Annotated in this window: 55 protein-coding genes, 1 tRNA gene and 2 pseudogenes (1 of these 58 running past the window's edge); 9 read left to right on the plus strand and 49 right to left on the minus strand. The window is 27.2% G+C overall.

Annotated features, from left to right (window positions below):
- Nucleotides 1–345: 345 nt before the first annotated feature.
- Both AZI32_RS06630 and AZI32_RS06635 read right to left on the minus strand, forming a co-directional pair.
- The gene (locus AZI32_RS06630) at nucleotides 346–1,041 is read right to left on the minus strand and encodes an energy-coupling factor transporter transmembrane component T (protein ID WP_061995095.1); all 696 of its coding nucleotides are present in this window, start codon (nucleotides 1,039–1,041) and stop codon (nucleotides 346–348) included.
- Entirely contained in the window at nucleotides 1,041–1,643 is a 603-nt protein-coding gene (locus AZI32_RS06635) for an MptD family putative ECF transporter S component (RefSeq protein ID WP_061995096.1), read from the minus strand. Before AZI32_RS06635 ends, AZI32_RS06630 begins: the two co-directional genes overlap by 1 nt.
- A gap of 275 nt (nucleotides 1,644–1,918) precedes the next feature.
- Between AZI32_RS06635 and AZI32_RS06640 the strand changes: the two are divergent.
- Nucleotides 1,919–2,206, plus strand: a pseudogene (locus AZI32_RS06640) (hypothetical protein); the annotation flags it as partial.
- Between the two features lie 187 nt (nucleotides 2,207–2,393).
- Nucleotides 2,394–3,383, plus strand: coding sequence for a DUF4003 family protein (locus AZI32_RS06645; RefSeq protein ID WP_061995098.1), 990 nt, complete (start codon nucleotides 2,394–2,396; stop codon nucleotides 3,381–3,383).
- A 70-nt stretch (nucleotides 3,384–3,453) separates the two neighbouring features.
- Here AZI32_RS06645 and AZI32_RS06650 read toward each other — a convergent pair whose 3' ends face one another.
- The 3 genes from AZI32_RS06650 to AZI32_RS06660 form a co-directional block, all read right to left on the minus strand.
- On the minus strand, nucleotides 3,454–4,791 hold the full coding sequence (locus AZI32_RS06650; RefSeq protein ID WP_061995099.1) for an MATE family efflux transporter: 1,338 nt from the start codon (nucleotides 4,789–4,791) through the stop codon (nucleotides 3,454–3,456).
- 190 nt (nucleotides 4,792–4,981) lie between these two features.
- The gene (locus tag AZI32_RS06655; protein ID WP_061995100.1) at nucleotides 4,982–5,662 is read right to left on the minus strand and encodes an HD domain-containing protein; all 681 of its coding nucleotides are present in this window, start codon (nucleotides 5,660–5,662) and stop codon (nucleotides 4,982–4,984) included.
- A gap of 287 nt (nucleotides 5,663–5,949) precedes the next feature.
- Nucleotides 5,950–7,860 carry an ABC-F family ATP-binding cassette domain-containing protein gene (locus tag AZI32_RS06660; RefSeq protein WP_061995101.1) on the minus strand — a complete coding sequence of 637 codons (1,911 nt, stop codon included), beginning with the start codon at nucleotides 7,858–7,860 and terminating at the stop codon, nucleotides 5,950–5,952.
- Between the two features lie 755 nt (nucleotides 7,861–8,615).
- Between AZI32_RS06660 and glsA the strand changes: the two genes are divergently transcribed.
- Nucleotides 8,616–9,530 (plus strand): glutaminase A, encoded by a 915-nt coding sequence (gene glsA, locus AZI32_RS06665; protein ID WP_061995102.1) that lies wholly within the window; start codon nucleotides 8,616–8,618, stop codon nucleotides 9,528–9,530.
- Between the two features lie 53 nt (nucleotides 9,531–9,583).
- On the opposite strand, the gene AZI32_RS06670 is transcribed toward glsA, so the two are convergent.
- Nucleotides 9,584–10,942 (minus strand): sodium:alanine symporter family protein, encoded by a 1,359-nt coding sequence (locus AZI32_RS06670; protein ID WP_061995103.1) that lies wholly within the window; start codon nucleotides 10,940–10,942, stop codon nucleotides 9,584–9,586.
- Between the two features lie 817 nt (nucleotides 10,943–11,759).
- On the opposite strand from AZI32_RS06670, the gene AZI32_RS06675 reads away from it, so the two are divergent.
- Nucleotides 11,760–11,841 (plus strand) — tRNA-Leu (locus tag AZI32_RS06675).
- 1,001 nt (nucleotides 11,842–12,842) lie between these two features.
- A complete protein-coding gene (locus AZI32_RS06680) occupies nucleotides 12,843–13,451 on the plus strand; it encodes a DUF4883 family protein (protein WP_061995104.1) in 609 nt (202 codons plus the stop codon).
- A 224-nt stretch (nucleotides 13,452–13,675) separates the two neighbouring features.
- On the opposite strand, the gene folK is transcribed toward AZI32_RS06680, so the two are convergent.
- The 8 genes from folK to AZI32_RS06720 form a co-directional block, all read right to left on the minus strand.
- Entirely contained in the window at nucleotides 13,676–14,494 is an 819-nt protein-coding gene (gene folK, locus AZI32_RS06685) for a 2-amino-4-hydroxy-6-hydroxymethyldihydropteridine diphosphokinase (RefSeq protein WP_061995105.1), read from the minus strand.
- Nucleotides 14,495–14,699: 205 nt separating this feature from the next.
- On the minus strand, nucleotides 14,700–15,512 hold the full coding sequence (gene folP / locus AZI32_RS06690; protein ID WP_061995159.1) for a dihydropteroate synthase: 813 nt from the start codon (nucleotides 15,510–15,512) through the stop codon (nucleotides 14,700–14,702).
- 85 nt (nucleotides 15,513–15,597) lie between these two features.
- Entirely contained in the window at nucleotides 15,598–16,080 is a 483-nt protein-coding gene (locus AZI32_RS06695; protein ID WP_061995106.1) for an HD domain-containing protein, read from the minus strand.
- 16 nt (nucleotides 16,081–16,096) lie between these two features.
- Nucleotides 16,097–16,651, minus strand: coding sequence for a GTP cyclohydrolase I FolE (folE, locus tag AZI32_RS06700; RefSeq protein WP_199869940.1), 555 nt, complete (start codon nucleotides 16,649–16,651; stop codon nucleotides 16,097–16,099).
- Between the two features lie 51 nt (nucleotides 16,652–16,702).
- Complete coding sequence (locus AZI32_RS06705; protein ID WP_061995108.1) at nucleotides 16,703–17,437, minus strand: aminotransferase class IV; 735 nt, start codon at nucleotides 17,435–17,437, stop codon at nucleotides 16,703–16,705.
- 168 nt (nucleotides 17,438–17,605) lie between these two features.
- Complete coding sequence (pabB, locus tag AZI32_RS06710; RefSeq protein WP_061995109.1) at nucleotides 17,606–18,967, minus strand: aminodeoxychorismate synthase component I; 1,362 nt, start codon at nucleotides 18,965–18,967, stop codon at nucleotides 17,606–17,608.
- Nucleotides 18,968–19,181: 214 nt separating this feature from the next.
- Nucleotides 19,182–19,772, minus strand: a complete 591-nt coding sequence (locus tag AZI32_RS06715; RefSeq protein WP_061995110.1) for an aminodeoxychorismate/anthranilate synthase component II — start codon at nucleotides 19,770–19,772, stop codon at nucleotides 19,182–19,184.
- A 24-nt stretch (nucleotides 19,773–19,796) separates the two neighbouring features.
- Nucleotides 19,797–20,027: a DUF1653 domain-containing protein gene (locus AZI32_RS06720; RefSeq protein WP_061995111.1), complete on the minus strand. Its 231-nt coding sequence runs from the start codon at nucleotides 20,025–20,027 to the stop codon at nucleotides 19,797–19,799.
- 260 nt (nucleotides 20,028–20,287) lie between these two features.
- On the opposite strand from AZI32_RS06720, the gene AZI32_RS06725 reads away from it, so the two are divergent.
- On the plus strand, nucleotides 20,288–21,109 hold the full coding sequence (locus tag AZI32_RS06725; protein WP_061995112.1) for a PHP domain-containing protein: 822 nt from the start codon (nucleotides 20,288–20,290) through the stop codon (nucleotides 21,107–21,109).
- Between the two features lie 108 nt (nucleotides 21,110–21,217).
- Here AZI32_RS06725 and AZI32_RS06730 read toward each other — a convergent pair whose 3' ends face one another.
- The 6 genes from AZI32_RS06730 to AZI32_RS06755 all read right to left on the minus strand — a co-directional run bounded on the left by AZI32_RS06730 (nucleotide 21,218) and on the right by AZI32_RS06755 (nucleotide 27,481).
- Nucleotides 21,218–21,697 (minus strand): DUF4825 domain-containing protein, encoded by a 480-nt coding sequence (locus AZI32_RS06730; protein WP_061995113.1) that lies wholly within the window; start codon nucleotides 21,695–21,697, stop codon nucleotides 21,218–21,220.
- Nucleotides 21,698–21,724: 27 nt separating this feature from the next.
- Nucleotides 21,725–22,768, minus strand: coding sequence for a DNA polymerase IV (locus tag AZI32_RS06735; RefSeq protein WP_061995114.1), 1,044 nt, complete (start codon nucleotides 22,766–22,768; stop codon nucleotides 21,725–21,727).
- 76 nt (nucleotides 22,769–22,844) lie between these two features.
- A complete protein-coding gene (locus AZI32_RS06740) occupies nucleotides 22,845–24,506 on the minus strand; it encodes a GH3 auxin-responsive promoter family protein (protein WP_082761162.1) in 1,662 nt (553 codons plus the stop codon).
- Between the two features lie 304 nt (nucleotides 24,507–24,810).
- Nucleotides 24,811–26,208, minus strand: coding sequence for an aminopeptidase (locus AZI32_RS06745; RefSeq protein WP_061995115.1), 1,398 nt, complete (start codon nucleotides 26,206–26,208; stop codon nucleotides 24,811–24,813).
- A gap of 155 nt (nucleotides 26,209–26,363) precedes the next feature.
- Entirely contained in the window at nucleotides 26,364–27,278 is a 915-nt protein-coding gene (gene hprK, locus AZI32_RS06750; protein ID WP_061995116.1) for an HPr(Ser) kinase/phosphatase, read from the minus strand.
- A 14-nt stretch (nucleotides 27,279–27,292) separates the two neighbouring features.
- Nucleotides 27,293–27,481, minus strand: coding sequence for a DUF896 domain-containing protein (locus AZI32_RS06755; RefSeq protein WP_061995117.1), 189 nt, complete (start codon nucleotides 27,479–27,481; stop codon nucleotides 27,293–27,295).
- A 247-nt stretch (nucleotides 27,482–27,728) separates the two neighbouring features.
- On the opposite strand from AZI32_RS06755, the gene AZI32_RS17910 reads away from it, so the two are divergent.
- Nucleotides 27,729–27,887 carry an aspartyl-phosphate phosphatase Spo0E family protein gene (locus AZI32_RS17910; protein ID WP_082761163.1) on the plus strand — a complete coding sequence of 53 codons (159 nt, stop codon included), beginning with the start codon at nucleotides 27,729–27,731 and terminating at the stop codon, nucleotides 27,885–27,887.
- 68 nt (nucleotides 27,888–27,955) lie between these two features.
- Here AZI32_RS17910 and AZI32_RS06760 read toward each other — a convergent pair whose 3' ends face one another.
- Nucleotides 27,956–28,348, minus strand: a complete 393-nt coding sequence (locus AZI32_RS06760; protein ID WP_061995118.1) for a hypothetical protein — start codon at nucleotides 28,346–28,348, stop codon at nucleotides 27,956–27,958.
- 193 nt (nucleotides 28,349–28,541) lie between these two features.
- On the opposite strand from AZI32_RS06760, the gene rocF reads away from it, so the two are divergent.
- Nucleotides 28,542–29,438: an arginase gene (rocF, locus tag AZI32_RS06765; RefSeq protein ID WP_061995119.1), complete on the plus strand. Its 897-nt coding sequence runs from the start codon at nucleotides 28,542–28,544 to the stop codon at nucleotides 29,436–29,438.
- A 58-nt stretch (nucleotides 29,439–29,496) separates the two neighbouring features.
- Here the strand turns inward: rocF and AZI32_RS18335 are convergent, their stop codons facing one another.
- From AZI32_RS18335 to AZI32_RS06890, 26 genes are all read right to left on the minus strand, one after another.
- Nucleotides 29,497–29,643, minus strand: coding sequence for a hypothetical protein (locus AZI32_RS18335; protein WP_157450856.1), 147 nt, complete (start codon nucleotides 29,641–29,643; stop codon nucleotides 29,497–29,499).
- A 3-nt stretch (nucleotides 29,644–29,646) separates the two neighbouring features.
- Entirely contained in the window at nucleotides 29,647–30,927 is a 1,281-nt protein-coding gene (locus AZI32_RS06770) for a tetratricopeptide repeat protein (RefSeq protein WP_061995120.1), read from the minus strand.
- Nucleotides 30,928–31,420: 493 nt separating this feature from the next.
- Nucleotides 31,421–32,599 (minus strand): FprA family A-type flavoprotein, encoded by a 1,179-nt coding sequence (locus AZI32_RS06775; protein ID WP_061995121.1) that lies wholly within the window; start codon nucleotides 32,597–32,599, stop codon nucleotides 31,421–31,423.
- Nucleotides 32,600–32,908: 309 nt separating this feature from the next.
- Nucleotides 32,909–35,191, minus strand: a complete 2,283-nt coding sequence (helD, locus tag AZI32_RS06780; protein ID WP_061995122.1) for an RNA polymerase recycling motor HelD — start codon at nucleotides 35,189–35,191, stop codon at nucleotides 32,909–32,911.
- A 395-nt stretch (nucleotides 35,192–35,586) separates the two neighbouring features.
- On the minus strand, nucleotides 35,587–36,054 hold the full coding sequence (def, locus tag AZI32_RS06785; protein ID WP_061995123.1) for a peptide deformylase: 468 nt from the start codon (nucleotides 36,052–36,054) through the stop codon (nucleotides 35,587–35,589).
- Between the two features lie 210 nt (nucleotides 36,055–36,264).
- Nucleotides 36,265–36,924, minus strand: a complete 660-nt coding sequence (locus AZI32_RS06790) for a V-type ATP synthase subunit D (RefSeq protein WP_061995124.1) — start codon at nucleotides 36,922–36,924, stop codon at nucleotides 36,265–36,267.
- 2 nt (nucleotides 36,925–36,926) lie between these two features.
- Nucleotides 36,927–38,309: a V-type ATP synthase subunit B gene (locus tag AZI32_RS06795; protein WP_010291727.1), complete on the minus strand. Its 1,383-nt coding sequence runs from the start codon at nucleotides 38,307–38,309 to the stop codon at nucleotides 36,927–36,929.
- On the minus strand, nucleotides 38,302–40,077 hold the full coding sequence (locus AZI32_RS06800) for a V-type ATP synthase subunit A (protein ID WP_061995125.1): 1,776 nt from the start codon (nucleotides 40,075–40,077) through the stop codon (nucleotides 38,302–38,304). The genes AZI32_RS06795 and AZI32_RS06800 overlap by 8 nt, the downstream gene beginning before the upstream one ends.
- A gap of 17 nt (nucleotides 40,078–40,094) precedes the next feature.
- Nucleotides 40,095–40,403, minus strand: a complete 309-nt coding sequence (locus AZI32_RS06805) for a V-type ATP synthase subunit F (RefSeq protein WP_082761167.1) — start codon at nucleotides 40,401–40,403, stop codon at nucleotides 40,095–40,097.
- A complete protein-coding gene (locus AZI32_RS06810) occupies nucleotides 40,396–41,397 on the minus strand; it encodes a V-type ATP synthase subunit C (RefSeq protein ID WP_061995127.1) in 1,002 nt (333 codons plus the stop codon). Before AZI32_RS06810 ends, AZI32_RS06805 begins: the two co-directional genes overlap by 8 nt.
- 19 nt (nucleotides 41,398–41,416) lie before the next feature.
- Nucleotides 41,417–42,004, minus strand: a complete 588-nt coding sequence (locus AZI32_RS06815) for a V-type ATP synthase subunit E family protein (protein ID WP_061995128.1) — start codon at nucleotides 42,002–42,004, stop codon at nucleotides 41,417–41,419.
- Between the two features lie 39 nt (nucleotides 42,005–42,043).
- Complete coding sequence (locus AZI32_RS06820; protein WP_010291738.1) at nucleotides 42,044–42,526, minus strand: V-type ATP synthase subunit K; 483 nt, start codon at nucleotides 42,524–42,526, stop codon at nucleotides 42,044–42,046.
- A gap of 13 nt (nucleotides 42,527–42,539) precedes the next feature.
- A complete protein-coding gene (locus AZI32_RS06825) occupies nucleotides 42,540–44,492 on the minus strand; it encodes a V-type ATP synthase subunit I (protein WP_061995129.1) in 1,953 nt (650 codons plus the stop codon).
- Complete coding sequence (locus AZI32_RS06830) at nucleotides 44,479–44,805, minus strand: hypothetical protein (RefSeq protein ID WP_061995130.1); 327 nt, start codon at nucleotides 44,803–44,805, stop codon at nucleotides 44,479–44,481. The genes AZI32_RS06825 and AZI32_RS06830 overlap by 14 nt, the downstream gene beginning before the upstream one ends.
- 488 nt (nucleotides 44,806–45,293) lie before the next feature.
- Nucleotides 45,294–46,994 carry a B12-binding domain-containing radical SAM protein gene (locus AZI32_RS06835; protein WP_061995131.1) on the minus strand — a complete coding sequence of 567 codons (1,701 nt, stop codon included), beginning with the start codon at nucleotides 46,992–46,994 and terminating at the stop codon, nucleotides 45,294–45,296.
- Entirely contained in the window at nucleotides 46,994–47,500 is a 507-nt protein-coding gene (locus tag AZI32_RS06840) for a hypothetical protein (RefSeq protein WP_061995132.1), read from the minus strand. Before AZI32_RS06840 ends, AZI32_RS06835 begins: the two co-directional genes overlap by 1 nt.
- Before the next feature lie 198 nt (nucleotides 47,501–47,698).
- Nucleotides 47,699–48,994, minus strand: coding sequence for a hypothetical protein (locus tag AZI32_RS06845; protein ID WP_061995133.1), 1,296 nt, complete (start codon nucleotides 48,992–48,994; stop codon nucleotides 47,699–47,701).
- Between the two features lie 101 nt (nucleotides 48,995–49,095).
- The gene (locus AZI32_RS06850; RefSeq protein ID WP_061995134.1) at nucleotides 49,096–49,650 is read right to left on the minus strand and encodes a non-canonical purine NTP pyrophosphatase; all 555 of its coding nucleotides are present in this window, start codon (nucleotides 49,648–49,650) and stop codon (nucleotides 49,096–49,098) included.
- 184 nt (nucleotides 49,651–49,834) lie between these two features.
- Nucleotides 49,835–50,680, minus strand: a complete 846-nt coding sequence (locus AZI32_RS06855; RefSeq protein WP_061995135.1) for an NAD-dependent epimerase/dehydratase family protein — start codon at nucleotides 50,678–50,680, stop codon at nucleotides 49,835–49,837.
- A 203-nt stretch (nucleotides 50,681–50,883) separates the two neighbouring features.
- Nucleotides 50,884–51,204 (minus strand): hypothetical protein, encoded by a 321-nt coding sequence (locus AZI32_RS06860; RefSeq protein WP_061995136.1) that lies wholly within the window; start codon nucleotides 51,202–51,204, stop codon nucleotides 50,884–50,886.
- A 160-nt stretch (nucleotides 51,205–51,364) separates the two neighbouring features.
- Nucleotides 51,365–51,730 (minus strand): dATP/dGTP pyrophosphohydrolase domain-containing protein, encoded by a 366-nt coding sequence (locus AZI32_RS06865; RefSeq protein ID WP_061995137.1) that lies wholly within the window; start codon nucleotides 51,728–51,730, stop codon nucleotides 51,365–51,367.
- Between the two features lie 79 nt (nucleotides 51,731–51,809).
- Entirely contained in the window at nucleotides 51,810–52,109 is a 300-nt protein-coding gene (locus tag AZI32_RS06870) for a DUF6506 family protein (protein WP_061995138.1), read from the minus strand.
- An 840-nt stretch (nucleotides 52,110–52,949) separates the two neighbouring features.
- Nucleotides 52,950–53,729 carry a GNAT family N-acetyltransferase gene (locus tag AZI32_RS06875; RefSeq protein ID WP_061995139.1) on the minus strand — a complete coding sequence of 260 codons (780 nt, stop codon included), beginning with the start codon at nucleotides 53,727–53,729 and terminating at the stop codon, nucleotides 52,950–52,952.
- 73 nt (nucleotides 53,730–53,802) lie between these two features.
- Nucleotides 53,803–54,282 (minus strand): GNAT family N-acetyltransferase, encoded by a 480-nt coding sequence (locus tag AZI32_RS06880; RefSeq protein ID WP_061995140.1) that lies wholly within the window; start codon nucleotides 54,280–54,282, stop codon nucleotides 53,803–53,805.
- 195 nt (nucleotides 54,283–54,477) lie between these two features.
- Nucleotides 54,478–54,774, minus strand: coding sequence for a hypothetical protein (locus AZI32_RS06885; RefSeq protein ID WP_061995141.1), 297 nt, complete (start codon nucleotides 54,772–54,774; stop codon nucleotides 54,478–54,480).
- A 230-nt stretch (nucleotides 54,775–55,004) separates the two neighbouring features.
- Complete coding sequence (locus AZI32_RS06890; protein WP_061995142.1) at nucleotides 55,005–55,427, minus strand: OsmC family protein; 423 nt, start codon at nucleotides 55,425–55,427, stop codon at nucleotides 55,005–55,007.
- A gap of 130 nt (nucleotides 55,428–55,557) precedes the next feature.
- On the opposite strand from AZI32_RS06890, the pseudogene AZI32_RS06895 reads away from it, so the two are divergent.
- Nucleotides 55,558–56,460 (plus strand): annotated as a pseudogene (locus AZI32_RS06895) (LysR family transcriptional regulator).
- Between the two features lie 61 nt (nucleotides 56,461–56,521).
- Here AZI32_RS06895 and AZI32_RS06900 read toward each other — a convergent pair.
- Nucleotides 56,522–56,980: a hypothetical protein gene (locus AZI32_RS06900; RefSeq protein ID WP_061995143.1), complete on the minus strand. Its 459-nt coding sequence runs from the start codon at nucleotides 56,978–56,980 to the stop codon at nucleotides 56,522–56,524.
- 232 nt (nucleotides 56,981–57,212) lie between these two features.
- Nucleotides 57,213–57,671: the 3' portion of a hypothetical protein gene (locus AZI32_RS06905; protein ID WP_061995144.1), read on the minus strand. 312 nt of this gene lie beyond the right edge of the window; only the last 459 of its 771 coding nucleotides appear in the window; the start codon falls outside the window, past its right edge; it ends in the stop codon at nucleotides 57,213–57,215.

Consider the following 57,671-nt stretch of genomic DNA (forward strand, 5'->3'; position numbering starts at 1 on the left):
ACCCCAAATAGTGAGACATGCTCTGAATCACTTGGAACTCAACACTGCATCTTGTATGAAAATATTTTAAAGTTATTAAATAAATTTAAATTTGAGCTTGTTTCCCTATATAGGGTTCCAAATTAAATTTTAAACTTATTCATTTATCAAATGAGAAAATTTAAATTAATATTTTATCAATAACTAAAAGATTATTTTAGTTAAAAGTTAAGAGTGAATAGTGAGACATGCTCCAAATCACTCAGAATTCAACACTGCATCTTGTATAAAAATATTTTAAGGTTATTGAATAAATTTAAATTGGAGCTTGTTTCTCTATATATTTTAAAAACATAAATTTTACTTTTATATTTGAATTTTCACAGTAAATGCAATTATCATGCAAATTACCCCTACAACCAAAGAAAAATAATCTTGAAAATGAAATTTAATATTTATTACACTAGTTTTAGGTACAGGATTTTCAATGCCCCTTGTTATTGCAGCTTCACTTAATTCTTCTGCAGTATGTGTTGCAGATATTAATAATGGAACATATACACACTCAACCTTTTTTACAATACCTTTTATTCCTCTTAACTTCATTGCGTCTTTAATGTATGAGTATTCTTCTTTAATAGAAGGAAAATAACGTATAGTAATAGCTAAGGGTATTAAAATTTTTTGTGGAACTTTCCACTTTCTTAAAGACAACATGATTAGCCTTACTGGGGTAGTCTTAACTATAAGTGTACCAATCATCAAACAAGGAAGTATTTTCCTTGCATAAACTGCAAGTACATTAAAAGTCATTACAAGTATAGCTGGTAACACTGGTATTACATAAAATTGAATTAATATTAATGAAAAAAAAACTATTACCAATTTTAAAATTGACTTGAAACATCCACATAATGATATAAGCATCATAAGAAGCAACACCACTGCTATCTCAATATATACCTGTGTAGTTGAAAAAATAATAATATTAGTTATAAACAATAATACTAACTTAGTTCTTGGGTCTAAATTCAAATAACTTTCATTTGATACACTTTCCATTAAACAATACCTGCTTTTTGAAAATGTTTTTTCAACATTGATTTACCAATAAATCCACCTATTATTGCACAAATTATAGTTACAATTATCATACCTATAAAAGACCATCCAGAAACCATTGTTGATATCTTTTCAACATAAGATGGATCCATACCCATCTCTATTATTGATTGGATAAAACTATCATGAAATAACCACAATGGTAGTGGTGAGCCAATCATTCCAAGTGAAAATACACAATAAGCAAATAGATTACCTTTAAAACTTTTATATCCAAAAGAACTACGAATTACCTCAGCAATTAATCCTGTAACTACATAAGTTGCTAATATTACCCATGTGCATTCTCCTGTAACTAAATATATAATTCCTGTTATAGTGCTCATAATAAACACTGGACCAGTTTTTTCAATTTTGGCTGTTAATAGCATATATATAACACCACAAACAACTGCTAAGATTCCAGGATATAGTAACCATATAACAGGTGCTATTGCAACTAAAATCATAACTAATATAGTTATGACAAAATATATTGCTGTAAAAATACCTATAGTAACTAAATCCTTTGTTTGTAACTTATTAGTTTTTAAGTTAGACATATCACAACTCCTCCTTTAAAATTTAATTATTATTTAAACTAACTTTTTTTTACATACTCCCATCTCCTTATACAATTTTTTATGTATTCTTGTTTTCCTATAATTCTAAGACATTGTAATGTCCTCCTATTAATTTCAAGTATATATTTACAGTAATTGATAATCAATATCAATCAGTTATTCTTGTCCTATACTGTATTAACATTGACCATTAGTGATATTTTAAATTTATATAAAAATATATTTCATATAAATTTTTTATTAGGAATATTCTAAGAACGATTAATTGGTCTAACAACAAACCTATAGTATCTTGTAGGGATTTGCTTTGGAGTAACTTAGAGGATGAAGATAGTTTAATTAAGAATATAAATGATAGAGTTAAATCAGGTCAAACAGACATTCATGATGCTAATAGTTATACCTTTGTTTATATTCATGCTTGGAGTAAAGATTTAAGTAATGTTAAATATGCTGTTGATAAGCTTAAAGAAAATCCTAATGTTGAAATAGTAACTCCTAAAATATTTATGGAAATTATATCTAAGAATGTTACGCACTAATTAAAAATATTTCATTATTAGTTATATATTGTAATTAGGTGTTTATTTTTTAATTTTGTAATTTTTTTGTAATTTTAACCATTAAATTCTATGTTAAAATGATTTTTGTAATAATATTATTACTTACTAAATGATTAAAATAATATGATAATTTTAAAATTTATCTTACTTTTATGGGGGAAACAATATGATTTGTGATAAATTAAATTTAATGATACATAATTGCCATGGTTTAGATGAAGTTCATGGTACTTTTGGAATGAGTCTTTTTAAAAAATGCAATGCTTTAAATGTAACATTAAAAGATAAAAATGTTGATGCTGAAAAAATTAATATGGCTATTAATTTAATCAAAGGTAAAACGTCTATATTTTCAAATTTTAGAGGAAATAATCTATTAACTTTAGCTGTAAATATTTCACTTACTGATAATATGGAGGCTAGTTTAGAGGAAATTATAAATATATATAATAAATTAAAAGAACAATTTTTTTCAAATCAATATCTCGTTTTAGCAGCTCAAGTTATTTTTGATTCAAAAGATAGAGTTAATACACATGATGCTATAATAAATACAAGAACTGTATATAATCTTATGAAAAACAATCATAGATTTTTAACTAGTCAAGAGGATATAGCTTGTGCTGCTATGATTGCTACAACTTCTAAGAATTATGATGAAACTTTTAATGAAATAGAAAAATGTTATACTCTTCTTAAAAAACATGGACTTTGGAGCGGAAATAACCTTCAAACATTATCTCATGTATTGTGTTTTATAAATCTTCCAGCAGAAGATAAGTGTAAAAAAGTTGTTGAGCTTAAAGAAAAACTTGAAACCTACAACGTTCCTTTAAAAAGTTATTCTTTGCCACTATTAGGTATAGCCTCTTTTGTCACAGATGACACTGATGCTTTTGCTAAAACTATGGTTACTACAAGTAATGAATTAAAAAAGGAAAAAGGTTTTGGGACTATTTCTATGGGAGCATTGATTAGAAATATGATTTCTGCGTCTTTAGTAACTTCAATGTATATTGACACCATGGATGAAGTTATCAAAGAAAATTTAATAAATACTACAAACAATGTTGCATTAACTGTTGCAATTGCAATCGAAATAGCTACAATGGCGGCTGTTTCATCTGCCGCTGCAGCATCTAGTGCTAGTAACTAGTTTAAACTGTTAAATTTAATAAACCATTGAAAAATAAATTATTATTTTTCAATGGTTTTATTATTTTTACTTAAATTTTATTCCATCTTCCACTTTTTATATATACAAAAGATATAGTTACAGAAATAAATGTTGCTATTGGCGCTGCAATACCTATTCCTAGTAAACTAGTTGGTATATAAACACTTAATATATACGCTAATGGTACACGAATTAAAATTGATGCTAAAATTCCATTAATCATGGTGAACTTAGTTTTTCCACATCCATTTAAGAAACCATTTTGACAAAATCCAAAGGCAACTAGCATGAAATCTATACTAAATGTTCTCATATATTGTGATCCTGCCAAAGTTACATCTGCATCCGCTTTAAACATATGCATAATTGACTGAGCACTTATTTGGGCCCAGGCAAAGAATACTATGGAACATAAAAAAGCAAGTAACATACTAGCATTTAAAGCTTTTTTAGCACGTTCTGGTTTATTAGCCCCAATATTTTGTGCTGTAATTGATGTTATTGCACCTGAAAATGCAATGGCTGGAAGCATTGCAAACATATCAAATTTACTTGCTATTCCCACTGCTGCTGCTGGAACTACGCCTAAAGTATTTATAATAGCTGTTATAATTAAAAAAGATACTGAAACCATTGTTTCTTGAAGCGATACTGGTATTCCTAGCTTTATAAGCTTTAATGCTTTATCCTTATGTATTTTAAAGTTTTTAAATTTAAACTGAAATATAAAATTTTGTTTACTTAAATAAATAATAGCCAATATCATACTTAAACCTTGAGAAGCTATAGTTGCTATTGCTGCTCCTGCTGGTCCTAATTTAAAAATTCCAACTAAAATCAAGTCAAGAACAATATTAGTAATGCAAGCAACTAAAATAAATATCATTGGACTTTTTGAATCACCTATTCCTCTTAACATAGCACTAATACCGTTGTATCCAAAAATAAATATTATACCCATTGAACAAATTAACACGTATTCTTTTGCTCCACTAAAAGCTTCTACTGGTGTTCTTAACATTTTTAAAAATGATGGTGTTAAAAACATCATAACTATAGTAAACAAAATTGCAAAACCAACAAATAATGTTAGCATAGTACTTATTGTTTCAACTGTATCTTTTTCCTTTTCCGCACCAAAGTATTGAGCTATTAATATGGTTCCTCCCATAGTTAATCCTGATATTAAACTTGTTAATATTTGCATAACCTGACTTCCGATTGATACTGCTGATATACTAATCGAACTTCCAAACCATCCTACTATAGCCATATCAACAGCTCCATATAAAGCTTGTATAAAGTTTGCAATTAAAAATGGTATAGCAAACATCAATAATGATTTATAAATGTTGCCTTCTGTTAAAATTTTATTGTTTTTTTCCATTTTACCCCTTCTCCCAATTATTTAATTATTACTAAAAAAGCCGGATAAGTCAGTTAACGATAGTTAACCATCTTATCCGGCATATATTACAAATATATCCTCCGATGACATTATTGATAATATCATATAAAAAAAATAATTGTCAATAAAAACTTTAAAAGTTATCCTTTCAATGTAACAAATTTAACTTTTAAGATTGATTGTTAAGCTTATTGTAATACTCATCTATAAGCTTATATGAAGCTTCTTTTATATCACTATTTTGTAGTTCATCTATTTTAGATTTTGCTTCTAACTTATTTTCATCTAAAGTGCTATTATTATCTTTAAAGAGTTTTGCTATTTTATCTGCTGCCCTCACAGTTTCAACAACTTTCAAATAATTTTCATCTTTTATCTCTTCTGTATATTTAGATCCTTTATGCCATCTTACTGCCAATATTATAAGTTCTTTAGCTTTATCATCACAATTTAAAATTTTATCCATATTTTCTTCCAAATATTTTGCACCAACTTTATTATGTTCATCACCAGTATGCTTTTGAATATCATGAAGTAATGCTGAAATCCCAACTATATCTTTATATTTTTCATCCATTCCTAACTCATCAAAAATTATTAATGATATTTCTTTTACTTTTTTGCTATGCTCTACTAGCTCTTCAGCATCTTTTTCACCTAATGATTTATTTATTTCTCTTATTTTTTTTAATATCTCTTCTTCATTATATGTAATATTGCTACCATTTTCATTTATGGTATTAGTACCTATACTTTTAGAATGATTTTTATTTTTTACATATATAAAACTGCCGCTAATTAAGCTGATTATAGATATACCACACAAAATAATTATCAATTTTTTTCTCAAGATTATACCTCCAGTATATATAAGGTTTTTCTAGTTAAGAATTAAGAGTGAATAGTTAACAGTTACTGTTAATTTCTAATTTTTTAATTAACTATATTTATACTTGCTTTTTTAACTGATAACAAAGATTTGATGAATAAATTTAAACTTATTTATTGCTTAAAACAATTTTATATTTTAACCTTGTCAGTTTAATATCAAAAGTTTAAATTTTTATTAAATATAACCACTTAAACTAAATAAGCCATTTAAAGTAGTATTAAAAACTATCTTTAAATGGCATTATTTTAACTATTCTTCTGCTCTTCTATTCTATCTGCAAGCTCATTTAGGTATACCCATCTTTCCATTAAATGATCCAGTTCACCTTTTAATGCTTCTTGAGTTTTTAATAGCTCTTGTAATTTCACAAAGTCGCTTCCATTTTTAGCTATTTCTTTTTCTATATTTTCTATTTCCTCTTCTTTTGATGCAATATTATCATCTATTTCTTCATATTCTTTTTGTTCCTTAAATGAGAACTTTAGTGGTTTATCTTTTTTTCTATTTTTATATTCAGTTTTTTCTTTAAACTCTTTTTTATCCGCTTGTTCTTTTAAGAACGCTTCTTCATAATCTTTATAATCACTATAGTTTCCTGTAATTTCTAAAATTTCACCATTTCCTCTAAAAGAAAGTATTTTGTTAGCTACCCTATTTAAAAAGTATCTATCGTGGGATACAGTTATTACTGTGCCATTAAACTCCTCTAAATATTGCTCAAGTATTGCTAAAGTATCAATATCTAAATCATTGGTAGGCTCATCTAAAAATAATACATTAGGACTCTCCATAAGTATTTTTAGTAGATATAATCTTCTTCTTTCACCACCGGAAAGTTTATTTATAGGTGTATATTGACTTGGTCCTTCAAATAAAAATCTTTCAAGCATTTGAGATGCAGATATTTTACTTCCATCATTAGTTGTTATAAATTCCGCACTTTCTTTTATATAATCTATAGCTCTTAGATCATAATTCATATCTTCATTTTCTTGTGAAAAATATCCAAGTTTTACTGTGTCCCCAAAGGTAATTACTCCACTGTCTGGTTCTAATTTATCACTTAAAATATTTAAAAGAGTAGACTTTCCTATCCCATTATTCCCTATTATTCCAACTCTATCTTCTTTAGTAGCTATATAGTTAAAGTCTTTTATTATAAGTTTATCATCAAAATTTTTACTTATATTTTCAGCTTCTATTATTTTTTTACCAAGTCTGCTACTGCCAGTACTTATATTAACTTTTTCACTACTTATATCAATTTTTCCATTTTTAATTTCTTCAAATCTATCAAGTCTTGCCTTTTGCTTAGTACTTCTTGCCTTTGCACCTCTTTTTACCCATTCAAGCTCTCTTCTATATAAATTTTGTCTTTTTCTTTCAAGACTTTCTTGCATTTCCATACGTTCTATTCTTTTCTCAACAAAAACAGAATAATTTCCATCATATGTATATAAATTACCTTTTTCTATTTCAAAAATTTTATTTGCAACCCTATCTAAAAAATATCTATCATGAGTAATCATAAGCAATGCGCATTTTCTTACTTTTAATTCATTTTCAAGCCATTCAATAGCCTCATTGTCCATATGATTTGTAGGCTCATCTAATATTAAAATATCACACTGTGCAATTAAACTACTAGCTAATGCTATTCTTTTTCTTTGTCCACCGGATAAATTTTTAACTTTTTCATTAAAATTATTTACTCCAAGTTTCGTTAAAATTCTTTTAGCATCACTTTCAACTTGCCATCCATTTAAAGCATCCATTTTATTTTGTAACGCTGTTAACTTATTTTGAAATTTAGTATTAGTACTATCCTTCTCTAGATTATATACGGTCTCTTCATATTCTCTTAAAACTTTCATAACTTCTGAAGACCCTTTAAACACTAAATCTAAAACATTATCTTCATCATCGTAAAACACTTCTTGAGCTAAATATTCTACTCTTAACCCATTCATTTTTACTATAGTTCCATTCTCATAATTTTCTATTCCAGCAACAATTTTCAAAAGAGTCGATTTACCAGCACCATTCACTCCTATAATCCCAATTTTATCTTCACTAGAAATCGTTAATTTTATATCATTTAGTAAAATTTTATCACTATAGCTTTTAGTTATATTATCTAAAGTTATTAAATTCATTTATTACCATCCTCTTGCTTTAATTTATCTATATGACTCCAAGCTTACTTGTAAGATATTTTATCTTAATACTTGGAAGTCTAAAAGAATGACGCAAGCTCGTAAGTATCTAAAGTAAGTACTTTCTTATAAAATGAAAATATTTTCAAATTATTTAATAGATTTAAACTTGAGCTTGTATCCATATAATACTTAAATAAATTATATACTATATTAAATTTTTCTGCTAGTTTACCTTTAAAATATGTAAAGTTATACTTTTAACACATATCATTATTTAATCCGTGTTTTTTACCACATTTTACATATTTTTTCTATATAAAGTTACTAAATTTATATATTAATAACATTTTTTTAATATAATTTAAGTTTAGTAATTGATTTTCACTTAAAAAGCATATATACTCAATGTATAGTATTTTGTTAATAATTTGATTATTATTTTATTTCACAAGAAAATTTTATTATTATTTATTTTTTATTTTTTATAGCAATTCTAATTCATAAATTCTTAATTGTACTTACATATTCAAAATTGTCTTAATACTTTTTATATTAAAACTGATATAACAATTAAGTTTTTGCTGAATGTTTTGCTTTGTATTTATTTTAATATTATACAAATATTGTTTTTAGTTTTTCAAATTCAAAGTCTTTTTGCATAATATAATTCATATATAGATGATATAATTATATTAATGATAGTTGAAAGAGACTTTAACAACAAAACATTGAGATTATAAAGGAGTGGACTTATGAAAAGAATTTTAGATAATATTATTGAAAAAAGTAGAGATTGGACTCAAAAAGGTGCTGTAGCAGATTACATTCCTGAACTTGCAAAGGCTGATCCAAATGTTTTAGGAATATGCATCACTACATTAGATGGGAAAGAGTACTATTCAGGAGACTATGATACTAGTTTTACTATTCAAAGTATATCTAAGGTTATAACCTTAATGGTTGCAATATTACAAAACGGATCAGAATATGTTTTTTCTAAGGTTGGTATGGAGCCTACAGAACTTGCGTTCAACTCTATAACAAATCTTGAAACCAGCCCCCAGAAAAAGCCTTTAAACCCAATGATAAATGCAGGAGCTATAGCTGTTACTTCTTTATTAAACGGAGAAAGTCCTGAAGATAAAATTAAAACTATCCTTGATTTCACAAGAAAAATTTGTGAAAATGATACTATTGAGCTAAATGAAGATGTTTATAGAAGTGAAAAAGCTACTGGAGATAGAAACAGAGCACTTGCTTATTACATGAAAGGTAACGGTATAATAGAAGGCGAAGTTGAAGAGATTCTTGATGTTTACTTCAAAGCATGTTCTATGGAAGTTACTTGCAGAGACTTAGCTAGAATAGGTGCTATGCTTGCTAACGATGGTGTACTTATAACCGGCGAAAGAATTATATCTAGAGATATATGTAGAATGATAAAAACTATAATGGTTACTTGCGGAATGTATGATGCATCTGGTAAATTCGCTGTACATATTGGAATTCCTTCTAAGAGCGGAGTTGGCGGTGGTATAATGGCTGCTGTTCCTAGAAGAATGGGCATTGGTTTAGTTGGACCTGCTCTAGATTCTAAAGGAAATAGTTGTGGTGGATTAAAAGTTTTAGAATACCTTTCTAACGAATTAGATTTAAGTATATTCTAATATAAGATTAAGATAAAAAAGGAAACGTTAAAATTAACGTTTCCTTTCTATTTCTATTTTTTTAATTCATCGTAATCCTTTGTAGCTTTAACAATTAACCTACTTAATACTAATAATGCTATTAAATTAGGAATGACCATTAATCCATTAAAGGTATCTGCTAACTGCCACACTAAATCAACTTTTAGTGTGGATCCAACAACAACTACTATCATGACTAAAATTCTATAAGGAGTTAATCCTTTTTTTCCAAATAAAAATTTTATGTTATTTTCTCCAAAGAAATACCATCCAATTATTGTTGAGAACGCAAAGAATAATAAACATATTGCTACAAAAACATCACCAAAACCACCTAATGTTAATTCAAATGCTCTTTGTGTTAATTGTATACCTGTTAAGTTTCCTTCATTTAATGCTCCACTTGTTATTATAACTAATGCTGTTAATGTAAGAATTACAAATGTGTCTATGAATACACTAACTATAGCAACAGATCCTTGCTCACTTGGATGTTTAACATTTGCAACTGCATGAGCATGTGGAGTTGAACCCATTCCTGCTTCATTAGAAAATAATCCTCTTGAGACACCATATCTTACAGCCTGTCTTATAGTTATACCTATTGCACCACCAACTACAGCTTGTGGATTAAAAGCCCCTACAAAAATAGATTTAAATGCTGGAATTAATTCACTTCCATTCATAGCAATTACTATTATCCCAACAAGTATATACATGCCAGCCATAAATGGAACAACTTTTTCTGTTACAGATGCTATACGTCCCATACCTCCGAAAAATACAAAACCACCTATAATTGCAACTATTATACCTACTATTAATGGAGAAACTCCAAAGGAGTTATTAAAAGCATCTGATATGGAATTTGCTTGAACTGCATTCCCCATAAATCCTAATGCTAATGTACATGATATAGCAAAAAATACAGATAAAAATCCACCAATCTTTTTATTTTTAATACCATTTTTAATATAATAAGCTGGTCCTCCTGTAACTTCGCCTTCAACTCTAGTTTTAAATAATTGAGCTAGAACAGCTTCTGCATATATTGTAGACATTCCTAAAAATGCACTTACCCACATCCAGAAGATAGCACCAGGTCCACCAGCAGCAATTGCAGTAGCAGCTCCGGCAAGGTTTCCTGTTCCTACTTGTGCAGCAATTGCTGTAGCTACAGCTTGGAAAGAACTCATCCCATCTTTGCCTGCTTTTTTTCCTTTTAAATTTATACCACCAAAAACCCTTTTAAAACCTTTACCAAACTTTCTAACCTGAACAAACTTTAACATAATTGTAAAAAATATTCCTGTACCTAATAGCAGCACTAATAAAACACTACTCCAAAGCACCTCATTTAAATTGGTAATAGCATTAAGTAATCCATCCATAAATAATCCTCCTATAGTATTGATTAAATTTTTGCTATTTAAATTTAAATTTGCTCATATAGAAGTACAAAATAAATCTACTTAATTTTGTATCTCTAATATAACTTTTATCACCTTCTTATTACCTTAATTTAAAATAAATATTTTAAGTAATTAATTAAACTAATTAATATTAGAGCTTTATATTTTGTAAATGCTATTAGTTACCACAAATAACTAGCTTTTATTTGTTCTTTTTTCTAACGTTTAATTTTATATTTTTTATAATTATAAATTGCTTAAATATATATGTATCTATTTGCTCTAGTGGTTATTACTATTCACTTTGTTCCTAGTAATTCTCAACGTATTTTTAACTTTAAGAAACTGACGCTCAGTTTCATCAATAATTTTTAATTCTTAATCCTTAACTAACTATATTTGTATGGTATTTTGAACTAATCTTATATATACTTTAAAAATATTTTTTTCAACTTACGAATATACCTTATTTCTATCATTAATACATATTTAACCATTTATTAATTAATTCAATTAATATGAAATTATTTCCTATGATATTAATTGAATTATACCTATAATAAAATATATGTTATATATACCAGTATTAAATTTTATTTAATAAGTTTTTTAATACTCTATAATTATTGTTTAAAATTTACTTTCTTATTTTAATATATTTAAATTATTTTTTTAGCTCTTTCTTAATAATGTAATTATTTTTTATTACCTTTAGTTAAATTTGGAACTTTTTTATAAAAAACTATTGATTTTTAATATGTATCATGCTAAAATAAATATTGTCAGTTGGCAATTTGCTAGTGTGGCGGAATGGCAGACGCATTCGACTCAAAATCGAACGGGAAACCGTACGAGTTCGACTCTCGTCACTAGCACCAAAAACATGGTTTTTTATAAACCATGTTTTTTGTTTTGTAAATAATTATATATAAGGTTTCAAGATAATTTTTAAACTTGTTCATTTATCAAATGAGAAAACTCAAATTAATATTTTATGTATAACTAACAAATTAGTTTAGTTAAAAATTAAGAGTGAATAGTGAACAGTTGTGGTTATTACTATTCACTTCGTTCCTAGTAATTCTCAACGTATTTTTAAATCTACAAAATTAAAACTTCTAAATAAGCAATTATCCAAGACTTTTATTCCATAACAAGTGGGACAGGTTCATTTTCGGATATTTTCTTCGCTTAACTGTAGATTCCATAATTACTGTATACCCATAACAAAATAAGCAAAGAACCAGTACCTAACAGGTACGCTGCTTTGCAGCTCAAGTACTGGTTCTTTGCTCGATAATTTATTTTATCTCCCTTTTTTATGGTGGTACAATTAAATGAACCTGTCCTTCTTGTTACGGCTACGAGTTTTGAATATAGCTTTTGTTTGTTTTATATCCTAAACCCAGAATTTACTCCCTTAAATTCAAAAGAAACTGGAATCCAGTTTTAACCAACACTGTCAATTGTCCTTTGTCAATTTCTTTAAAACTCTCTACATAAACTAAATAATCAATTCACCCAAGTTCTATCTCCATCACAAATGGGACAGGCACGATAAATTTATTTTCTTCGCTAACACTTGATGCTCTTCTAACTTTATACTTATATCTAAAAATTCAAAGCCAGTCCCGAACCTCTGTTCAAAGAAAGTGGTTGCCACTTTCATCCTAAATTCATAATTCATAATTCATAATTCTTAACTAAACATATTTGCACTTATTTTTCTCAACTGATAACAAAAATTTGATGAATAAATTTGAATTGGAGCTTGTTTCCCTATATATGAGTATTACTTAATTAATTGCTTTTGTAATAATTTATAACTCCTCTTCATATTTTAGATATATATACTAATTAGACAAGGAGTTGATTTTTTATGTACAAAAGGCTTTCAGTTATAATTTGTGTAATTTTTATGTCTGTTGCACTTACTGGATGCTCTAGTGACTTAAAATTTATTTTTCAAAAAGAAAAACCTAGTATAAATTTTTATACAGAAAACTTAATAAATTCTTACATAGAAAACCCTCCAACAGAGGTTTCAGTTTTTGATGTAAATATGTACAAGCAACAAACTTTAACAGAGGAGCAATCTTTTGATGTTTTAAAATTCATGAATTCTTTAAAAAAGGATTATGCTTTAGAAAAAGATTCAGTAGATCTAAGTGATGAAAAAATAACTTATAAAGTTTTTATAACTTTTGATAATTGTAAATATGTTATAAATGTTTACAATGAAAAATATATATCTATTTATCCATGGGATGGAAATCACTCAAAAGATTATATGGATATATCTCAAGTACCTATAGCTTATAACGTATATGGCCTTTGTAAATACTTTACTGATAATTCATTAAACAAAGATGAAGAAGATATAACAGATAAAAGAGAAAATATTGAAAAAGAACAACCTATAAAAGAACCTATAAAAGAACCTATAAAAGAACCTAATGAATCTAAAGAAGAAAAAGAGGGCAATTAAAAATGCCCTCTTTTTTTAATAAACTTTTATTTTACCTATAGGGTTCCAAGTTGACTTTTAAAATTATTCATTCCAAAACTTAGATACCCAAAATAGTGAGACATGCTCTGAATCACTTGGAACTCAACACTATATTTTATATAAAAATATTTTAAAGTTATTGAATAAATTTAAATTGGAGCTTGTTTCCCTATAGTATATTATACTCATTTAGTTTATATTTTTTATTTATTTTCCAATTCTTTTTTTATATCAATTACCCTTTTATTTAATATAGGATGCACTTTATACGGTACTATATCACATAATGGATCTAATACAAATAATCTTTCCTCCATTCTTGGATGAGGAAGTATTATATCTTTTTCATAACTAATTAAATCCTCATAGAAGATTATATCTAAATCTAATGTTCTTGGTCCCCATCTTATTATTCTTTCTCTTTTTAAATCTTTTTCTACTTCAAGTAGATATTCCATAAGTCTTTTAGGACTAAGCATTGTCTTTATTTTTATGGCTGTATTTAAAAACATATCTTGATCTTCATAACCAAATGGCTCTGTTTCATAAAAATCAGCAATCTCTACTATTTTAGTGTGTTTAGAATTATCTATTATTTCAAAGGCATCCATAATATTTTTCTTTTTGTCACCAATGTTTGCACCAACAGCAATTATAACTTCATGCCATGAGCGTTCCATCTTTATAGAAACATAGTCTAAATGTTTTTTTACTGGTGCCCAAGGTTTTTTTAATTCTAAACTTATTTTATTAATAGTATTATATTTAAGCATTATAGAATTAATCAGCTCTTCACATGCTGTTTCAATTAAATCATAACTAGTTTTAGTAAATTCTTTTTCTATTTCATCGCAAAGTATTCCATAGTGAACAGTATCTTCTAAATTATCTTCACTACTTGCTTTGCTTAAATCAAGTTCTACTTCCATTGTTAATACAAATTTTTGTCCTAAATTCTTCTCTTCTTGAAAATAACCATGGTTTGCAAAAATTTCTAAATCTTTTATAAATATTTTATCCATTCAAACACTCCCTAAACATTATCTTAAGTTTTTTGCTAATTTTAAATACTTATTATATATAGAAAAACTACTTTAATCTTTAAATTTTTGTTCTTAAATAGGGTTCCAAGTTGACTTTTAAACTTATTCATTTATCAAGTGAGAAAATTTAAGATTAATATTTTTTCAATAACTAACAGATTTTTTTAGTTAAGAGTTAAAAGTTTTATTTACTCTTTAAAATAATATCCGTCATAGTTGCAATTCTTTTATTTTCTTTAACATCATGAATTCTTATAAACTCGCATCCTGCCATTATTCCCATAACAGTTGTTGATAAAGTTCCTTCTAATCTATCTTTTGGTTCTTCAATATTAAGCGCTTTACCTATAAAAGATTTTCTTGAAGTTCCAAGAAGAATTGGATACCCCATTTTCTTAAACTCTTTAAGATTTTTCATTACAACAAGATTATCCTCATAAGTTTTTGCAAAGCCTACGCCAGGATCAAGTATTATATTTTCTTTTTTAACTCCAGCGTCTAAAGCTATATTTATACTTTCTTCTAAATCTACAATCATATCTGAAATTATATTTTTATATTCTTTATTATCTCTGTTATGCATTAGACAACACGGTACATTATACTTTGCTGCAACTTTAGCAATCTCTGGATCTTTCTTAAATCCCCATACATCATTTATTAAAGACGCACCATTTTCAATTGCTTGTCTAGCAACCTCAGCTTTATATGTGTCTATAGATATTGGTATATCCGTTTCCTTTCTTATAGCTTTTATTACAGGAATTACCCTTTCCAATTCTTCTTCTAATCCTACTGATTTATGACCTGGTCTTGTAGATTCTCCACCTATATCGATTATATCAGCACCATTTTTTATCATTTCTATGGCCCTTTTAACTGCATTATCTACCGTATTAAAATTTCCTCCATCTGAAAAAGAATCTGGAGTAACATTAAGTATTCCCATTATTATAGTTCTTTCATGTAAATCAAATTCTCTATTTCCAATTTTCATTATTCTAGCCAAAATAATCACTCCTATAATAAGCTAATTGTATATGGTGAATAGCTTATTAAAACCATTCACCACATACAAAAACTTAATATTTTATTTTTAAATTTTTCTTCTCATCATTCCAATAACATTGAGACTTAGCCTTGCAAGAAAAACACATTCTAGACAATTTATCACTCTTATAAAGAATATCACCTAAAATACTTTTTTCACTTTCTTTTTCCCTATGAGAAGATATAGCTTTTATAATCTCTTCACACTCTTCTTTAGAATATAAACATTCCTCTAATATTTTTGTTGCTAAAATAACACTTCCTTTATCATGCGGAATGTTTTTTTCATATTCCATAACTCTTCCTAAATCATGTAATAAGGCCGCTCCATAAATCAATTCTTTAGGTATATTTAACTTTTGTTCTAAAGAAATTATATAGCCTATCCTTGCCACATCCATGGAATGCTCTATTCCATGAATGCAAAACATTCTATTTCCTTCTAAATTGTTAAGCTTTCTTAAAGCTTCTTTAAAATAAGTATTTTTAAGTATAGAATTTATTTTATCATTCATTTAAACACCGTTTTTTCTAAAGTTTTAGTAATGATAAAACTTGATTTTGAAGTGCTATATTATCTTTAAATGCACCTTTTGACACCATAGTTGTTGTCTGCGTTCCAGGTTTTTTCACACCTCTCATAGTCATACACATGTGTTCTGCCTCTATAATAACCATAACTGCCTTAGTATTTAAATTTTTCATCATTGCTTCTGCAACTTGAGATGTTAGCCTCTCTTGAAGTTGAGGTCTTTTTGCAAAAACTTCTACTGTTCTTGCAAGCTTGCTAAGTCCTGCAACTTTACCATTGGGTATGTAAGCTATATGCACTTTGCCATAAAAAGGTACAAAATGATGTTCACACATTGAATAAAAAGTTATATCTTTCTCTATAACTATATCATCATTTTCTACTGTAAATGTCTTTTCTAAATGGCATTTTGGATCTTCTTCAAGTCCTGAAAAAATCTCTGCATACATTCTTGCAATTCTGTCTGGTGTGCCTATAAGACCTTCTCTATTAGGATCCTCGCCTATGGCTTCTATAATCATAGTAACAGCTTTTCTAATTTTTAATTCATCTATCATCTTAAACACTTCCATTCCCTATAGTTGTAAATTTTAAATTTGTACGTATTATTTTAATGTTGATACATAATATGATCTTATTTTATCTACCATATGATTTTCATTAATTTTAATATTATCTAACGAATTTATCTTCATAATTCCCATTAAGCTATTAGTTATAAAGGCACCATCACAATTTAATAGTTCATCTTTTGTAAAACGACCTTTTACAATCTTATATCCTATATTTTCTATGTTATCCACCAAAAATCCTCTTATTATTCCAGGCAAAATACCACATTCTATAGAAGGAGTGTAAATTATGTCGTTTTTTATAAAAAATACATTAGAAACAGCACCTTCTGCAATATAATTTTCAGTATTTAAAAATATAACCTCATCAAACCCTTTATTCTTAGCTTTTTCTTTTTCTATAATATTTTCTAAATAATTTAAAGATTTTATATAAGTTAAATCTGAATTCTCATTTCTTTTTACATTACTCATAGTTATATTAAAACCTTTTGAATAATCACTTTCCTTATAGGCTATCTCTCTTGAATTATATATAACATTTTCTCTAGAAACCATTATTTTTAAAGCTTTATCTCTAATTTTTAAAGCTTCTATTTTATCCATAACTTCATTCACTGTAATGGTTTTATCTATTTTTAATATTTTTAAAGAATCATTAAGTCTTTTTATATGTTCTTTTAATAATACAGGCTTATCTTTAACAAGAATTGTCTCAAAACATCCCCTACCGAAGGAATATCCATCATCTAATGTTATATTTTTCAAATTATTTCACCACTTTCTATATAGGGAAACAATCTCCTATTTAAGTTTACTCATCAAATCCTTATTATTAGTTGAAAAAACAAGTATAACTGTAGTTAGCTAATAATTTAGGATTAAACTGTAATTCAATTTCTTTTAATATATAATATATTCACTTTACAAACAAATTTAACTTAGTGCCTTCATCAATGCTTTAGCTTTATCTAAAGTTTCATCATACTCCATAACTTCTTCTGATTCATAGGTTATCCCTCCACCTACGCCAAAATAAGCTTTATTATCTTTTAGAAGAATAGTTCTTATTACAATATTTAAATCAACATTGCCATCAAATCCTATATATCCAATAGCACCTGTATAAATATTTCTATTCACTTTTTCTATTTCATCTATAATTTCCATGGAACGTATTTTAGGTGCACCAGTTATAGACCCACCAGGAAATGCTGCTTTAATTAAATCTATAGAAGAATATTTTTCTTTTATATCTCCAACTACTGTAGATACTAAGTGAAATACAGTACTGTATTCTTCTAATTTAAACAATTCCGTAACTTTAACAGAACCAGCACTACAAACTTTGCTCAAATCATTTCTTTCCAAATCTACTATCATCAAAAGTTCAGATTTATCTTTCTCACTATTTATAAGTTCATTTTTAAATTTTAAATCATCTTCTTTATTTTCTCCTCTAGGTCTTGTCCCTTTTATAGGTCTAGTTTCAACTACATTATTATAAACTTTTAAAAATCTCTCAGGTGAAGATGATACTATATCAAATCCGTCTAAATTCATATATGCTGCAAAAGGAGCCGGATTTATAGTTCTAAGAGTTTTATATATATCAAATGGTTTTTTTAATGTTTCCTTTTCATATCTTTGAGTTAAATTAGTTATATAAATGTCGCCACTTTCTATATAACTTCTTACTTTAGATACAGCATTTATATACTCATCTCTTTCAAAGTTAGATTTAAACTCATCTATTTTATATTTTAAGTTTGAATAATCTTCCGATTCCAGTTTATGCCCTCTTTTTATTAAGTTTTCAATGTCTACTATGCTACAATCACTATCTTTTAACTTTCCTAACGCTGTTACATGGCAACTTTTAGTAACATTATCATAAATAATAATGTTATCATAAAAATTAAAATAACAGTTTGGTATAACTACATCTTCTATAGATTTATTTGGCAAATCCTCTATGTCTTTACCAAGATCATAAGAAAAATATCCTATACCACCAGCTATAAATGGCAAATCACTATTATTTTCAAATTTATTAGCTTTAAATATTTTATCTAAATAAAGAAAACAATCTTCTTTAATATCTTCACCATTCACAGTACAAACACCATTTTTATATCTAAAAGTTTTATAAGGATTTATACCTATAAAACAATATCTACCCATAGTGGAAAAATCTCTTTGACTTTCTAAAAATATAACTTCTTTAAAATCCTTAAATATATTAAAAATTTCAAAGGAATTTAAATCAGTAGTAATTTTTTTAAGTTTAAAATCCATATTATATCCCCCTCAAAATTATGTCAAATATAGGGTTTTAAAAGTACAACTATAGTCAGTTAAGAGTTTACAACTATTAGTATAATGTTAATCTTAAAGCCCTATAATCCAGTACAAGGTTTAGACATATGAAAATAAATAAGAGTCCAAATATGCGAGAATACCTGTTTATTATTTATTTGATTATGCCTTAAATTATATTATAAATAAATTTTTATCTATTTTGGATATTCCATTCTCTTGTATTATTTATAAAATTCTTTAAAATTTCGTGTCCAAACTCTGTAAGTTCAGCTTCTGGATGAAATTGAACCCCTTCTATTGGATATTTTTTATGTCTTACTCCCATAATAACACCATCTTCCGTTTGTGCTGTAATTTTCAAACACTCTGGCAAAGACTCTTTTTCTATTATTAAGGAATGGTATCTAGTAACATTAAAAGGATTTTTTATATTTTTAAAAACCCCTTCCTTGTCATGGTTCACCAAATTTATTTTGCCATGTACTGGAACTTTACCTTTTACTATGTTCCCATGAAAAGCGTAACCTATAGATTGGTGTCCTAAGCATACACCGAAAATAGGAATTTTTCCTTTAAACCTATCAATAGCATCTAATACAATTCCACTATCCTTAGGTGCTTTAGGTCCTGGAGAAATAATTATCCCTTCTGGGTTTATTTCTTCTATCTTTTCTAAAGTTATTTTGTCATTTCTAAAAACTATAGTTTCTTCTTCTATTTCTTCTAAGTATCTAACTAAGTTATAAACAAAAGAATCATAATTGTCTATCATTAAAAACATAATACCCCACCTTTAAAGAAAATTTTATTCTACTTCCATAAATCTATACTCTTGTCCTGTTGGGTTTTCTTTTTCTTTTGGTACCTTTTCTAAAAACATGTCTATAGGTCTTACAAATAATTTATATTCTCCATAAAGTGCTCTATATACTACCATAACTTCCTCTGTTTCTGTGTTCGTTGCAACATCCTCTACAAAATATAATTTATTTTTAAAATGTCTATATATTTTTTTTACAGCTACTTTTCTTTCCAAAACTTGCCTCCCTCTAATGATACAAATAATTTTACATTGTTGAATGTATTTCATTTAAGTTTATAATAATATTAATACATAGTTTACTAGTTGTTAAATGTATTATAGCAAAAATATGTGTTATTTTTCCTTAATTTTAAAAGAAAAAATATTTTGATAACATTTTTTTGCTATTTCTTAAATTTTTTGATTTATATTTTCATTATACTGAAAAATTTCATTTAAAAATGAAATTTGTGTAAAAGAAAGGGGAATTTATTATGAAATTTGATTTACATACTCATAGCACTGCTTCTGATGGAAGATGTACTCCTTCTCAGTTAGTAGATAAAGCTATAAAGAATAATGTAGATTTTTTAGCAATAACTGACCACGATACAACAAATGGTATAGATGAGGCTTTAAAATATAGTGCTAATAAAAACATAAAGATAATTCCAGGTATAGAACTTTCAACTGTCCATAACAAAGAAAGTATACATGTTCTTGGTTATTTTAAAGATGAATCCTATAAAATGGATACTTTGCAAAGCTTTTTACAAGAATTAAAAGAATCTAGAATTAATAGAGCAAAGAAAATAATTGAAAACCTAAAAAACTATTTTAATATAGAAATATCCTATGAAGATATAAAAGACAACTATATAATAGCAAGACCTCATATAGCTAAAGCTATAATAAAAAGAGGGTATAATTATACTTTTAATGAAATTTTCGAAAAATTTATAAGTAAAGATAGCCCTGCTTATGTTGAGAATAAAAATATTACTTTAGAGGACGGAATTAAAATATTAAAAAAACATAATGCAATTGTCTCTCTTGCACACCCCTGTCTTATAAAAAAATCTAATGTAGAAGAGTTAATTAAAAATTATGATTTCGATTGTATCGAAGCTTATTATTCCATTCATAGTGAATATGACACCGCTAAATATATAAATCTCGGAAGAAAGTTTAATAAACTATTAACTTGTGGTTCTGACTTTCATGGAATAGAAAATGATTCTAAACATAGTGACCTTGGTTCTATAATAATGAACTCAACTAAAGCTAAAGAATTTTTAGATGCTTTATATAAATAAAAATAGGTAGTATGATTTTTGATATAATCCTTCCAAAATAGATTTGGTTATTTGCCCTGTCTACTTTAGAGGGATAATATCAATTTTTATACTACCTATTTTTTACTGTTAATTATAAAGAAATTTTTGTAAACTTTCTTTATCCTGTGATAATTTTGTAAAATCCACTTTATATTTTTCATTTAATTCATCTTTATTATATTTGTATACTTTATTATCTAAATTTTCAATTTTAAAATTAATAATATCAACATTTTTTATTAGTGCAAATAATACCACTGCATTTTTTTCTAATATTTCTTCTTTTAAATCATCCTTTAAATTGTAGCTTACAGTTATCTCATAGGGCTTTTCATCTGTTTTAAGTTCAAAACCATTACCAGATTCATTTAAGGGTAATTCTGATAGTATATTTAATTCTGATAATATATTTCCAACTGCACTATTATCACCAACATAAGAGTCCTTATACTCTAATAACTTATTCAAGCTAAGTTCCACTTTATCTTTATTTTTAAACTCACACCCAACTAATGTTAATGATAACATTAACATTACAGGTGTTAATAATCTTAATATTTTTTTCAATTTTTCCCCTCATTCCAATGCTTTTTTCTAAAATAATGTTAATTGCTCTACTAAATCTTTTTTTAGTGATGATATAGATATTCCTATAAGCCTTATATCCTCTGTAAGCTCTATACTATCTAATATTTTTTCCCCTTCATTGTATATTTCTTCTTCATCAAATACATATTTATTTAAAGTCTTGCTTTTTGTATGGTTTTCAAAAGAAGCTGTTTTTATTTTTACTGTTATGGTTTTCCCGCTAAAGTTTGCCTTTTTAAGTTGAGTTGCTATATCTCTTGAAAAATTCAAAAGATATCTTTTAAGTTGGGTTTTATCTTTTGTATCTTTTTTTAAAGTAGTTTCGCGACCTACGGATTTTCTTTCTCTAATCGCCGAAACACTCCTATTATCAATTCCTCTAATTCTATTATATATATCTACACCTTGTCTTCCAAAATATTCTTGCATAAACTCTATAGGTAAATCATATAAATCCCTTATAGTAAAAATAGCTATATTATTAAGCTTTTCTACAGATTTTTTACCTAATCCATGAACTTTTTTTATTGAAAGATCCATCAGTATATCTGGAATCATTTCTTTTTTTATTTCTTTTAATCCGTTAGGTTTATTCCAATCTGATGCAAGCTTAGCTAAAAATTTATTATATGATATTCCGATAGATATATTAAGACCTAATTCCATCTTAATCATGCTTTTAATTTTCAGCGCTACAACTACTGGATTTTCTTTCAAATCAGTTATGTCCATATATGCTTCATCTATACTTACAGGCTCTATTTTATCTGTAATTTCATATAGAAGTTCAAAAACCATATTAGATACTTCTTTATATCTGTGGTGCCTTGTAGGCAAAAATATACCCTTAGGACATAACGCTTTTGCTTTATATATAGGCATTGCAGAACTTACTCCAAATTTTCTAGCTTCATAAGAACATGTAGCTACAACCCCTCTTTCTGACACTCCCCCTACAATAACTGGTTTATTTTTCAAACTTGGATTATCCATAACTTCAACTGAAGAAAAGAAAGCATCCATATCTACATGAATAATTACTGACTCCAATAAATTCACTCCTACTAATAATCACCAAACTAATTTATTTAGTGACTAACATTGCTTTTATTTTCTATATCATATATCATTTAGAGTTTTCATTCAACATTTTAAGTATTTCTTTATCCCTTATTATTCTTGGTATTTTTAATTGATTTTTCGATACTCCTTTTTGGATCATATAACTCTTGATTTTCGAAAAAGTATTTTCTCTTAATAGTATAACTTTAATTTCCCCTAATTTTTTATTTTTTCTAAATCTTCCATAGGCAAAATTGGTTTTGCATAGTTCTTTATCTAAGGTTTCAGCTATAATATTACTTTCTTTAGAATCTCTAATTTCCATATAAAAAATATATCTTCCTGGAGTAACATTATTATCTTCCATAGTTGAATAATCCACTATATCTAATTTTAATTTTTGTGAAGTTCTTCTTAATGCCTCTGTCACATGTGCTTCTGTTGTTTTTTCTGAAGCCATATTTAAAAGTTGATTTTTTCTATATAAAAATTTTATTTCAGGGCTATTGTTATAATATCCTATAACTTTGACAACATCCCCGATTCTGTATCTATAAAGACCTGAAAAGTTAGTAACTACAATTTCATACACTTTTCCTATTTCAAGTTCATTTATAGTCTTAGTTATAATATTATTTTCACTGCACTCTATAGGTATGAATTCATAAAAAGCGGTATCTGAAAGAACTACATAACTTATTTTACCAACATTAGGATTCATTCCAATAACAGCCTCTGATGCAGCATATGCATTAGAATATATAATTAAGTTACCACTATAATAATTAACCTTATCATCATATACTGAAAAGCTTCCACCAGTAACAGTTGCTATATACACAATAGATTTCCAAAGCCTTTTCGCTATACCTTTAAAACCTCTTTTAAATTCACCTTCAATTTCACTTGCTCTTTTTTTTAGTGGATAATTTTTCTCTAAAAGTACCTTTCTAAATTCTGGTTCTATTTTTAAATTTTCATTTAAAGTTCCATGGGAAATATCATAAACTAAATTTTCCCACTGTTTTTCCATAATTCTAAAAAAATCTAATATACTAGATATAAAAACTCCACTTATATAACTTAAATTTTCATCCCTTAATGCAAAAAGAATATGAAGATATAGTGCACTTTCTTTATCATTCATACTCATAACTTCTATAGGTGAAGTCCATATAAAAGGTATTATAGACTTTATAGATTTCATTCCACCTGATGTAGCGGAACTTATAGGTATGCCTGATATAGTATATCTGGTATTTACTATATCTGTAAGCATAACTCCTTTTCCATAGTTCCATTGTTCTTTTAAATTTTCATATAATATTCTTTCTGTTAAAATACCCATGTATTTTGCCCCAACTTTAATTCCTTTTCTAGTTGTTGGAATTAACTTTTGTTTACCTGTAGTTCCTGAAGTTAATGCAAAATACTTTATATTATCACAAACTAAAATGTTTTTTTCCCCTCTACACATTTTCATAACGTATTTTTCATAGTCATCATATGTTGATATCGGTACCTTTTCCTTATATTCTTTTAAATTTTTAATATTTATAAAATCATGTTTCTTGCCAAAATCGCTTTTGCTACTTCTTCTTATTATACATTTTAAAGTACTCATACTCTTTTCATAAGAATTTATTGTGTTTTTTTCAAAGTGCCTTTTAACACTACCTCCTAAAGTTATCATTGTTAAGTACATAGATTTCGTTATAAAACTCACAACAAACACTTCCTCAACTTGCTTAGCTTATATATAGGGTTCAAGCCTCAAAGATTAACTTATAAATTAAAATTAAAGTTCAAATCCCTATGCAACATATTTCTATAATATTTAATACTTTTTTGTATTTGTTACATAGTTTTATATTATGAAATTAAAGGTAATTTGTGTTAATTCCTATGATATAAATAAATAAATAAAGAGTGTCCCTTTTAATGATTAAAATCATTTGAGACACTCTTTTTAAATTTTATTACTCTATAGGGATTTTAATCTAGAGTTATAAATTATATTTTTATCTATATTATGCTTCTATTAAGAATGCTTCGTATGCTCTAAATGCTTCGTATATATCAGCTTTACTTGCTATTTCATATGGAGCATGCATGTTGTGTAGTGCAACACCTGAATCTATAACTTCCATTCCATATTCAGCTAAGATGTAAGCGATTGTTCCACCGCCACCTTGGTCAACTTTTCCAAGTTCTGATGTTTGCCAAGAAACATTGTGTTTTTCCATTATAGCTCTTAATTGTGCTATAAATTCTGGGTTAGCATCGTTACATCCACCTTTTCCTCTAGCACCTGTATATTTATTGAAAACAATACCTTTTCCGAAGAATGCATTGTTTTGTTTTTCACTTACTGATGCATAGTTTGGATCAAATGCAGCACTAACATCTGAAGATAACATTTTTGAATTAGCTAATGCTCTTCTTACTTTAAGATCACTATAATCTCCCATTAAGTTTACAACTTCAGCAACAGTGTTTTCAAAGAATCTTGATTGCATTCCTGTAGCACCTTGGCTTCCAACTTCTTCTTTGTCAACTAATAATGTTATACAAGTTTTCTTAGTTTCTTTTATTTTCATCATTGCTTCAAATGAAGTGTAAGAACATACTCTATCATCATGTCCATAAGCCATAACCATTGAGCTATCTAATCCATAACTTCTTGCTCTTCCAGCTGGAACCACTTCTAATTCTGCTGAAACAAAATCTTCTTCATCTATTCCATATTTTTCATTTAATAATCTTAATACATTTAATTTAACTCTATCTTTAGCTTCTTTATCTTCAACTGGAATACTTCCTATACAAACATTTAAAGCTTCACCTTCAACACCTTTAGCTAAAGTTTTAGCCATTTGATCTCCTGCTAAGTGAATTAATAAATCAGATATTCCAACTACTGGTTCTTTTTCATCTTCTCCGATTACTACGTCAACAACTGAACCATCTTTTTTACAAACTACACCATGTATTGCTAATGGTAATGTTGTCCATTGATATTTTTTAATTCCACCATAGTAATGAGTTTTTAAAAGCGCTAAATCTGAATCTTCATATAGTGGATTTTGTTTTAAATCTAATCTTGGAGAGTCTATATGAGCTCCTAAAATATTGAATCCTTTTTCTACTGATTCAGAACCTATTAAGAATAAAGCTAAAGTTTTTCCCATACAATTAGCATACACTTTGTCACCAGCTTTTAAGTTAGTTCCATTTGCAATGTATGTATTTATATCTTTATAGCCTTGAGCTTCAGCTAATTCTATAAATTCTTTAACACATTCTCTTTCTGTTTTACATTTAGACATAAAGTCTATATATTCATCTGATAGTGAAAATACTTTTTTTAAATCCTCTTTTTTGTATTTGTCCCAAGCTAATTCATATTTTTTTGTTAAATCTGCCATTGCCTGCTCCCCCTTTTATAATAAATATTGAGAAAAGTTTAAATAATTTTAACTTTCTCTTAATTTCAATTTATATTTTACTAGACTTTTCTAAAAATTTCAAACATTTTTTAACTATAAATTTATAATTTGTTCAAATTTTTTTAACATTTTCTTTACTTTTCTATATTATTCAGCTCATTAATCCTTTTTTCTATAGTGTCTACTGCTGTTATCTTCTGAGTTACTGTATATCTAAAGTTTACTGCTGCAGCCTCTATTATAACCGCCAAATTTCTTCCCGGTCTTATTGGCAATGTTACCTTAGGAACTTTGACATTTAGAATTTCTATTTCTTCTTTATCAATTCCTAATCTTTCATAATATTTATCTGCATCCCAGTTCTCTATGCTTATAACCATTTTTACAATTTTTTTAGGAATTATTGCACTTAATCCATATACTGCGGATATATCTATAATACCCATACCTCTTACTTCTAGCATACCTTTTGTAACATATGGACATGTACCATGTAATATTCCATCAACCTGTTTTATGTCTACAGCATCATCTGCCACCAATCTATGACCTCTTTTTATTAATTCAAGTGCAGTTTCACTTTTTCCTATTCCACTTTCTCCAGTAATTAAAATGCCGATACCATACACATCAACTAGCACTCCATGTAGCCTAGTTTCTGGGGCTAATTCTAATTCTAAATAATTAGTTATTTTACCTATAAATTTAGTAGCGTTCATACTTGTTCTAAGCATCCAAATATTCTTTTTCTTTGCAGCCTCTATAAGTTCACTATCTATATTTAAAGATCTAGTAATTATTATACATGGAACATCCAAAGAAAAAAAATTCTCTATTCTTTCTTTTCTTATTTCCTCTGGTAATGATTTGAAATAACCATATTCTGTTTTCCCTAAAATCTGCAATCTATTATTATCAAAATCTTCATAGTATCCTGCTAGTTGAAGTCCAGGCCTATTTATATCACAGGCCTGTATTTCCTTTTGATTATCTCCTTGCACAAGAATTTCCAAATTAAAATTTTCAACTAGGTTTCTTACTGTAACCATAGTAAATCTCCTTTTTAATTTTTAGTTCCTTTAGGAGGTATTCTTTCTATACCATCTAATTGTGCTCTAAAATTTCTTTTCACATTATTTATGTACTTTTGTCTTAAAGTTTGTTGCTCTTCTTTTTCAGCATCTGTTAAACCTTCTTCTTGACTTTTTTTGTATAATTCATTTATACGTTTAACCATTTCATCATGATCCATTACTTATTACCTCTCTTTTCTTCGATTTTTTTTTACATTTAACTGTTTATATTTTACTTTAATTTCCCAAGACTTTAAAGATATAAATTTAAATTTCGATAATTATTTTTGCTTTTACTTGTAACATTTGACATTTATTAGGATATTTTGTACTAATTTGACAAAATAAAATGCTTAACTTTCCTTCTTATTTTTGTTACAATTTATTTGTAAAAAATAGTAAAAAATAATTACTTGGAGGATTATTATGGGGATAGATACACAAATTTTAGAAGAGAAAATTAATTGTTACAAAAAGATCTTAAATTTACTTTTAGTGGAAAATTGTATAACTGACTCAAAAGTAGTTAATTATTCTCAAAAATTGGATAAATATATAGTTGAGTACCAAAAATATTTTATTTAGTATTCACTTGTACATAGTTAAGTTGTGCAAGCTTTAAAACTAAAATTAATTAAAGCTTGCTTTATTTTTTACTGTACACTGAATACTATATCATCCACATTCTCTATTTCTTCTTTTGAAAATATTACTAAAAAATTAATATGTTCAAAATTATCTTCACTTGGCTCATAACATATTAATTCATAATTTAAATCCATTTCTTCGCTGCAATCATTAATTACGTCTTCTACATTATCCATTGCAAAATCAGTTAAATATGGCAACAAATAATCATAATACCAGCTTTCACTTTGTTTCTCCTCTTCGCATTCATCATCAGCATATTCTGACGCTGATTCTAATTCTAAGTCATCAAAGTAATATGTAAACTTAAATATACTTTTAGACTTATCAAAGGATTTATCTTTTACATCCTCTAAGTCACATTCTTCTAAAAAGTTTATTATTTTCTTATTATCCAAAACATTTCCTCCTTTTATTATTATAAATCTATTATATTATATAACTAAATATCAAGGGCTTTTATTATAATCTTAACATTTTTTATAATTTTTATAATTTTTATAATATTTAAATTTAAATTCTTTTTCAAAAACCCCTTATATTTTACTCCATTTTATTATATAATTTAAAATCGCAAAGGGGGAATTTTTTATGAAAATAAATGTTATCGGAGTGCCTTTATTTTTAGGTTGTGATAGAAAAGGTGTTGATTTAGCACCAAATAAACTTAGAGAAAAAGGCTTATTACAAATTTTAGAAAAACAAAATCATGATGTATTTGACCTTGGAAACATATATGTTCCTCAGGTTAAAGAATGTGATAAGTTTTCTTGTCATAGTAATATGAAATATATTGATACAATATTAGGAGTTAATAAAAATTTAGCTCAATCAGTATATAATTCATTAAGCTCTGACTCTTTTCCATTAGTAATAGGTGGTGATCATTCACTAGGATTAGGTAGTATTTGTGGTGCTAGTAAATACTTTGATAATCTTGCTGTTATTTGGATTGATGCTCATGGTGATATAAATACACCTGACACATCACCTTCTGGAAATGTACATGGTATGCCTCTTGGTGCTGCTATGGGATTTGGAGATTCATCTCTTACTAATTTATACTTTGATGGTAAAAAAGTTAATCCTAAAAACGTTTATCTAATCGGTGCTAGAGATTTAGATAAAGGTGAAACTCTTTTAATTGAAGAGGAAGGAATTAATCTTTATTCTACTGTTGATGTAAAAGAAAAGGGAATTAAATTTATAATTAACGAGATTTTATCAAATCTAAAAGAGAAAAATATAGACAACGTACATTTAAGCTTTGATATAGACTGTATAGACTCAGAATTTGTACCTGGTACTGGAACACCTGTTCCACATGGTATGTCTACAGATGAGGCTAAATCGTCCTTACAACTACTTTTTAATAGTGGTAAGGTAAAATCTATGGACTTTGTAGAATTAAACACAGAACTTGAAGATGGCGAAAAAACTATAGACCTATGTTTAAATCTTATAGATTTTATTTCTAAAAATATATAAAATAAAAGCTACATTGTTAAATACAATGTAGCTTTTGATTTATATTTTTAAAATATTATTATGCTTTTACTACTATTCTACTTGGTCCTGGATTTGCTATATCCTGAGATTTTAATGCTGTATCTACTAATTGAGTATTTCCTATAATGCCAAATAATCCAATAATTAACATACCACCTACTAAAAATTTTTTAACATTTTTCATAACTTATACTCCTCCCTTTATTTTATTAATAATATTTAATCCAATATCTAATTTAGATATTTCACTGGTATACTGAAATAATAATAATGTTATATTATATAAAATTTTATAATTTTCATGGTATATATTAATCTCGTAAAGTATATCTTCCACATATTCTTCAAATCTTTCTATTTTCTTCATTGATTTTAAAATTTCAAAAATACTTTGATAACATTCTACATATTTATCTACCTGATAAAACTTTCTAGCATTTACAAGCGCCTTTTCAGAACAAATTAGGGCTTCTCTTAATTTGTTATTTTGACTATACATGTAACTAAGTTGCAACAAAGTATTAGTCGTCAATTCTGAATTATCATCTAGTTGTAAATTCATAGATTTATTAAGATATTCTCCACTTTTATCTTCTAAACCTAATTTTTCTGAAATGATAGACATATTATAATATACTAAATAACTTTTCTCATATTTTTCTATTTCTTCATATACTTCTAAAGCTTCAAGATATTGCTCTGTATTATGATAAATATTAGCTTTTATTATATTTATCTTAGTTTTTTCTTGATTATTTATATTATTTAATTTTAATGCTTCATTTAAATAATAAATAGCTTCATCATATCTTCCAATTATATAAATTGTAAGGCCTATATTATATAAAATTTTTCCTAACAACTCTTCGTCATTTATATGATAAACTTCATATTTTTCATAAGCCCTCTTAAAATAATCCATACAAATTTCAAAATTTTCAAGTTTATAATAACATGAACCTATTCTATTTAGAACTTCTACTTCTATAAATTCAAATTCCTCTGAAAATGGGTATTCTAATATAAAATCTAAAACAGTTTGTAAATATTTTAATGCCAAATTACAATTATTTTCTTTATACTCATTTTCTCCAATTTCTTTATTTATCTTTATCATTAAATTTATAATTTTATTTTCAGTTACTTTATCTAATAATTTTTCAAATTTTTCAAAATCATATTTGTATTTTTTTAAATTTTCAAACTCTTTCGTATAATGCTCTTCTATTATTTCTTCTGATGTCCTTAACAAATCTTTCGCTGCTATATTTAAAATTATTCCTTTTTCCTGTGATAGTTCATTAAATCTATTAGCTAGTTTCACAGCCATAGCCATAGATAATTTTTTCTTACCATTTTCTAGCATATATATATAATTAGAGCTAGATAGTCCCTCTGATAATTCCTTTTGAGTTATTCTTAGTAAATTTCTGTAATACTTTATTCTATTAATTATAAATTCACCCATATTTTTCAACCTCAATATAATTATATATTATCAACACCGTGGAAAAAAGTAATTATTGTCGAAGTAATAAAATCTTTTAAATTTCTATTAATCTTTTTTAGTGGTAAAAACTTTTTCGACAAAATATCCCTAAAATAAAGTTAGAATTATATACCTATAAAAGAATACGAATCTATTTTTTATTTTTTTGTAAGCTTTCAAACTTAACTTAAAAGAAATTTTTAAATTATTCAGCTATATATTTTATTATACATTTAAATTTATTCATCAAATTTTTGTTATCAATTAATAGAAATAAATACAACTATAGATAGTTAAAAGTAAATGAATAAACTTAAAAATCAACTTATTCATTTCAAATTACCATACTTATAATAATTCCTTTCAAAAAAACATTAAGACATTACTTTTATATAAAATTCATCATAAAAAGACTGTTTTAAAATAAAATTAAAATTCTATTTCAAAACAGTCTTTCATAAATATTATTTAACTATTTAACTAACTCTAAATATTTTTCTACAAATTCTTCACACGCTTTAAAATCTTCGTTCCCTGGAACAAAGTTAAATTTAAATCCAGAATCTAAAGTTTTAAATTTAAGTTCTTTTAATCTATTATGAAGCATAGGAACACTTTCTCCACTCCAACCATAAGACCCAAAGGATTCTGCTGCTTTTCCTCTATTAATAACAGCACTTACACCAGTTAGTAAATTCCAAGTTGGTGCAACAGCATCTTGATTTATAGTTGGTGACCCTATTAAGATTCCACTAGCTTTTTCAACTTTTCCTATTAATTCACATAAATTTTCGCCTGTTATCTCATGTACTTCTGCTTTAATACCTTTTCTATTTATAGTATCTCCTATAAACTCTGCAATTTTTCCTGTGTTTCCATAAGCTGAAACATAGAATATCTGTATGTTTTTTTCATTTATAGGCTCTTCTTTAGCCCATTCTCTATATAATTCTTTAAATTTTGATATATCTTCTTTAATATGAACTGGTCCATGACTTGGAGCAACCATATCTAACTCTAAGCCATCTATTTTATTTAATCCCATATTTACAAATTTTTTAAATGGTCCCATTATGCAATCAAAGTAATATTTCATTTCATCTACATAATCTCCACCACAGTCTCCTGTTATACATCCCTTCGGAGAATAGTGACATCCCATAACATCGCATGTAAATAGAACTTTATCGTATTCATCATATGTGAACATAGTATCTGGCCAATGTAAATTAGGTGCTGATATAAACTTAAGTGTTCTTTTTCCTATATTTAAAGATTCTGATGCAGCAACTCCATTAAATGGTTTATTTAATATGCCTTCTAAGTATCTTAATGCAGCTTTTGATGCAACTACAGTTGCATTAGGATAAGCCTCTAAAACTTTTATTAAAGATCCACTATGGTCTAACTCTGTATGGTGAACTATTATATAGTCTATATCTTTGTCACCGATAACTTCTTTTATATTATTTAAAAATACATCTGAAAACTTATCTTTTACAGAATCAAATAATACAACTTTTTCATCATTTATTAAATAAGAATTGTAAGTAGTACCTCTTTTTGTCTCCATTATTATATCGAAAATTTTAAGCTCTGGGTCATTTGCTCCAACCCAATATAAGTCTTTTTTTAATTCAGCTGGTTTCATCTTCTACTCCTCCATTTAAAACAATATTCTTATTTTATATTACATTGACTTATAGGGTTCCAAGTTGACTTTTAAAATTTTCCATTCCAAAGCTTGGATACCCCAAATAGTGAGACATGCTCTGAATCACTTAGAATTCAACACTATATTTTATATAAAAATATTTTAAAGTTATTGAATAAATTTAAATTTGAGCTTGTTTCTCTATAACTTTATATCTTAAAAAATATCATTTGATATGTAAATATTTTCTTTATGATAATATTTTAACATATATAACAATCATTTTCAAGTAATAATTATTATTTTTTAAGTTATAAGTTGAGATTTTTTTCCTTTATAAAATATATATTCTTTATGCAACGCTCTAGTCAAATTTACATATAATAATTTTTTATCTATATCTTCATTATTATAATTTTCTTCACTACAATTATAAATAATAGTAGCATCAAATTCTAATCCCTTAGTCATATAGCTAGGTATAATTATCTTTTTACTTTTTATTTCATTACTATTGTTCCCTATAATTGTCCATTTATATTTTGCTAATTTATTAATCTCTTTACCTATTTTTTTACATTCATCTATAGTTTTACATATTATAGCTACACTTTCTTTATTTTTTTCTTCTAAATCACTACATATACCATTTAATTTGTTTATAAAATCTTTGTCATCTAAAAATTCAATTGTACTTGGAACATCGCCATGTCTTAAAACTGGTTTAGCTGGTTTTACATTTAAATTTTGATGACTTAAAACTTTATTTGCAAAATCTATTATTTCTATTGTAGATCTATAGCTTTGAGTTAAATTTATATAAGTAGCATCATCATTAAATACAGTTTTAATAAGTTTATTCCAATCATTTATACCTTTATAATTGTATATGCCTTGCCCTAAATCGCCTACTATTGTTAATGAATTTTGTTTACTTAATAAGTTTAATAAATACATTTCGAAATAACTATAATCTTGAGCTTCGTCAATTATGATGTGAATATATTTTTTATTTAGCCCCTCTAATTTTAATTTTAAATATACCATATGCGCTAAATCTTCAATATCTATAATTTTTTTTGAGAAGTTTTCTTTTGAAGTTTCTATAATAAAATCAACTATATTTTCTGGAATTTGATTATTAGTTATATGGTTAAACAGTTGTTTTGATGAACATAATTTTTTATATATTTCAGTTATTTCTCTTTGCTTCCACGCCTTAAAAAACTCTTTTAATTTTAGTTTTCCTTGTTCTTTAAGTTTTGAAACCTTTAAATCCCTTTCATCATAAAGCAAAATTATTTGTTTTCGCTTTTCTTCTTCTTTAATATTTAAAGATTTAACATCTTTAATTTTAAAAAAGTAATCATCTTCTATTTTTTCTTTAATAGTTTGAACTTTATCTTTTAATTTCTTTTTAAAATATCGCTCTATCTCTTCTTTTCTTTTTTTTATAGGTAGATGTACCATATCTCTAGCATAAAGCCTTTTTATTTCCTTATTTGAAAACAAAACGTATTCCTCTATCTTTATATCATCTACATCTATATCCTGTTTTTCTAAATACTTTATATACTTATCTAAAAGCATTTTAAATGACAATGAACCTTTAAGTTTACTTGACGCTTTTATATACTTTACTTTTTCATTATCATCACTTTCTATTAACATAGAAAGTTTTTCATCCTTGCCATAAACTTTGCCCTTATATCCTAAGATTTCTTTACATACATCTTCGAAAGTTTTCTGAGACATATTATATACACCTAAGTTAGGAAGAACCTCAGATATATAATCTAAAAATATTTTATTAGGTGCAACTACTAATATTTCCTCATTTTTAACATCGTCATCATATTCGTAAACAAGATATGCGAGCCTATGTAACGCTACTGTAGTTTTTCCTGATCCTGCTGAACCTTGAATTATTATTGGTTTATTTTTATAAGCTCTTATTATTTCATTTTGTTCCTTTTGAATTGTAGCAACAACATCTTTAAGTTTGCTACTAACATTTTGTTCTAAAGTAACTTTCAAAAATTCATCAGTAAGCTGCTCACCTTCTATACTATTTTTTAATATTATTTCATTAACTCCTTCATCATAGGCATCTGTAAGGGAACCATCCTTTAATAAAAACTTTCTCTTAAGGTTTAGTTCACCTTCTACTATTCCTACTGGTGAAAAATAATAACTTTCACCATAAGTACCACTATAATACAAGTTAGCAATTGGTGCTCTCCAATCAATTACTACTTCTTCATTTTTATCTTCATCGTTAAGACCAAACTTTCCTATATAAAAAGTTTCCGTATCTCTTCTCTTTTCTCTAAAATCAATACGAGCAAAATATGGATTTATACTTGCCTCTTCATATCGTTTAACATTTTCACTAGTAAATTTAAATAAGTTTTCATAAATTAATAAGTCATTACTATAGGTTCCACCACTTGATTTTTTTAAATCTGTTATTTTTTCTTCATATTTTTCATAGTCTTTTTCCACTTTTCCCTTTTTTTCGACTATCCACTTTTTAGTATTATTAAATCGCTCTACTTCTAAAATCATCTCTTCATTTTTTATTGCCATATAATCACCTTCAATCTTTTTATTTAAGATTTGTCAATTTTGGCTTTGAAAATTAAAACTTTATAACAAAGTACTCTTTTATAATATCATAATGAAATTTTATTTAAAGAGTACTTTGTTTTATGAATTATATTATATCAAAAATTCAGTATCTATAAACATTTTTTACAGTTTATTCATTATATCTTTAAATATGATGTTTTAGATTTTTACTTAGTTCTCTATAGAGAAAGCAAACTATAGCTATAGTTTGTTAAAAGTAATGGATGAAACTAAAAATAAGTCTCATCCACAATTTTCAATTGTAAAATTTTAGTTTTTAATCAAATTTCAATATAAAAGCCGTCTTAAAGTAAAGCTAAAATTTACTTTGAGACAGCTTCTCTTATTATATTCTATTCTTCAACTAATTCGTACATTACTTCTGCTTTTGACATGTACATTATACCATCTAAGTGATCTATTTCATGACAAAATGCTCTTGCTAAGAATCCTTTTGCTTCGTATCTTACTCTTTTCCCCTCAATAGTCATTCCTTCAACTGTAACACTTGTAGGTCTTACAACTTCACCTTCGTGCATTACATAACTTAAGCATCCTTCATAATCCTTTTCGCTTCCAGATTGCTTTGTTACTTTAGGGTTAAATAATAATATTTCGTCTGATCCATTTCTAAGATTTATAAGAATTGCTCTTTTTAGCACTCCTATTTGTGGTGCTGCAAGTCCAACACCGTCACAATTATATAAAGTATCTCTTAAATCCTTAGCTAATTCTAAAACCTCTTTATCTATTTTTTTTATTGGTTCGCATACTGATTCCAATCTTTTATCTCCAACTTGTAAAATTTCTCTTATTGCCATAGTTTCTCCTTCCAAATATATATAAATAGATATATTTTATAATTAATCTATAAATTGTCTTTTCCGTTTAAATCCTAATATATTATATAATATATTTCTGTATATTTCTATGAATAATTTTAATAAGGCATATGAAAAGAAATAAAAGTATAATTATGCCTAGTTCATGATATTACTTTTCATAAAAAAAAGGAACTAAAAGTTCCTTTTTTAACTATTTGAAGCCTTAGCCTTTTGTTCTTCCATCATGCTCTTAACTTTCATAAGTCTTGTTAATGCACCTCTTTCATTTTCATCAAGTTTCATTTTAATGTACTTGATTGTTTCTTGAAGTTGAGGTATCGTCATGTATTCAAGAGCATTAACTCTTCTTCTAGTCTTTTCAATTTCATCTGCCATAAGCTGAGTTGATTTTTCAACTTCCGCAAGTTCTAAAAGTTTTGGAAGAATTAAGTATAATTTTTCTAAAGATTCATCAAGTTCTATTGTTGTAGAAGCGAAACCATATGGATATATACTTCCATTGTCTCCTTCTAACTTTCTTATAAATTCCATCACTGGAACATTAACACTCATTACGTTTTTAGTTGAAACATCTACTGATATACTTTCTTTTGGACATGCTAATGATGCTTCTAGCATTTCTGGTGGCATTGCTGCACTGGCCATAAAGAAATTTTTAAATACATCTTGAAGATTATCTTCAACTTCTGCTCTTAACTTATTGTTATATTTAACAAGATCTATGAATCTTCTCATAAGCTCATCTTGCTTATCTTTTAAAAGCTTATGTCCTCTTGTAGCTGTAGTAAGTCTTTTTTTAAGTTTACTAAGCTCCATTCTCGTTGGATTAACATTTAGTTTTGCCATATTTAATCATCCTCTCTTAGAGGTAAATACTTCTCTAAATATTCGTCCCTGATTCTCTTAAGCTCCGTTCTAGGTAGTATAGTTAATAAGTCCCAACCTAATTTTAAAGTATCTTCTATTGGTCTATTAGCATTGAATCCTTGAGATACATATTGCTCTTCAAATGCTTCAGCAAATTTTGCAAAACTCTTATCTGTATCTGAAAGTGCAGCTTCTCCTAGGATAGCAGCAAGTTCTTTTGCTTGCTTTCCTTGTGCATAAGCTGAGAATAACTGGTTCATTGTATCTGCATGGTCTTCTCTAGTCTTACCTTTACCTATACCTTTATCCTTAAGTCTTGATAATGATGGAAGAACATCTATTGGAGGCATTATACCTTTTTTGTATAATTCTCTTGAAAGAATTATCTGTCCCTCTGTTATATATCCTGTAAGGTCAGGGATTGGGTGAGTCTTATCATCCTCTGGCATTGTAAGGATTGGTATTTGTGTTATTGAACCTTCCTTACCTTTAATTCTTCCAGCTCTTTCATATAATGTAGAAAGGTCAGTATATAGATATCCTGGATATCCTCTTCTTCCTGGAACTTCTTTTCTTGCTGCTGAAACTTCACGAAGGGCTTCTGCATAGTTTGTTATGTCTGTCATGATAACAAGTACGTGCATTCCTTTTTCATATGCTAAGTATTCAGCTGTTGTAAGAGCCATTCTTGGAGTAGCTATTCTCTCAATAGCTGGGTCAGATGCTAAGTTCATAAATAGAACTGATCTGTCTATAGCTCCTGTTTTTGTAAACTCTTCTACGAAGAATTCTGCTTCCTCAAAAGTTATACCTATTGCTGCGAAAACAACGGCGAATTTTGAATCAGAGTTTAAAACTTTTGCTTGTCTTGCAATTTGAGCTGCAAGTTCTGCATGTGGAAGTCCTGATCCTGAGAAAACTGGAAGTTTTTGTCCTCTAACTAGAGTGTTTAATCCATCTATTGCAGATATACCTGTTTGTATAAACTCAGATGGATAGTTTCTAGCTACTGGATTTATAGCTTCTCCGTTTATATCTAATCTTTTTTCTGGTATTATGTCTGGACCATTATCTTTTGGTCTTCCCATACCGTCAAATACTCTACCTAACATATCCTCAGATACGCCGATTTCTAGAGGTCTTCCTAAAAACTTAACTTTTGTTCCTTTTAAGTTTATTCCTGATGATCCTTCAAAAAGCTGAACCATAGCGTTGCTTCCGTTAACTTCTAGAACCTTACCTCTTCTTTTTTCTCCAGTCTGTAATTCGATTTCAACTAGTTCATCGTATTTTACACCTTCAACACCTTCAACAACCATTAAAGGTCCAACAACTTCAGTAACTGTTCTGTATTCTTTAAGCATCTAGGACACCTCCTTCCACGATTAATTTATCTACTTCTATAGCTAATTCTTTAGCTATATCGTCCATTCTGTCTATTTCTTCTTCAGGGATATATTTGCTTCTAGCAATCTTATCTCTTACTGTCATTTTTAATATCTTATCTAAGTAAACTCCTGCTTCTAGAGCTTTATCAGCTTGAACGCCAAACTCTAAAACAAGTTTTAACATTTTATATTGTTTATCAAGTGAAGCATAAGTATCAACTTCGTGGAATGCGTTTTGTTGTAGATAGTCTTCTCTTATAGATTTTGCAACCTCTAATTTTAATCTATCTTTTTCTGATAATGCATCCATACCAATAAGTCTTACGATTTCTTGAAGGCTAGATTCTTCTTGTAGCAATGCCATAGCTTTTGTTCTGATTTCAGACCAATCGCTAGCTATTTGCTCATCCATCCATCCGCCTATCTTGTCTAAGTATAGTGAATAAGAATTTAACCAGTTGATTGCTGGGAAGTGTCTTTGATATGCAAGTTGTGCATCTAGTCCCCAGAAAACTTTAACTATTCTTAAAGTACCCTGAGTAACTGGCTCTGATAAGTCTCCTCCTGGAGGTGATACCGCTCCAATTGCAGTTACTGCACCTTCTCTTCCGTCTGATCCAAGTGCTATAACTTTACCAGCTCTTTCATAATAATCAGCAAGTCTTGATCCAAGGTATGCTGGATAACCTTCGTCTCCTGGCATCTCTTCAAGTCTTCCTGACATTTCTCTTAACGCCTCTGCCCAACGAGATGTTGAGTCAGCCATTATTGATACTGAATATCCCATATCTCTAAAGTACTCAGCTATTGTTATTCCAGTGTATATGCAAGCTTCTCTTGCTGCAACTGGCATGTTTGATGTGTTAGCTATAAGAACTGTTCTTTTCATTAAGCTCTCACCAGTTTTTGGGTCTTTAAGTTCTGGGAACTCATTAAGAACGTCTGTCATCTCATTTCCACGCTCTCCACATCCAACATAGATAACTATTTCTGCATCTCCCCATTTAGCTACTTGGTGCTGAACAACTGTTTTTCCTGCTCCGAATGGGCCTGGAACTGCTGCCGCTCCACCTTTAGCTACTGGGAAAAATGTATCTATAACTCTTTGTCCTGTTGTCATTGGCTCTAATGGATTTAACTTTCTTGCAAATGGTCTACCTTTTCTTACAGGCCATTTTTGCATTAATGTTAATTCTTTATCTCCATTTGTAGTTTCAACTACATAAACTGTTTCTTCAACTGTAAATTCGCCAGCTTTTATTTCTTTTATAGTTCCTTCTATTCCATAAGGTACCATTATTTTATGAAGTACAACTGGAGTTTCTTGAACTGTACCTACAATATCTCCTGCAACTACTTTATCTCCAACTTTTGCAGTTGGTTTAAAGTCCCATTTTCTAGTTCTGCTTAATGATTTAACAGATACTCCTTTTGTTAGGAATGCAGATTTTGCAGCCTCCATAAATGCATCTAGAGGTCTTTGTATTCCATCAAACATAGACTCCATAAGTCCTGGTCCAAGTTCAACACTTAGTGTTTCTCCAGTAGTTACAACTGGGTCTCCTGGTCCGATTCCTGAAGTTTCCTCATAAACCTGAATTGAAGCATTATCGCCCCTCATTTCTATGATTTCACCTATAAGACCACTTTCTCCAACTTTTACAACGTCATATATATTAGCTTCATCCATATCCTTAGCAACTACTAAGGGTCCTGAAACTTTAACTATTCTTCCGATCTTCAAGCTACATACCTACCTTTCTATAAGATATTTACACCTACAGCCTTCTCAACATTATCACTAACTCTTTTCTTACCAATGTTTAAACTACCTTGGTTACTTGGAATTAATATAATAGATGGAAGTAATTCTCTAGTATATCTTTCAATAGTCTCTTCTAAATGCTGCGCTAATTGTTCAGTAATAAATATAACTGCATATTCATTACGTGCTAATCTATCTATTGCTTTTCTAGCTTCTTCTACTTCAACAACTGGAAATACATCAACTCCTATAGCCTTAAAAGCTAATACAGAATCCTTATCTCCTATAACACCTATCTTATGCATATATATCACGCAACCTTTCTCTTATAATATTGCTTTCCACTTTATTAAGCTTACCGGCAAGTATTATTCTTACAACTTTTAGTTCCGTTTCTTTAGCCATTATATATGCAATTATAGGCTCTGGTCCAAAGTTTACTCCTTTTGCACCTTTTATATAATCCATTAGATAATTATCAGAATGAACTTCTATTGAAGTATACTTCTTAGTTGAAGCATAATCTTCAACTACTAATTTTAAAACTTTATCATATCCATATTTTGATACTACTTCTATGAAGTTTTCAAAACTAATACTTAATCCTTCTATAAGTGTAGATTGTGGTATGTATCCACCTTCTATTAAAACTCCTTCTAAAAACTTCATGTCTTTATCTTGAGCTTTTACTCTAAGCATTATTTTTATATTAGTTAAATCTATAGTTCTTTTTACATAACCTTCTATAAACTCAAATTTGCTTTCTTTAGCTCTTTTAAGCATATCTTCATAAAGGTATCTATCTAAAATTATATCTATTCTTTGAGAATCTTTATTTTCTTCATAATCATTCTCAGCTTTTTTTATGGCCTCTCTCATTATAGGTTCTAGTCCTTTTAAATCACCAGTTACAATAGATGTCTTTAATTTTTCGACATCTATTGATCCAACTGGAATTAGTAAGGAAGATAAATCTTTATCTAAGATTTTTTCCTTTTCTAAAACTTTAATGTTATGATAATCATATTTTAAATTCATGATATCAACAATTAATTTATCAGGAGAAACCTCATACATAAGAGAGTATAATTTTTTTAACTCCTCGTTTAATGCAACTTCATAATCCTCAACTCTTTTTAATAATGAAATACTTTCATTATACTGAGTTTCTGATAAAACTCTTATTGCTTCTTCTAATGAAGCACTTTCTATCATTCTTTCAAGCTTCATCTTATCAAGGAGTTTAGTTTCAATAACTCTTAGCCTAGCCACAGCATGAGTAAATTCCATTCTATCCATATGGCTATCCTCCTTAAAATTAATCAAATAACATATTTGCTACTTCATTCTCTAAATCATATCTTAAAGAATCTATAACATCTGCAAAAGAACAGTTAATTTCTATACCATCCTTAGATAGTATAAATCCGCCATTTATTTCTCTTGTTTCTTCACTTAAGATGATTTTTGCATTCTTTAACTCACCATTTAGTTCATTTAAGAATTCAGAAGTTATTTTTTCTTTATCTTTAGAAGCAACTATTATGTTTTGTTCTCCACTTATAGGCAGTGATTTTATTTGTTCCTTAACGTATGATAAGAATTGTTCTTTATTCATAGCATTAAGTTCCTTTACTGCTTCATTGAAAACTTTATTTATAACTGTTTGCTTTGCAACAAGTTTTTCATTTCTAACTTTTAATTCAGTTTTAGAAATAGCTCTATCAAAAAGATTTTTTCCTTCTAAATTTGCTTTTTCTATAACATTTTGTGATGATTTTTCTGCTTCTTTTTTCTTTTTCTCAATTATCTGAGATTCTTTTTCTTTAGCCTCTGCAATTATATTATCTGCCTTTTTTTTAGCATCTTCTATAATCTTAGAAGTTAAATTATCTAAATTTGACATTTAAAAATCACGTCCTTAATACTAAATTCTTTTTTATACTTAGAACTGAGCATTTAAGATTAGAAGTAGTGACATAACGAATCCTAAAAGTGCATATGTCTCAACCATAACTGTTAATATGATACCTTTTGTGTTATGCTCTGGTTTTTTAGCTAATATTTGAACTGCTGCTGCTGCTGTTCTAGCCTGAGATATAGCTGATTTCCAACCTGCAAATGCTATTGGTAGACATGCTGCAAATAAATATAATCCGTTTGCAAGAGACATATCTGTGCTAACTTGGAATGAAACCATAAGTGCTATAACGAAACCATATAAACCTTGTGTACCTGGTAGTAACTCTAATATAAGAACTTTACCGAATTTTTCTGGCTCCTCTGTTATTAATCCTGTTGCTGCTTCTCCAACCATACCAACACCTTTAGCTGATCCTATTCCTGGAAGTATAGCTGCTAAAGCAATACCCATTGCTGCAAAAAATATTCCTGAGTTTTGTAATAAAAATTCTGTTATTGTTGTCATGAAAAATTCCTCCTTATTTCTTCGTGATATTCACATATTTTGAACTATATTTTAATGGTTTGAAAGCAGTTCCACCGCCTTCATAGAATTTGCCAAAATACTCTAAATATTGCAATCTACAAGTATGAACATATGCTCCTAATGCATTTATAAATAAGTTAAATATATGTCCTACTACGAATATTAATCCACCTGCTAAAATCTTAGCTATAGGGTTTCCAAACATTCCTATCATCATATTAAATGCCATACTTATAAATCCTGTGGCAAGTCCTAGTGCTGCAAGTCTTGTATAAGATACTAAATCTCCAACATAACCTGTAATACCATATAAAGCATAGAAACCTTGACCTAACTTACCTGCTATTCCTTTTTCTTCTCTTCCGTTTGTCAATATAATTAATATTGCAGAAACTAAAGCTAAGTATTTACAAACTGTAGTTAAAGTTGGATTATTAATTACTCCAAAAGCACTTAAACCCCAAAGCATTAATCCTCCAAGTATTCCATACCAAAGTCCTACATCCCATAATGCATCTAAAATCTTTCCATCTCTTATATACATATATGCTTTTATCGCAAGACCTACAGTAATTTGCACTAATCCTAATGCTACTGATACTATCATAAGCATCATTACATCACTATCTGGTTTCATCCAAAGCGCTGGAAGTGAAATAGCATCTCCAAAGTAACTTCCATACATTATTCCCCAGAAAGTTGTAGATAATCCTAAATAGCAAAACATTTTAAATGATTTTCTCATTTCATCTTCTAGGTTGAATAATTTTAATCCAATTAATGTACCTAAGAAAAGTATTATTCCATAGGCTGCATCTGATAACATCATACCAAAGAATAATATATAAAATGGCATAAGGAATACCGTTGGATCTATTTCTGTATACCTTGGCAAACTATACATTTCTGTAATTGGTTCAAAAGCTTCTGTTAGTTTACCATTTCTAAGTAATACTGGTGTTTCATCACCTTCTGCATCTTCAATTTCTAAATAATAATTATCGCTTAGTGTATCTTTAAGCATTTTTTCAAAGTCATTTGAATCTTCACAAGGCACATATCCTTCAACAACGAATATATTGCTACTTGCTAAAAACTTCTCATAACTTTTTAATCTTGCAAGTTCACTTTCACAATGTTCAAAAACTAATTTAAATTCTTGCAAATGCATAAGGTGTTGTTTTATTTCTTCATTTGTTTCTTTTAATTCATTTTTGATTTCTTGTATTTTGTGTTTAAATTCTTTTATAACTTCACTTGGTACTGATTGATATTCATACTGTACTCTTGTAAAGCTATATCTTTTTAAAATAATATCTATATCTTTTAAATTTTCTTTATGGAAAACTATTAAGATATTTGCGTCTCTACTATCCTCGCCTATAGTCTCAATATAAGAAGTGTCAAAGCTATTGCCTATTTCTTCTCTTAAATTTTCTAAGAAATTTTTAGGAATAGTTCCTAAATAAGCAATAGTATTTTTGAATCCTTTTACATCACTCATAGGCATATCTAAATTAATCCATTTGCTTAACTCTTCAATGTCGCCTCTAAGTTTGCTTATATGTTGATTTTTTTCAGTTATATTATTTTCTAACTGTTTTAATGCAACATATTCGTTTTTCCAACTTATATTTTCAACTCTTTTTTCAAGTTCTTCATAAGTTAAAGAATCTTTTCCTTGCTTAAGTTCATTAAGCATTCCCTTTTTTTCTTCATACTTGCTTAAAAAATCAATAGCAAATTTTACTTGGGCCTGCTTATCTTCAACTTCAGATATTTCAACATAAGCGGAATCTTGCTTTAAATACTCTTTATACTGTTCATCTTCAATATTAAATTCTGTAAATTGAACAGCTTGTAACCTTTGCAGATTTTGTAAAAGTTCTTTTTTCTGTGACTGAAAGGCTAAAAGAGTAAATTTCTTCATTTTAACTATTGCCATTGAAATTCACTATCCTCTCAATTACTGATTTAACTGCTTTTGGGAAGTTGTCATTTTCTGAATTTAAAATTTCTTGTACTTCTTTTTTCCCTTTTTCCAAAATCGGCTTACATTTTTCATTGCTATCTTCTAAGAATTTAGCTTTTATAACTTCGCCTTCTTTAGTTGCTTTTGAAAGAATTTCATCATATTGATTTTTAGCTTTTTTTTCTGCATTCATTATTAATGTTTTGCCTTTAACTGTTGCTTCATCAATAACTTTTATAGCTTCTTCCTCTGCTAGTTTAACTTTGTTAATTGCTTCTAATGCCAAAATATCACCACCTTTATATATTAATTATAAGAATATATGCTTTGTAAATTTAATTATTTTAAATAAATAACATATATCTTATAAAACATATCAAATTACTTTTAAAGAGTTTTTATTTACCACATATTATAAGTAATTTTTACAAATTAAACAAGCCTTATATTAAAAATATTATAAATTTTAACATATTTTTAACAAAGTTTTTTAATGTGATAAATTTATTTGAGTGAATATTTTTTTAATTTAATTTAATTTTAAATTAAAAAATTTTTAATCTTATTAATTATATTATACATATTTCTGCATAAAAAATGCTCTTTTTACTTATTTTTTTCTTTTATTATTGATATAAAACTAATTTTATCACAAAAATCTACTTTTTTATATACAATATTAAAAATAATAAGATCAAAGAGCACACTGAAAACGTTGTAAATTTATATATTATTTAGTATATTTTTTAACAATGTTTTTACAATTATTTTCTTTTAATAGTAATTTTCCACGGTCATATATCCATCTTTTTCATTATAAAAAGCTAAATAAAAATCTTCCCTTTTAATATTCCCTAAATTTAAATATTCTTGCATGTTATATTTAAATTTAATTATATGTATTTCATTTCCATTTTTAATTTTTCCATCTTTCACTAATAAATCTTTGATTTTGCGTTCCATAACTTTATCATTTTCTGCTGATAAGAAATTAGGTAGTCCTCTTTTCTTATTAAAATACAAATAATCAAATTTTATTAGTTCTCTTAAAAACTCACTACTTTCCTTTAGATATTCCTCGTTAAATTCAAGGAATACTTTATAATAATCTTGAGAAGAAATTTTTCTTTTAAAATATCCTTTGTTATCATAAAATCTAGATAGCTCATAATAAAAATCAAAAGGACTTTCAAACTTACTTATTTTATCAAAATATTTAATTATGTTATTAAACTTCCCACTATTTAAATATTTATCAACCATATGTTCAATTTCTTTCAAAACTCTTAGTTCTTCGTAACTAATATCCTTTGTTGATAAAACTTCATAAGGTGGATATTGGCTATACTTCATGCCCCATTTTTCTGCCTCTAATGTCATAGGTGAACCCTTAAGCAATTTTAAAAAACCTAATTGCAATTCATCTGGACCTATTTTATAAACATCATTAAAAGATTTTTTAAAAGACTGAAAATCTTCACCTGGAAGTCCTGCTATCAAATCTAAATGCTGCATTATATTTTTTAAACCTTTTAACTCTTCAACTTTCTCTTTTATTTCAGAAAAGTTTACATGCCTGTTTATGTTAGCTAAAACATTATCATTAGTTGTTTGAACACCTACTTCAAATTGAAATAAGCCAACTTTAGCCTTTGATAATGTTTTTATAGATTTTTCTCTTAATAAATCTGCTGATATTTCAAAATGAAATCTGGTATCACAATGATTTTCTATAAGAAAGTTCCAAATTTGATTAGCAAACTCTTCATTACAATTGAATGTTCTATCAACAAACTTTACAAGACGAACTTTTTTATCAATAAAATATTTCAATTCTTTTTTTACTCTTTCTATGTCTAGGAATCTAACACCATGAAATGTTGAAGAAAGACAATACTTACAATTAAAAGGACATCCTCTTGATGCTTCATAATAAACAATCTTATTTTCTAAATCTTCATTTTCCTCATATGGAAACACTATTTGTTCCATATTCATAAGGTTTCTTCTTCCACTATATTTAACTTTATTTTCTTCTTTAAAATATAATCCATTAATATTAGACCAATCTATAGTTTCTCCATTATATTCTCTTAGTTTGTTAATTATGAATTCCTTATAGGTTTCTTCACCTTCACCCTCAATCAAAAACTCCCCTACATTATTTTCTAAAAATCCTTTACCATCATAACTTACTTCTGGACCACCGTAAAAAATAGTAATGTTTTCATCTATTCTTTTAACAGTATTTGCAATCATTTCCACATATTCCAAATTCCATATATAGCACGAAAAACCTAGAACACTAGGTTTTTTCTCTATAATATCTGCTACAACTCTTTCTATATTATCATTGATAGAAAATTCTATAGTTTCGCAGTCATAATTTAATTCTTCTGTATATGCTTTTAAATATCTTATAGCTAAATTACTATGAATATATTTTGCATTTACACCTACTAATAAAACCTTCATTAATTTTTTCTCCTTTTTTTGCACATTATATAGTATATTTGAGCACCACTTTTAAAGTCTAAAATTTGAAATTCTTTCTCTAAAAGGGCTAATGTTTTTTCTCCTGAGCTTTGTTTTAAAGGATTATTGTCTTTTATATCAAATTCTTTTAAACTTTTATCTGGCATATAAACTTTTATATGATTTTCATAAGGTTTTAACCCTTCTTTATCTATATCCCATATATATAATAATCCATCATTTTTTAAACAACAATATATTTCGTCTATTATCTTTTGTTTTTCTATATTGTTTATTATAGAGCTTAATGAAAAAAACAAAACACAATTATCATATTTCTTTTCTTTTATATTACTTTCCTTACCCTTTTCTATATATTCCACATCGCCATTTTTATCATAACTTTTGAATAGATTATATATTATACCATAATTGTCACGTCCTATGTCTAATATATCTCCTGCTAAAATGGTTTCTTCTAAATTTATAAAAACAGACTGTTCCATTAAATATCACCTCATAAAAATAAATTTCATATATAAGTAATATTTCTATAACAGCATTATATTTCCTTCCATTTTATGTAATTTACTTTTTTTAACGTATTTTAACATTTGAAATTAAAATATTTATATAAAAATTTAAGACTTAGTATTGTTAACTAAGCCTTAAATGATAATTTACTATCTATTTTACAATATAAATTACTTTATTACAAAAAAAGTTGTTACAATTACAGCTGTAAGTAAAATAGCTACGACATAGGTAAATAATTCTGCTGAATTAAACATACTTTTTTCAGCATCATTAATATTTGCCTCATATAAGCATCCTTGAGATGTTTCTAGAATTCCAATACCACTATTTGTTGTTTTTATAGATTTAATATTAGATTTTTTTCCTAAAGAAATAAATTCTTTTGCTGTTTTTTCACTACTGCATACAAATATACATTTTTCTATATCATCATAAAAATATATATCATCAGTTTCTCCTAAAATTCCTTTTGAGTCTACAGCTAATGATTTTATTGCAGATACCTTATCATGCTCATATGCAGGACCCTGAGGAGTAGAATTAGGATGTTTACTAAGTAAAAAATTTTCCGTTTTTTCATCTTCATCCATAAATTTAGGTGAAGTTACAGGGTCTCCGCCTGAAAAATCTGGAAAACCATACCATTCATCTTTTTTTATTTCATATATATAATCTTTATCATTACAAATAGGTCTTACCCCTCTGTACTCCATTCCTCCAACTGATGCGTAAATCTTACCTTTGCTACTAAAATCTAATCCTGTTATATTCCTTATTCCCCAAGCAAAGGTTTCATATTGCTCATTTTCTAAATTATACATAATCAAAGTGGAATTTCCTATTTTCTCTTCTGGTATTACTTGTCCATCAAAACTTTCTTTTCCTTTTTCTTTAAAAGCACCTGTATTATCTTTTCCAAAATTAACTTCTTTTAAAATTAATTCTTTTGCACTATGATCTTTCTCCAACGGAAATTCCTTTGTCCAATGATTATCTTCTCCAACAACTCCAGAATTAGTAGCAGCACCAATAGAAGCTATTAGATAATTACCACTTACCTTTATAAAGACATCTTTATAATCACCAAAATTAGGAATATTACCAATACATTCTTTTAATTTTTTACTTTGCAAATTATAAGAATAAATCTTATTACCAGAAGAAAAATATAATATATTATCCTTGTAATCTATACTTTTAATATCAAACTCTTTATTTGAAACTACCGTATAGCTCTTACCATCTTTTTCAACTACTATAATTCTTTTTTTAAAGGCTATGTAATAATTATCTAAATTATCTTTAACAAAATCTTTTGCACCTTTTAAACCTTTAAGTTTTAATTCTAACTTTGCATTTGAAACATTTGAGCCTACTCCATAATCTTGTTTTCTTGCATTTACAAAAATAAATGTTGACACTATTATTAATAAAATAAATGCTAGCCCCGCCTTTTTTTTCATAAACTCACTCCACAACTCTTATATTTAGTTTTATTATATATATATTTAAGTTGTGTCTTTTAAATTACTAATCTATCATATTTGTATATTACTTTTTACTTTTAATGTGTCTCAATCCATTTTTTAAAATCTTTATCATTGCTATTTCTACTCCAAAATGCTATTGATTCCTCTTTTGTTAATTCTGATAATGTACAATTTAATCCTTCTGGTATGACAATTTTGTCAATACTAGATCCCTTTTCACATATAATTTTCCTTATAATTTCTCCTTTAGTTTCATGTTCAAAAACTTTAACTTCACCATCTTTTGAACAATATACTAAACATTCTCTTATACAAATACTTCTATCTTCTTTATTCTCTAACATTTTTAAAATATCTTCTGCACTTAACCAACTATTAATATATTTTATATAAGGTCCTGGAAAACCTCTTAATGAATTGACGTAAAATCCTGCATCAGTTACTATAACTGAACTGTTTAGTTTTTCACTTGCCCATTTAGCTGAATACGCAGCAACATCACAAACATTAAAGCTTTGTATCTCAGGTGTATCTAAGTTTTTTTGAATTAAGTTTATATTACTGCCTTCAAAAACCTTTTTTGCAATTTCAAATTTAAGATTATTGCCAGTTACATAAATTATATCCACACTAATTCCACCTATCTATTAGTTAAAATTTCTCTGCGTTAAAATAAGTATATATTCTATCTAAATCCCATTTCATATCCATTAAAATTTACCCCTTAACACTATAATTTTAGAATTTTTAGATTTAGCTTTTTGCTTATTCTTGTATCCATATTTAATTTTATTTATAAAAGATGTTTTTCATTTAAATATTACTAAATATATCTCCTAATAACTCTCTTGCCATAGATGTATCGATGGAAAGATCTAAAGTCCCATCATCTTTAATAACCTCTTCATGTGTAAGCATATTACTTTTAATTAAATTAACATTTAAATTCAATCTCTTAGCTATTTTAATGTAAAATTTATAGTAACTTTCTTTTAAACTTGGCCCTAAATGTATAATTCCTTTGTAATCTAGTTCTATTAGTTTTTTTATTGCCTTTGCCAATTCATCAACATTTACAAAAGTATTATATAAATTTTTTGTTCTTATAATTTCCTTACCATTTTCTAATTGCTCAATTAATGATGAAATTCTTTTATCCCATCTTCCCTCTGTGTACTTTCCATAAATTGCACCTGGTCGTACAATAATATAATTACTATGCCTTTTTACAAGTTTTTCTCCATCAATTTTTGCATTAACATACTCGGCTAATGACTTATTACTATTTCTATATTTAGGCATATCTGTTTCCTTATAATAACCATTGCCACCTCTGAAAATGGCGTTAGTTGATATAAATATTAATTTTTGTTCCGGTGATAAATTTTTCAAAACATTATTTAAACCAATTTCAATTAAATACTTTTCACTTTTATTATTCTTCATATCACTAATTAAGCTCCACAAAATAACATGAGGATTAAATTTATTAATAAGAGTTTTAACCTCATGCTCATTTGTTATATCAAGTTTTATTAAATCATAATTATCAGTAGAATTATTACAAGTTCCTAATACATTAAAATCTTTGTTAGATTTCATTAATTTAAAAACATTACCACCTAGAAAACCACTTGCCCCTAATATTAAAATTTTCATAACATACTTCCTCACATATAACTTTTATATCACTATAAATTATTCTTTCTTATATTGTTATAATACATTAATAATTTTTAAAATCTAATTTATATTAATATCAACTACTTGAAAATTTTTTTGAAAATCAACCTCTGCAAAATCAGTTGTATCTATATCTAAGTTAATGCTATTTTCAATATCTACCTTGAAATTTCTATTAATTATTCTATTTTTAAATCATCTATTCCATTTATATCTCTTATATGTCCTGGATGTCTATTTCCTGATAAATTGCGATTTATAAATCTTTCATATAAAATTTCACAATTAGCATAACAATATAATTGCACTACTTTATACATATATTTTGATTTTATAGAATTGAAAATGTTGCTAGCATATTTATTATCAAAATTTCCTTCAACAATAAACACTTTACCTGTTTCTCCTAACTTTTCAGCAAAAAAATATGTTAATTCAAAACTAGCAATACCTAATTCTGAATTATAATCATTACATTCCCTGTCATAAATATCCCTCAACCTCTCATTTAATATCTTTTTAAGTTAAGACCATAAATCTATTTTAACTTGTAGAATTTTGAATAAGTACATTAATCTATGAGTGTTAAAATTTGTACTAAATTATATCTATAATTAATATATTTTCTATATAAATCTTATAATAGCCTCACTCGCAATTCTATTTGATTTCTTGTAAATAATTAGCATGTTCTTCATTCCAGTTACGTCCCATATTCTTATGATATTTTTTAATATATGCAGATGACAATTCTTCTGCTGATATACCATAACATAATAATGCATCATTCATAAACATCATAACGTCAACAAACTCCTCGATAAATGCATTTCTGACAGTTGCATTATTCATAATATCATTCTCTCCACACTTTTTTATAACAGAAACAATTTCGCCGAATTCTTCCATCATCCACAATAAACAACTTCTCCCATACTCTGGTGTAAGAGCATGCCATTTTTCTTTATGTTTATCTTGCAACTCTTTTTGAATATTCTGAATATATTTTAATGATAAAATATCCACGTAAATACCCCCTATTTAACTACAATATTTTAACTTGCTCTATAAAATTCAAATTCAACAATTATATAATTCTTATCTTTTATTCTCCAAAAAACTTCTCAAATAAATTATCTTGCTCAGCCTTATGCATAATATAACCAATAGCTATTTTATTATTTGTAAGTTCTATCAACTTTTCAACTTTTTCCTCTCCAAAGGCACCGCATAATTCAATTGCTCCAACTCCTTCTTTTTCTAAAAGAATAAGCTTATCACATGCCTCTTTAAAATTTCTAACAGTAAAAATATAAGTGATTTGTTTTTTAGTCTCAAAACAAGCTTTATGTTCTGTTGGATTATAGTGGCCTCCCATAAGTAAAAATGCAAATTTTTTCTTCATATTAAATTACCCCCATTTTTATAATTATTTTTTATTATATTAAACTATTTAATTTACATTTTGTAACTAAACACATCCTTATAATATAAATTCCATTGGTGTAAATATATAGGGAAACAAGCTCGCATTTAAATTTATTCAATAGATTTAAAATATTTTTATACAAAATGTAGTGTTGAATTTGAAGTGTTTCCGAGCATGTCTCACTATTTTGGGTATCCAAGTTTTGGAACGAGTAATTTTAAAAGTCAACTTGGAACCCTATAATTCCTTGAAAATTTTGTTACTTGCCTAAATCTTTGAACCCTATTGCATGATAAACTTGTTTCTTTCTTATAGGGTTCCAAACTGAATTTTTGATTTATTCGCTTACCTAAGATATTTTTTAATGGTACATAGAACTTTAAGTTAGTTATGATTTTTAGTTGTGACTTAGAAATTCTTATAAGATTTTTTTACATTTTTAGGACCGAAACCCAAGGACGGGTTTTGCGACTGCCTAGACAGGACGTCGATTCAGCCGTTTAGTCCTAAAAATTTTAAAAAAGATTATTAGAATTTCTCGAAATAACTAACTGAATGACGGTTTAAAGTTATATTTACCATTTTTTCTAACAATAAATTCCTCACATAATTTTAGCTATCAACTTGGAACCCTATAGTTCTGCAATCATATAATTGAACAAATTTGTCGCAATACCATTTCTATGAAATTCTTTATTTTCTACTTTTCTAATTAAATAGTTCATTTTTTCACTGTCAACTCCCTATAAAACTAATAAAAATATAATATTAATCAGTTTTTTTAAATATATTAACTTTTTTACTATAACTCAATTCTTAATACAGCTTAAGAAACAAATCTATCCTTTCGCCTATTTTACTAAAACCAATTTTTTTGTACATTTCTTTTGCAGTATCCTCCTCATCAGTAATAAGATATATAGTATGACATTTTTCTTTTATAGCTGTATTAATTAAGCTCTTTAAAATTGTTGTTCCATATCCCTTACGTTGATATCTAGGAATAACAGCAAAATCTTCAATTTTTGCAATTCCTTTATATATAAATAAATCGCAATTACCTACTACTTGTCCATTATGATAACAAAGATAAGAATTAACTCCTTTATCAGAAATGTATACTTTTCCACGTCTATAACTTCTCCTTGTACAAAAGTCTTTTCCAAGTGTTTTCTCATCATGTTGTAAATCACAATACAAAATGTCATTTACCATTTTTTCATTACTAACTTTTTTTACTATACAATCTGGTATAGCTTTCAATCTTGAAAAATATTCAATATCAAAAGTATAATACCCATTTATAGATACTTCTGAATCATATTTCAAACTAGAAATCAGTGAACTATTAATATTATAATTTGAAAGAATATTACAATAATTCTCCTCTTCACATAGTCTTAATGAAATTTCATTTTTTATGATATTTCTTAGTTCATTTTCACTCATTGAATTTTTTATATAAGTATAATTATGATAATACATATCCTTCAACTCATTATCACGAAATCTAATTATATTTTTATCTTCATAAGAATCTGAGAAACATTGTATATATTTAGTTTCACACTCTACAATTTTTTCATCTATCAACATAATATTCCCCCATACAGTTTAATAAACTTAATCTATTTCAATGCCCATACAAATTGAACTATAAAATTTATTTTTAATTAAATTCCTCAAAACCAAACTTTTTATACAAATTATAAGCAGTCTTATTATTGCTATGAACATCTAAAGTAATACAATTTATATTATTTGCATACATATCATTTATACATGTAGCTAGTAAAATAGAACCTATTCCCCTATTACGATAATTTGGTGTTATATGCAGTGAATAAACATATAATTCTTTTTCTCCTTGTGGTAAACCTATCAATAACCCAACTACTTTATCATTATCATATGCTAACTTAATATATCTTTTAGAAAAGTCTCCTAATCTTCCATTAAAAAGTTTTTCAATAAATTTATCTGGTTTCTTTCCCCTAACATCAGGGTCTAATATTCCTACTGTGAATTCTACTAAATATTTATTTAAACTTTCTTTTAATTCATCTCCATATAAATTTAAATTTTCCACTTCAAATTTAGAAGAATTCGATATATGTCCATTTAGAGTTTTTTTAAGCTTAATTTTCATATTTATTACTCCTCCACGACTTTTCTAATTAGATTGAATTTTAAGAAAATTATATCATATTTTTGTAAATCAACCTAATATTGTATAATTTATATATCTAAAATTATTGAAAATAATATAAAAATACCGTAATATTCATCTCTAAATAATACGGTATATACAATCATTTAAATTTTTAAGTTATATTTACCTAGATTAAAATAATCCAGAAATTATTATTAATATAGTAAAAATTATTAAGCAAATCATAGATATATTCGCTGCAACTTTTGCATAACGATGTGTTTTATATTTATATCCAATAATAACTGCTAATCCAAATAAAGCTAATCCTATTAAAGCATCTGGAAACCTTATCCCAAAGAAATTCATTATATATCGTCCTATGGATTTATCCCCTATACAGCTAAATTGAAATATTATTGCTAATATAACAATAGGTGCTGCTAAACTACCTGGGCCTAACTCTTTAACACTAATATCTTTTCTCATATATTTTCCCCCTTTTATTATGTTAATAATATATAAACCTCTACATAATTATAACATAATTTCAATAATATTCCTTTAAGCATTTATTTATTGTCTTAATTACATATATACTAAATTTAATTATATATAAAAATACCGTAGTATTTATCCCTAAATAATACGGTACTCTTATGAATTGTTCGCTTTTTAATTGCCATTTTAATTTTAAATTTTCTTAACTAAAAGTAATATTACTCTTCAATAAGATTAAAATCCCAAGTTATATTAGACTTATAAGTATTAGCAACTCCACTTTCCACATTAAACGCAATTTCAAGTATATCTTTTATCATCTCTGGTGTCATACCCTTTCCTTTTATGTTATATAGAAGGTTAATTTCTTCTATAGGTTTTGGAGCCTCTGCTCCTCTTTCTCCATTAACAATTACTTCATACTCTGAAATCTGTGCACCTTTAGATTGTAACATTGCAACTGTATCTACACTTGTACATGCTGCAACTGCATGAAGAAGTATTTCAATTGGTTTTGGTCCTAGAACTTTTCCATTATTCATTTCCTTTGGACCTGCCATTACAAACTTTGCTCCTTCTGGAGTTGTACCTTCAAATACCACTCCTTCTCCAAGCCATTTTACTACTGCATTTAGTTTCATGTTTAATTCCCCCTACATTTTATAATATGTTATGCCTTTGATAAGATAATAACTCATAGCAATCAAAAATAAAAATTGATATAATAAATGATAGTCATATAAAAAATTTATGGATAGAAAGGATATTGCTATGGAACTTCGCCAACTTAATACATTCATTACTGTAGCGGACTTAAATAATTTCACTCGAGCAGCAGATGTACTTGGATATACCCAACCTACTGTTACCTCTCAAATACAATTACTTGAAAGTGAACTAGGTGTTCGTTTATTTGAACGTATTAAAAAAAATATTTCTCTCACTTATGAAGGAAAAAAATTTCTTGTTTACGCAAAAGAAATAGTTGCTATGTGTGAAGAAGCTAAAAACACAGTAAAAAAACAACCAATTCCAAAAGGTGTAGTAACAATAGGTGCATTAGAATCATTATGCACAACCCGTTTACATATCCTTCTTAAAGATTTTCATGAAAAGTTTCCTGATATTGAAATTATATTAAAAACTATTAAATCTACAGAATATGAGGAGCTTTTACTGGATAATCAAATTGATGTAGCCTTTTGTCTAGATCGCTTAATAAAAACTTGAGACTTTATTGTTGACCTTGCCATACCTGAGTCTTTAGTATTACTTACAACCCCAAATCATCCTCTTACAAAACTTTTTAAAGTATATCCTGAAGATATTGCTGACCACCTTTTTATCTTAGCTGAAGAAGAGTGTAGCTATCGAAGAACTATATTAGCCATACTTAATAATCTTAATTTAAAACCTAAATCAATTATGGAAATTGGTAGCATTCAAGCAATGAAACAACTTGCAATCAGTGGCTTGGGAATAATACTTTTACCTAAAATTACAGTTAAAGAAGAACTATTTAAAGGTGAACTTGTTGAATTAAACTGGCATGGTCCTGCTTTTGAATTTTTCACCCAGGTAATCTACCATGAAGACAAATGGATATCCCCTGCTCTGCAAACTCTATTAAACATAACTAAGTCAGCTCTTCCATTGCAGTACTGTAATGATTAATATAAAGAAAAGATTGCACTATAAAATGCAATCTTTTCTTTATACTATGTTAATTATATATTTATTTCTTTTTAAATTGTTCTTGTTCTTTAAGATAAGCTTTTATTTCATAATTATTTAACTTACGAATTTGAGCATTGGAATTTTCCATGTATTCTTTGGATATATAAATAGGATTATTATCATTACATACTTTGTCCCTGTTTTTTAATAAATATTTTTCTAAATCTTTCTTAGTATGAAATATTTTATAAAAAATCCTATTATTTTTTCCTATAATTTCATATATTCCACAGACATCTTTACAAATTACTTCAGCTGTTTTCAAATATAGTTTAGCAATTTCTAATGTTTTAAATGGAAAACTCCATCTATAAACATCTCTTTTATCATCTTTATGAATACATATGCATCTTCCACATGTTGAACATATATATTGAATATGATTTTCTAAACAATGCTGTGGCTTTAAAAGTGGTGTTACCCTTGAATTATTACTATAGCATTCTTTACATGTCATATTTCACCCCTACCTTCCTATAATATTTTAATATTATTAATTAATAATAACATATTTTTATAATGCATAACTACTTGTTTTATTAGAATATGCTTACTTAAATCAATCATACAACGTATTTTTATTCCTACTATCTTCATATAAAAAAGAAGCTATAATGATATTAAAATTCATTATAGCTTCTGCCTTATCCAGAAAATTTAACTACTTTTTAAAATTTATGAATGCATTTCTATTTTGCATCTATAATCTCATGAGCCATTTCAACTAATTCATCTTGTGATATATCACAGTCCATTGCTAAGAAAGAATAATAAATACCATCTTGTTTCCACTCTAAATATTGAACCTCAGAAATCTCTTCCTTATCAGAACCATAACTAAATACATATTTACCTGATTTTTCATCCTGTTTATCTTGTTCTGTCATTTTATAATCTTCTGGAACAAACTTATTAGTATATGAATTATAATATATCTCTATATTATTATAATTATCAACAGCAGTTTTATCCTCTAAAGCTTTTCCTAATATTACATTTTGCATAGAAAGACTTACTTTATTATTATCTTTTTCATAATCAAAATCAAGCGATTTACTCTTCGCCACGGAATTACCTTTTATGTCTAAGCCTTCATCAGTTTTAGTATACGCATTTTTAAATGTATATCCATTACTAAATTCATTAAC

This window comes from Clostridium sp. ATCC 25772, from assembly GCF_001573875.1.
GTDB lineage: Bacteria > Bacillota > Clostridia > Clostridiales > Clostridiaceae > Clostridium_J > Clostridium_J senegalense.

Excerpts from the sequence above, each read along its gene's own strand:
- glsA (WP_061995102.1), top strand. The coding sequence starts at position 8,616 with ATGAAAAGAATTTTAGATAATATTATTGAAAAAAGTAGAGATTGGACT.
- AZI32_RS06825 (WP_061995129.1), bottom strand. The coding sequence starts at position 44,492 with ATGGCAATAGTTAAAATGAAGAAATTTACTCTTTTAGCCTTTCAGTCA.
- AZI32_RS06695 (WP_061995106.1), bottom strand. The coding sequence starts at position 16,080 with ATGAATGATAAAATAAATTCTATACTTAAAAATACTTATTTTAAAGAA.
- def (WP_061995123.1), bottom strand. The coding sequence starts at position 36,054 with ATGGCAATAAGAGAAATTTTACAAGTTGGAGATAAAAGATTGGAATCA.
- AZI32_RS06810 (WP_061995127.1), bottom strand. The coding sequence starts at position 41,397 with ATGGATAGAATGGAATTTACTCATGCTGTGGCTAGGCTAAGAGTTATT.
- folK (WP_061995105.1), bottom strand. The coding sequence starts at position 14,494 with ATGGATAAAATATTTATAAAAGATTTAGAAATTTTTGCAAACCATGGT.
- folP (WP_061995159.1), bottom strand. The coding sequence starts at position 15,512 with ATGAAAATTGGAAATAGAGAATTTGATTTACATGAAAGAACTATAATA.
- AZI32_RS06790 (WP_061995124.1), bottom strand. The coding sequence starts at position 36,924 with ATGGCAAAACTAAATGTTAATCCAACGAGAATGGAGCTTAGTAAACTT.
- AZI32_RS06660 (WP_061995101.1), bottom strand. The coding sequence starts at position 7,860 with ATGAATTTAATAACTTTAGATAATATAACTAAAAGCTATAGTGATAAA.
- AZI32_RS06715 (WP_061995110.1), bottom strand. The coding sequence starts at position 19,772 with ATGTTTTTAATGATAGACAATTATGATTCTTTTGTTTATAACTTAGTT.
- AZI32_RS06805 (WP_082761167.1), bottom strand. The coding sequence starts at position 40,403 with ATGCATAAGATAGGTGTTATAGGAGATAAGGATTCTGTATTAGCTTTT.
- AZI32_RS06775 (WP_061995121.1), bottom strand. The coding sequence starts at position 32,599 with ATGAAACCAGCTGAATTAAAAAAAGACTTATATTGGGTTGGAGCAAAT.
- AZI32_RS06820 (WP_010291738.1), bottom strand. The coding sequence starts at position 42,526 with ATGACAACAATAACAGAATTTTTATTACAAAACTCAGGAATATTTTTT.
- AZI32_RS06630 (WP_061995095.1), bottom strand. The coding sequence starts at position 1,041 with ATGGAAAGTGTATCAAATGAAAGTTATTTGAATTTAGACCCAAGAACT.
- AZI32_RS06875 (WP_061995139.1), bottom strand. The coding sequence starts at position 53,729 with ATGTTGATAGATGAAAAAATTGTAGAGTGTGAAACTAAATATATACAA.
- AZI32_RS06815 (WP_061995128.1), bottom strand. The coding sequence starts at position 42,004 with ATGTCAAATTTAGATAATTTAACTTCTAAGATTATAGAAGATGCTAAA.
- AZI32_RS06745 (WP_061995115.1), bottom strand. The coding sequence starts at position 26,208 with ATGGCAGATTTAACAAAAAAATATGAATTAGCTTGGGACAAATACAAA.
- AZI32_RS06795 (WP_010291727.1), bottom strand. The coding sequence starts at position 38,309 with ATGCTTAAAGAATACAGAACAGTTACTGAAGTTGTTGGACCTTTAATG.
- AZI32_RS06890 (WP_061995142.1), bottom strand. The coding sequence starts at position 55,427 with ATGAAACTAAATGCAGTAGTAAAATGGCTTGGAGAAGGAGTGGTATTT.
- AZI32_RS06855 (WP_061995135.1), bottom strand. The coding sequence starts at position 50,680 with ATGAAAATTTTAATATTAGGGGCAAGTGGTTTTCTAGGTGGTAATGTT.
- AZI32_RS06845 (WP_061995133.1), bottom strand. The coding sequence starts at position 48,994 with ATGAAAAAAAAGGCGGGGCTAGCATTTATTTTATTAATAATAGTGTCA.
- pabB (WP_061995109.1), bottom strand. The coding sequence starts at position 18,967 with ATGGATTTTAAACTTAAAAAAATTACTACTGATTTAAATTCCTTTGAA.
- rocF (WP_061995119.1), top strand. The coding sequence starts at position 28,542 with ATGAAAATAAATGTTATCGGAGTGCCTTTATTTTTAGGTTGTGATAGA.
- AZI32_RS06670 (WP_061995103.1), bottom strand. The coding sequence starts at position 10,942 with ATGGATGGATTACTTAATGCTATTACCAATTTAAATGAGGTGCTTTGG.
- AZI32_RS18335 (WP_157450856.1), bottom strand. The coding sequence starts at position 29,643 with ATGAAAAATGTTAAAAAATTTTTAGTAGGTGGTATGTTAATTATTGGA.
- AZI32_RS06835 (WP_061995131.1), bottom strand. The coding sequence starts at position 46,994 with ATGAAGGTTTTATTAGTAGGTGTAAATGCAAAATATATTCATAGTAAT.
- AZI32_RS06650 (WP_061995099.1), bottom strand. The coding sequence starts at position 4,791 with ATGGAAAAAAACAATAAAATTTTAACAGAAGGCAACATTTATAAATCA.
- AZI32_RS06635 (WP_061995096.1), bottom strand. The coding sequence starts at position 1,643 with ATGTCTAACTTAAAAACTAATAAGTTACAAACAAAGGATTTAGTTACT.
- helD (WP_061995122.1), bottom strand. The coding sequence starts at position 35,191 with ATGGCAATAAAAAATGAAGAGATGATTTTAGAAGTAGAGCGATTTAAT.
- AZI32_RS06885 (WP_061995141.1), bottom strand. The coding sequence starts at position 54,774 with ATGAGAAAAGATATTAGTGTTAAAGAGTTAGGCCCAGGTAGTTTAGCA.
- AZI32_RS06680 (WP_061995104.1), top strand. The coding sequence starts at position 12,843 with ATGTACAAAAGGCTTTCAGTTATAATTTGTGTAATTTTTATGTCTGTT.
- AZI32_RS06725 (WP_061995112.1), top strand. The coding sequence starts at position 20,288 with ATGAAATTTGATTTACATACTCATAGCACTGCTTCTGATGGAAGATGT.
- AZI32_RS06900 (WP_061995143.1), bottom strand. The coding sequence starts at position 56,980 with ATGACATGTAAAGAATGCTATAGTAATAATTCAAGGGTAACACCACTT.
- AZI32_RS06755 (WP_061995117.1), bottom strand. The coding sequence starts at position 27,481 with ATGGATCATGATGAAATGGTTAAACGTATAAATGAATTATACAAAAAA.
- AZI32_RS06645 (WP_061995098.1), top strand. The coding sequence starts at position 2,394 with ATGATTTGTGATAAATTAAATTTAATGATACATAATTGCCATGGTTTA.
- AZI32_RS06880 (WP_061995140.1), bottom strand. The coding sequence starts at position 54,282 with ATGAAAATTAAGCTTAAAAAAACTCTAAATGGACATATATCGAATTCT.
- AZI32_RS06840 (WP_061995132.1), bottom strand. The coding sequence starts at position 47,500 with ATGGAACAGTCTGTTTTTATAAATTTAGAAGAAACCATTTTAGCAGGA.
- AZI32_RS17910 (WP_082761163.1), top strand. The coding sequence starts at position 27,729 with ATGGGGATAGATACACAAATTTTAGAAGAGAAAATTAATTGTTACAAA.
- AZI32_RS06770 (WP_061995120.1), bottom strand. The coding sequence starts at position 30,927 with ATGGGTGAATTTATAATTAATAGAATAAAGTATTACAGAAATTTACTA.
- AZI32_RS06870 (WP_061995138.1), bottom strand. The coding sequence starts at position 52,109 with ATGAAGAAAAAATTTGCATTTTTACTTATGGGAGGCCACTATAATCCA.
- hprK (WP_061995116.1), bottom strand. The coding sequence starts at position 27,278 with ATGGTTACAGTAAGAAACCTAGTTGAAAATTTTAATTTGGAAATTCTT.